This window comes from Microbacterium sp. Root1433D1 (genome assembly GCF_001426835.1).
Classification (GTDB): Bacteria; Actinomycetota; Actinomycetes; order Actinomycetales; family Microbacteriaceae; genus Microbacterium; species Microbacterium maritypicum.
The window spans coordinates 1,025,311-1,080,126 of sequence record NZ_LMFN01000002.1 but is presented as its reverse complement, the minus strand read 5'-3'; the positions used below and the strand labels follow the sequence as shown (position 1 = coordinate 1,080,126).

At 68.4% G+C, this 54,816-nt stretch carries 47 protein-coding genes (1 of these 47 only partly in view); 28 read left to right on the top strand and 19 right to left on the bottom strand.

Going from position 1 to position 54,816, the window contains the following annotated elements:
* From ASD13_RS11050 to ASD13_RS11040, 3 genes are all read left to right on the top strand, one after another.
* On the top strand, nucleotides 1-1,405 hold a 1,405-nt coding region (locus tag ASD13_RS11050), incomplete at its 5' end, for a rhamnan synthesis F family protein (RefSeq protein WP_162246291.1).
* A 52-nt stretch (nucleotides 1,406-1,457) separates the two neighbouring features.
* Nucleotides 1,458-2,363, top strand: coding sequence for an ABC transporter permease (locus tag ASD13_RS11045; protein ID WP_235562537.1), 906 nt, complete (start codon nucleotides 1,458-1,460; stop codon nucleotides 2,361-2,363).
* Complete coding sequence (locus tag ASD13_RS11040; RefSeq protein WP_017831138.1) at nucleotides 2,363-3,574, top strand: ABC transporter ATP-binding protein; 1,212 nt, start codon at nucleotides 2,363-2,365, stop codon at nucleotides 3,572-3,574. Before ASD13_RS11045 ends, ASD13_RS11040 begins: the two co-directional genes overlap by 1 nt.
* A gap of 1 nt (nucleotide 3,575) precedes the next feature.
* Here ASD13_RS11040 and galE read toward each other — a convergent pair whose 3' ends face one another.
* Together galE and ASD13_RS11030 are read right to left on the bottom strand one after the other, a co-directional pair.
* Nucleotides 3,576-4,592 (bottom strand): UDP-glucose 4-epimerase GalE, encoded by a 1,017-nt coding sequence (galE, locus tag ASD13_RS11035; protein WP_055869113.1) that lies wholly within the window; start codon nucleotides 4,590-4,592, stop codon nucleotides 3,576-3,578.
* A 71-nt stretch (nucleotides 4,593-4,663) separates the two neighbouring features.
* Complete coding sequence (locus ASD13_RS11030; RefSeq protein ID WP_162246290.1) at nucleotides 4,664-6,790, bottom strand: glycosyltransferase; 2,127 nt, start codon at nucleotides 6,788-6,790, stop codon at nucleotides 4,664-4,666.
* 95 nt (nucleotides 6,791-6,885) lie between these two features.
* Between ASD13_RS11030 and ASD13_RS11025 the strand changes: the two genes are divergently transcribed.
* Together ASD13_RS11025 and ASD13_RS11020 are read left to right on the top strand one after the other, a co-directional pair.
* The gene (locus tag ASD13_RS11025) at nucleotides 6,886-7,782 is read left to right on the top strand and encodes a glycosyltransferase family 2 protein (RefSeq protein ID WP_235562536.1); all 897 of its coding nucleotides are present in this window, start codon (nucleotides 6,886-6,888) and stop codon (nucleotides 7,780-7,782) included.
* The gene (locus ASD13_RS11020) at nucleotides 7,779-9,587 is read left to right on the top strand and encodes a glycosyltransferase (RefSeq protein WP_157535616.1); all 1,809 of its coding nucleotides are present in this window, start codon (nucleotides 7,779-7,781) and stop codon (nucleotides 9,585-9,587) included. The genes ASD13_RS11025 and ASD13_RS11020 overlap by 4 nt, the downstream gene beginning before the upstream one ends.
* 26 nt (nucleotides 9,588-9,613) lie before the next feature.
* On the opposite strand, the gene ASD13_RS11015 is transcribed toward ASD13_RS11020, so the two are convergent.
* Genes ASD13_RS11015 through ASD13_RS11005 form a run of 3 tightly spaced genes read right to left on the bottom strand, consistent with a single transcriptional unit; the run spans nucleotide 9,614 to nucleotide 13,457 of the window.
* The gene (locus ASD13_RS11015; RefSeq protein ID WP_017831133.1) at nucleotides 9,614-11,131 is read right to left on the bottom strand and encodes a DUF2142 domain-containing protein; all 1,518 of its coding nucleotides are present in this window, start codon (nucleotides 11,129-11,131) and stop codon (nucleotides 9,614-9,616) included.
* Complete coding sequence (locus tag ASD13_RS11010) at nucleotides 11,128-12,351, bottom strand: lipopolysaccharide biosynthesis protein (RefSeq protein WP_055869109.1); 1,224 nt, start codon at nucleotides 12,349-12,351, stop codon at nucleotides 11,128-11,130. The genes ASD13_RS11015 and ASD13_RS11010 overlap by 4 nt, the downstream gene beginning before the upstream one ends.
* Entirely contained in the window at nucleotides 12,348-13,457 is a 1,110-nt protein-coding gene (locus ASD13_RS11005) for a glycosyltransferase (protein ID WP_055869108.1), read from the bottom strand. The genes ASD13_RS11010 and ASD13_RS11005 overlap by 4 nt, the downstream gene beginning before the upstream one ends.
* 121 nt (nucleotides 13,458-13,578) lie before the next feature.
* On the opposite strand from ASD13_RS11005, the gene ASD13_RS11000 reads away from it, so the two are divergent.
* The 6 genes from ASD13_RS11000 (at nucleotide 13,579) to ASD13_RS10975 (ending at nucleotide 18,480) form a co-directional block, all read left to right on the top strand.
* Nucleotides 13,579-14,670, top strand: coding sequence for a glycosyltransferase family 4 protein (locus ASD13_RS11000; RefSeq protein WP_055869107.1), 1,092 nt, complete (start codon nucleotides 13,579-13,581; stop codon nucleotides 14,668-14,670).
* A gap of 66 nt (nucleotides 14,671-14,736) precedes the next feature.
* Nucleotides 14,737-15,420 carry a glycosyltransferase family 2 protein gene (locus ASD13_RS10995; protein ID WP_017831129.1) on the top strand — a complete coding sequence of 228 codons (684 nt, stop codon included), beginning with the start codon at nucleotides 14,737-14,739 and terminating at the stop codon, nucleotides 15,418-15,420.
* A 7-nt stretch (nucleotides 15,421-15,427) separates the two neighbouring features.
* Nucleotides 15,428-15,781 carry a DUF2304 domain-containing protein gene (locus ASD13_RS10990; RefSeq protein ID WP_055869106.1) on the top strand — a complete coding sequence of 118 codons (354 nt, stop codon included), beginning with the start codon at nucleotides 15,428-15,430 and terminating at the stop codon, nucleotides 15,779-15,781.
* Nucleotides 15,781-16,917, top strand: a complete 1,137-nt coding sequence (glf, locus tag ASD13_RS10985) for a UDP-galactopyranose mutase (protein WP_055869105.1) — start codon at nucleotides 15,781-15,783, stop codon at nucleotides 16,915-16,917. The genes ASD13_RS10990 and glf overlap by 1 nt, the downstream gene beginning before the upstream one ends.
* Nucleotides 16,918-16,927: 10 nt before the next feature.
* Nucleotides 16,928-17,746 carry an ABC transporter permease gene (locus tag ASD13_RS10980; RefSeq protein WP_055869104.1) on the top strand — a complete coding sequence of 273 codons (819 nt, stop codon included), beginning with the start codon at nucleotides 16,928-16,930 and terminating at the stop codon, nucleotides 17,744-17,746.
* Nucleotides 17,746-18,480: an ABC transporter ATP-binding protein gene (locus ASD13_RS10975; protein WP_017831125.1), complete on the top strand. Its 735-nt coding sequence runs from the start codon at nucleotides 17,746-17,748 to the stop codon at nucleotides 18,478-18,480. The genes ASD13_RS10980 and ASD13_RS10975 overlap by 1 nt, the downstream gene beginning before the upstream one ends.
* A gap of 27 nt (nucleotides 18,481-18,507) precedes the next feature.
* On the opposite strand, the gene ASD13_RS10970 is transcribed toward ASD13_RS10975, so the two are convergent.
* From ASD13_RS10970 to ASD13_RS10955, 4 genes are all read right to left on the bottom strand, one after another.
* Complete coding sequence (locus ASD13_RS10970) at nucleotides 18,508-19,083, bottom strand: hypothetical protein (protein ID WP_235562534.1); 576 nt, start codon at nucleotides 19,081-19,083, stop codon at nucleotides 18,508-18,510.
* A complete protein-coding gene (locus ASD13_RS10965) occupies nucleotides 19,083-20,048 on the bottom strand; it encodes a glycosyltransferase family 2 protein (RefSeq protein WP_055869102.1) in 966 nt (321 codons plus the stop codon). Before ASD13_RS10965 ends, ASD13_RS10970 begins: the two co-directional genes overlap by 1 nt.
* Nucleotides 20,049-20,229: 181 nt before the next feature.
* Nucleotides 20,230-21,528: an O-antigen ligase family protein gene (locus tag ASD13_RS10960; protein WP_055869101.1), complete on the bottom strand. Its 1,299-nt coding sequence runs from the start codon at nucleotides 21,526-21,528 to the stop codon at nucleotides 20,230-20,232.
* Nucleotides 21,525-22,940 carry an O-antigen ligase family protein gene (locus ASD13_RS10955; protein WP_055869100.1) on the bottom strand — a complete coding sequence of 472 codons (1,416 nt, stop codon included), beginning with the start codon at nucleotides 22,938-22,940 and terminating at the stop codon, nucleotides 21,525-21,527. Before ASD13_RS10955 ends, ASD13_RS10960 begins: the two co-directional genes overlap by 4 nt.
* A 68-nt stretch (nucleotides 22,941-23,008) precedes the next feature.
* Here ASD13_RS10955 and manA point away from each other — a divergent pair, with 68 nt between their 5' ends.
* From manA to ASD13_RS10935, 4 genes are all read left to right on the top strand, one after another.
* Complete coding sequence (gene manA / locus ASD13_RS10950) at nucleotides 23,009-24,139, top strand: mannose-6-phosphate isomerase, class I (RefSeq protein WP_055869099.1); 1,131 nt, start codon at nucleotides 23,009-23,011, stop codon at nucleotides 24,137-24,139.
* A gap of 164 nt (nucleotides 24,140-24,303) precedes the next feature.
* The gene (locus ASD13_RS10945; RefSeq protein WP_081603945.1) at nucleotides 24,304-24,624 is read left to right on the top strand and encodes a WhiB family transcriptional regulator; all 321 of its coding nucleotides are present in this window, start codon (nucleotides 24,304-24,306) and stop codon (nucleotides 24,622-24,624) included.
* A 103-nt stretch (nucleotides 24,625-24,727) separates the two neighbouring features.
* Nucleotides 24,728-27,742 (top strand): glycosyltransferase, encoded by a 3,015-nt coding sequence (locus tag ASD13_RS10940; protein WP_055869098.1) that lies wholly within the window; start codon nucleotides 24,728-24,730, stop codon nucleotides 27,740-27,742.
* Nucleotides 27,739-29,124 (top strand): DUF5719 family protein, encoded by a 1,386-nt coding sequence (locus ASD13_RS10935; RefSeq protein ID WP_055869097.1) that lies wholly within the window; start codon nucleotides 27,739-27,741, stop codon nucleotides 29,122-29,124. The genes ASD13_RS10940 and ASD13_RS10935 overlap by 4 nt, the downstream gene beginning before the upstream one ends.
* A gap of 29 nt (nucleotides 29,125-29,153) precedes the next feature.
* On the opposite strand, the gene ASD13_RS10930 is transcribed toward ASD13_RS10935, so the two are convergent.
* A complete protein-coding gene (locus ASD13_RS10930) occupies nucleotides 29,154-29,582 on the bottom strand; it encodes a hypothetical protein (RefSeq protein ID WP_229778928.1) in 429 nt (142 codons plus the stop codon).
* A 78-nt stretch (nucleotides 29,583-29,660) separates the two neighbouring features.
* Here ASD13_RS10930 and ASD13_RS10925 point away from each other — a divergent pair, with 78 nt between their 5' ends.
* The 5 genes from ASD13_RS10925 (at nucleotide 29,661) to ahcY (ending at nucleotide 34,343) form a co-directional block, all read left to right on the top strand.
* The gene (locus tag ASD13_RS10925) at nucleotides 29,661-29,867 is read left to right on the top strand and encodes a DUF3499 family protein (protein ID WP_021199833.1); all 207 of its coding nucleotides are present in this window, start codon (nucleotides 29,661-29,663) and stop codon (nucleotides 29,865-29,867) included.
* A gap of 100 nt (nucleotides 29,868-29,967) precedes the next feature.
* Nucleotides 29,968-30,894: an efflux RND transporter periplasmic adaptor subunit gene (locus tag ASD13_RS10920; protein WP_055869095.1), complete on the top strand. Its 927-nt coding sequence runs from the start codon at nucleotides 29,968-29,970 to the stop codon at nucleotides 30,892-30,894.
* On the top strand, nucleotides 30,891-31,643 hold the full coding sequence (locus ASD13_RS10915; RefSeq protein ID WP_082531479.1) for an ABC transporter ATP-binding protein: 753 nt from the start codon (nucleotides 30,891-30,893) through the stop codon (nucleotides 31,641-31,643). The genes ASD13_RS10920 and ASD13_RS10915 overlap by 4 nt, the downstream gene beginning before the upstream one ends.
* Complete coding sequence (locus ASD13_RS10910) at nucleotides 31,640-32,854, top strand: ABC transporter permease (protein WP_055869093.1); 1,215 nt, start codon at nucleotides 31,640-31,642, stop codon at nucleotides 32,852-32,854. Before ASD13_RS10915 ends, ASD13_RS10910 begins: the two co-directional genes overlap by 4 nt.
* A 43-nt stretch (nucleotides 32,855-32,897) precedes the next feature.
* Nucleotides 32,898-34,343, top strand: coding sequence for an adenosylhomocysteinase (ahcY, locus tag ASD13_RS10905; protein WP_055869092.1), 1,446 nt, complete (start codon nucleotides 32,898-32,900; stop codon nucleotides 34,341-34,343).
* 47 nt (nucleotides 34,344-34,390) lie between these two features.
* On the opposite strand, the gene ASD13_RS10900 is transcribed toward ahcY, so the two are convergent.
* Nucleotides 34,391-35,200, bottom strand: a complete 810-nt coding sequence (locus tag ASD13_RS10900; protein ID WP_055869091.1) for an RDD family protein — start codon at nucleotides 35,198-35,200, stop codon at nucleotides 34,391-34,393.
* A 16-nt stretch (nucleotides 35,201-35,216) separates the two neighbouring features.
* On the opposite strand from ASD13_RS10900, the gene ASD13_RS10895 reads away from it, so the two are divergent.
* Entirely contained in the window at nucleotides 35,217-36,209 is a 993-nt protein-coding gene (locus tag ASD13_RS10895) for a stage II sporulation protein M (protein WP_055869090.1), read from the top strand.
* A gap of 58 nt (nucleotides 36,210-36,267) precedes the next feature.
* Here the strand turns inward: ASD13_RS10895 and ASD13_RS10890 are convergent, their stop codons facing one another.
* The 5 genes from ASD13_RS10890 to ASD13_RS10870 are packed head-to-tail and all read right to left on the bottom strand — an operon-like array spanning nucleotide 36,268 to nucleotide 41,883.
* Nucleotides 36,268-37,575 carry a DUF58 domain-containing protein gene (locus tag ASD13_RS10890; RefSeq protein ID WP_055869089.1) on the bottom strand — a complete coding sequence of 436 codons (1,308 nt, stop codon included), beginning with the start codon at nucleotides 37,573-37,575 and terminating at the stop codon, nucleotides 36,268-36,270.
* Nucleotides 37,576-38,499, bottom strand: coding sequence for an AAA family ATPase (locus tag ASD13_RS10885; RefSeq protein WP_208323723.1), 924 nt, complete (start codon nucleotides 38,497-38,499; stop codon nucleotides 37,576-37,578).
* Between the two features lie 44 nt (nucleotides 38,500-38,543).
* On the bottom strand, nucleotides 38,544-39,794 hold the full coding sequence (locus ASD13_RS10880) for a DUF4350 domain-containing protein (protein ID WP_055869088.1): 1,251 nt from the start codon (nucleotides 39,792-39,794) through the stop codon (nucleotides 38,544-38,546).
* Nucleotides 39,791-40,432 (bottom strand): DUF4129 domain-containing protein, encoded by a 642-nt coding sequence (locus ASD13_RS10875; protein ID WP_055869087.1) that lies wholly within the window; start codon nucleotides 40,430-40,432, stop codon nucleotides 39,791-39,793. The genes ASD13_RS10880 and ASD13_RS10875 overlap by 4 nt, the downstream gene beginning before the upstream one ends.
* Nucleotides 40,429-41,883, bottom strand: coding sequence for a glycerophosphoryl diester phosphodiesterase membrane domain-containing protein (locus tag ASD13_RS10870; RefSeq protein ID WP_055869086.1), 1,455 nt, complete (start codon nucleotides 41,881-41,883; stop codon nucleotides 40,429-40,431). Before ASD13_RS10870 ends, ASD13_RS10875 begins: the two co-directional genes overlap by 4 nt.
* A gap of 98 nt (nucleotides 41,884-41,981) precedes the next feature.
* Here ASD13_RS10870 and mtrA point away from each other — a divergent pair, with 98 nt between their 5' ends.
* From mtrA to hpf, 5 genes are all read left to right on the top strand, one after another.
* Nucleotides 41,982-42,662: an MtrAB system response regulator MtrA gene (gene mtrA, locus ASD13_RS10865; RefSeq protein ID WP_017831103.1), complete on the top strand. Its 681-nt coding sequence runs from the start codon at nucleotides 41,982-41,984 to the stop codon at nucleotides 42,660-42,662.
* Between the two features lie 7 nt (nucleotides 42,663-42,669).
* Nucleotides 42,670-44,349 carry an MtrAB system histidine kinase MtrB gene (mtrB, locus tag ASD13_RS10860; protein WP_055869085.1) on the top strand — a complete coding sequence of 560 codons (1,680 nt, stop codon included), beginning with the start codon at nucleotides 42,670-42,672 and terminating at the stop codon, nucleotides 44,347-44,349.
* On the top strand, nucleotides 44,346-46,064 hold the full coding sequence (locus ASD13_RS10855) for an LpqB family beta-propeller domain-containing protein (protein ID WP_229778893.1): 1,719 nt from the start codon (nucleotides 44,346-44,348) through the stop codon (nucleotides 46,062-46,064). The genes mtrB and ASD13_RS10855 overlap by 4 nt, the downstream gene beginning before the upstream one ends.
* A 93-nt stretch (nucleotides 46,065-46,157) precedes the next feature.
* Nucleotides 46,158-46,805 (top strand): ComF family protein, encoded by a 648-nt coding sequence (locus tag ASD13_RS10850; RefSeq protein WP_055869083.1) that lies wholly within the window; start codon nucleotides 46,158-46,160, stop codon nucleotides 46,803-46,805.
* Nucleotides 46,806-46,937: 132 nt separating this feature from the next.
* Nucleotides 46,938-47,594, top strand: coding sequence for a ribosome hibernation-promoting factor, HPF/YfiA family (gene hpf / locus ASD13_RS10845; protein ID WP_055869082.1), 657 nt, complete (start codon nucleotides 46,938-46,940; stop codon nucleotides 47,592-47,594).
* A 74-nt stretch (nucleotides 47,595-47,668) separates the two neighbouring features.
* Here the strand turns inward: hpf and ASD13_RS10840 are convergent, their stop codons facing one another.
* Together ASD13_RS10840 and ASD13_RS10835 are read right to left on the bottom strand one after the other, a co-directional pair.
* The gene (locus tag ASD13_RS10840) at nucleotides 47,669-48,997 is read right to left on the bottom strand and encodes a hypothetical protein (RefSeq protein WP_055869081.1); all 1,329 of its coding nucleotides are present in this window, start codon (nucleotides 48,995-48,997) and stop codon (nucleotides 47,669-47,671) included.
* Between the two features lie 105 nt (nucleotides 48,998-49,102).
* Nucleotides 49,103-49,723 (bottom strand): PadR family transcriptional regulator, encoded by a 621-nt coding sequence (locus ASD13_RS10835; protein WP_055869080.1) that lies wholly within the window; start codon nucleotides 49,721-49,723, stop codon nucleotides 49,103-49,105.
* A 189-nt stretch (nucleotides 49,724-49,912) separates the two neighbouring features.
* Between ASD13_RS10835 and secA the strand changes: the two genes are divergently transcribed.
* Both secA and ASD13_RS10825 read left to right on the top strand, forming a co-directional pair.
* Nucleotides 49,913-52,714, top strand: coding sequence for a preprotein translocase subunit SecA (gene secA / locus ASD13_RS10830; RefSeq protein ID WP_055869191.1), 2,802 nt, complete (start codon nucleotides 49,913-49,915; stop codon nucleotides 52,712-52,714).
* A gap of 67 nt (nucleotides 52,715-52,781) precedes the next feature.
* Complete coding sequence (locus tag ASD13_RS10825; RefSeq protein WP_017831095.1) at nucleotides 52,782-54,008, top strand: pyridoxal phosphate-dependent aminotransferase; 1,227 nt, start codon at nucleotides 52,782-52,784, stop codon at nucleotides 54,006-54,008.
* Here the strand turns inward: ASD13_RS10825 and ASD13_RS10820 are convergent.
* Nucleotides 53,932-54,816 carry the 3' portion of an AAA family ATPase gene (locus ASD13_RS10820; protein WP_082531467.1) on the bottom strand. It continues 357 nt past the right edge of the window, so the window shows 885 of its 1,242 coding nt (coding positions 358-1,242); its start codon lies off the right edge, out of view; its stop codon occupies nucleotides 53,932-53,934. The genes ASD13_RS10825 and ASD13_RS10820 overlap by 77 nt on opposite strands.

The following is a 54,816-nucleotide window of genomic DNA, read 5'->3' as shown; positions in this document are numbered from 1 at the left end:
GTTGCCGGAGATGCCGTCGTATTTCGATGCGGTGCTCAAGCACGAGACGATCTTCACGGATCATTTCGCGCAGCTCGGCTTCACCCACGACGTCGCCTATCCCGCTGCCGAGATCGGTACCAAGAATCCCTCGCTCTACCGGGCGGAGGCCCTGCTGGACGCAGGATGCCCGGTGATGAAGCGCCGCCCCTTCATGCAGTGGCCGCCGTATCTCGATCGCCATGCGGTCGTCGGCCGATGGACCCTGGAGAAGGCGGCCCAGTACGGCTATCCGATGGAGCTCTTCTGGGAGAACGCGGCCCGCACGATCCCCCCGAAGGACCTCAACACCGATGCCGCCATGCTGGAGGTGCTGCCGGACTACGACCGCGGCTACGATCCGGAGGCACCGCTGCGCACGGTGGTCATCGCGCACATCTTCTATGTGGAGATGACCGATGAGATGCTCGATCGCGCCGACACTCTCCCGGGGGACTACGACCTGGTCGTCACGACTCCCGACCCTGAACGCGCCAGTGCGATCGCGGAGACCCTCACCCGCCGTGGCCACCGGAGGGGTGCCGTCGACATCCGCGTGGTCTCCTCGAACGACGGGCGCGACCAGAGCGCATTCCTCATCGAATGCCGCGATGTCCTGCTCGGTGACGACTATGACCTGGTCGTCAAGATCCACTCGAAGAAGACGCCGCAAGACGGCTTCAACGTCGGACGGCACTTCAAGGAGCAGCAGTTCGACAACCTGCTGAACAGCCAGGGCTACACCGCCAATCTGGTGTCGCTGTTCCAGAAGGAGCCCGGCCTCGGGATGGTCTTCCCGCCCATGATCCACATCGGCTACCCCACCCTCGGGCGCGGCTGGTCGGTCAACAAGGAGGGCGCAGCGGACATCGCCGAGCAGCTGGGGATCTTCGTGCCCCTGGACGACATCTCCCCGCTCGCTCCGTTCGGATCGATGTACGTCGCTCGTCCCCAGGCGCTGCGGCTTTTGATCTCGCATCCGTGGACGTACGAGCAGTTCGGCGGTGCGGAGGCCTACAAGGATGGGGGGCTCGCACACATCCTGGAGCGCATCCCGGCGTATGCGGCCGGGGAGCTCGGGTACCACGTGCGAACCGTCTCGACCACCGAGTACATGTCGATCAGCCATTCCTCGCTCGAGTTCAAACTCGACGAGATGTCTGTCACGACGCCGGGATACGCATACGAACAGATCGAGCTGATCAGACTCGCGGGCTTCGTGGGTACGGGCTCGCGCTCGGACTTTGCAAGAATGTACATGCGCGTCAATTTTCCCGGAACCGGTGCGCGGGTGCGCGAGATCATGGCCTCAGACACCCTGGCGGGTAAGGTCGCTCGTGCTGTGCGACGGCCTCGAGCAGCGATACGACGCATTCTCGGCCGATGACGGTGCGAGGTTCGCGTGGCCGTAGCGGCAATCCCAGAAGTGAGTGAGGATCTTGGAAACGATCGATAGGTTTGCTCGGCTCGAGAAGGAGTCGTTCTCCACCATCGACGCTCGGGGACTTCGAGTGCGCGGTGGGAAGCTCAGGGAGATCTTCGGTCGCCGTGAACTGCTGGCGCTCCTCATCCGGCGCGATCTTCAGGCGCGCTACCGCGACAGCTTCCTCGGGTTCCTCTGGACGATGATCAAGCCGCTCATCCAGTTCCTCATGTACTACATCGTGCTGGGGCAGTTCCTCCGCGCTGCCGAGGGTATCCCGGACTTCGCGATCTATCTGTTCTCGGGGTTGACGCTCTACGTCTTCTTCAACGACATGATCGCCGGATCGACCGGGTCCATCATCAACAACGCCGCGCTGGTGAAGAAGATCTATCTCCCTCGTGAGGTCTTCCCCCTCGCGAGCGTCGGAGCCGCCGCCTTCATGGGAGCGGTGCAGCTCGCCGTTCTCCTCGTCGCCGCGATCGCCTTCGGTGCGCTCCCGGCGCCGGTGCAGATGCTCTGGTTCTTCCCGTCGCTGCTGCTGGTCGTGGTGTACGGCTTGGCCCTGGGGCTCCTGCTCGCCGCCATGAACGTCTACCTCCGCGACGTGCAGTACCTCACCGAGGTCGTCCTCATGCTCGCGATGTGGGCTTCGCCGATCGTCTACTCGTGGTCGATGGTCAAGGACGTCCTCGTGCGGTTCTCGCTGCCAGAGTGGGTCATCGAGATCTACGCCGCGAATCCTCTGACCATCGGCGTGCTCGGCTTCCACCGGGCGTTCTGGGGCGCCGGTGGCAGCGCCGACTACCCGCCCGAGCTCGGATTGCGCATGCTGATCGCGACCCTGGTCGGTATCGTCCTTCTCTGGCTCGCGCACCGATTCTTCGTCCGCGTCCAGGGCAACTTCGCACAGGAGCTTTGATGTCGATCACAGGACCGGACATCGTTCGTCTCGATGAGGTCAGCAAGCACTTCACCGTCCGCAAGGACAACAGCCTCAAGGACCGGATCGTCCACTTCGGACGCCTCGGCAGGGATCTCCGCGAGGACTTCGTCGCCGTCGACGACGTGAGCCTGCGCATCCAGGCGGGCACCACGGTCGGTCTGCTCGGGGCGAACGGCTCCGGCAAGTCGACCCTGCTCAAGCTCATCGGCGGCATCATCTCCCCGACGACCGGAACAGTGCAGACGCGCGGACGCATGGCTGCGCTGCTGGAACTCGGGGCCGGATTCCACCCCGACCTGAGCGGTCGCGAGAACGTCTACCTCAACGCCTCCATCCTGGGCCTGTCGAAGGCGGAGACGGATCGGCAGTTCGACGACATCGTCGAGTTCAGCGGCATCGGGTCCTTCATCGACACCGCCGTGAAGTTCTATTCCTCCGGGATGTACGTGCGTCTCGCGTTCGCGGTCGCCGTGCACACCGACCCCGACATCCTCCTCGTCGACGAGGTGCTCGCTGTCGGCGACGAGACCTTCCAGCGAAAGTGCATGGATCGCATCACCCAGTTCCGTGCCGAGGGCCGCACGATCATCCTGGTCAGCCACTCGGCGCAGCAGGTGGCGGAGCTGTGCGACCGCGGCATCGTGCTGCGTGACGGCGCCGTGATCCACGACGGCGACACGAACGAGGCGATCCGTGTCCTGCGTGAGTCGCTCGATCAGCGTCGCCGCGACTCCACCAGCGCCTCCGACGCGCAGCCGATCAGCGTCACGAAGGTCGAGCTGCTCGACCGGGATGGCGTCGTGGGGAACACGATCGTCTCCGGCGACGCCGTGACGATCCGGATCCACGTCGCCTCCGAGCACCTGTTCGACAGGTGGGAGGTCGGTTTCAGCATCGACACCCCGTTCGGACACATGGTGATCGCATCCAACACCGACATCCTTCAGCAGCGCCTCGCCCCCCTCGACGGCACCACCTTCGTCGACCTGCGGATCGAGAGCCTCCAGCTCGGGCACGGTCAGTACTTCGTCAACGCCAACGTCGCCGGCGTCAGCGAGGTCAGCACGCACGCGCTCATGCAGGCCGTGATGCTCAACGTGGAGGGCGCGGAAGACACCATGGGTTCCTCCGCCGCCCGCGTGACCGTCGCGGGTGCCGGGGCGGGCGCGGAAGAGGCGCGGCCCTGACTCAGTCGGCGTAGCCGCGAGGGTTGCGAGACTGCCACCGCCAGGCGTCGACCGCCATGGTCTCGACGTCTCGTGACGCGGTCCACCCCAGCTCCTCGGCGGCGCGACGGGTGTCCGCCCACGCCTGCGCGAGATCGCCTTCCCGACGGTCGGCGATCCGGTAGGGGATCTCGGTTCCCGTGGCCGCCTCGAAAGCCTTGATCAGTGCGAGCACGGAGGTCGCGCGTCCCGTGCCGAGGTTCCACGCGCGGACGCCCTGACTTCCGTTGAGCTTCTCGAGGGCGGCGACGTGGCCCTCTGCGAGGTCGACCACGTGGATGTAGTCGCGCTCTCCGGTTCCGTCTGCCGTCTGGTAGTCCGCACCGAAGACGTTCACATGCGGAAGCCGGCCCACCGCGACCTGCGAGATGTAGGGAGCGAGATTGTTCGGGATCCCGTTCGGGTCTTCTCCGATGAGTCCGCTCTCGTGCGCGCCGATCGGGTTGAAGTAGCGAAGGAGCGCGATGCTCCACGAGGGATCCGCCTGGGCGACGTCGGTGAGGATCCGCTCGAGCATGACCTTGGTCTGCCCGTACGGGTTGGTGGCGTCAAGCGGGCCGCCGTCCTCTTCGTAGGGTGAGTCTCTCGTGTCTCCGTAGACGGTGGCCGAGGAGGAGAACACGAGTCGCCGCACACCGTGCGTCGACATCGCCCGCAAGAGCGAGAACGTGCTGTCGAGGTTGTGGGCGTAGTAGCGCAGCGGCTCGGCGACGCTCTCGCCGACGGCCTTCAGACCCGCGAAGTGGATCACCGCATCGGGGGAGACCGACGAGAACACCTCATCGACCCCGGCATCGTCTCGCAGGTCGAGGTCGAAGTACGCGGGCGCGCGGCCGGTGATCTGTTCGACCCGCTCGAGAGCCCGCGGCGAACTGTTCGCGAAACTGTCGATGACGAAGACCTCGTGGCCTCGCTCCAGCAGGGCGACCAGAGTGTGGGAACCGATGTACCCGGCTCCACCGGTGACGAGCACGCGCAATGTTTCTCCTTCGGTCGACTGTTCTTCGATGGTAGCGGGCGTTCACCGCGAGCCCGGTGAGGCTGCGGGGGTCAGAGGAGTTCCTGTGCCGTGTCGAGCAGATGCCTGGCACGGGCGTCGAACGAGTCCTCTTCCCGAATGCGTCGCGCGATCGCTGCGAGCTCGTCGTCCGAGGGGAAGAGGGCATCGAGGTCAGAGAGGGTGAGCTCGTGGAGCTCGGGAACGTCACGGTACGTCCGCACGGCCGGTCCGAAGATCTCTGAGATGCCTGCCACATCGTCGCTGATGGCGCGGCCTCCAGAAGCGACGACATCGTAGAGGCGGTTGGACACGAAGCCGTTGCGCTGCATCGCGGGCCAGTGGTCGTTGAGAACCGCACCGGCGGCCTCGTACACCGCGGGGAGCCGATCATTCGGCACGTGGGTGCCGGCGATCGCTCCGGCGGGGATGTAGCCCCGCCAGTCCGGCCCGTACACACGGACAGGTGCTCCGACGCGCAGCGGCTCCACGACGGAGGGTCGCGCGATCCCGCGCGCCGTCCCGACGAAGACGAGATCGCGCGAACGTGTCAGGCCCTGTGGGGTGAACCGGTGCGGATCCGTGCACTGCAGCAGGGGGGTGACGGGGGTGGAGAACCGGGTCGTCGCGGCTGCCGCCCACGCCGTCGACGCGGCGAAGCATCGATCGAAGGCGGAGAGCTCCTCCGCGTGGATCTCGTCGGGATGACTGATGATCCACAGCAGATTCACACGGCTGCGCGACGGCCGGAGCGGATGGGGTCCGCGAAGGACGACACTCACATCGTCGAGCACATCGGAGGAGCGCTGGGCTGCCGGTCGGGCATCGACCGCCGCGTACTGGCCCAGGCGTTCCAGGGCCGCTGCGAGGCCGCGGGCGAAGTGCGTGTCGCCCCAGGCCTCCCCGGTGGGCCCGGCGGGAGCCGCTGTCTTCACCGACCAGCGCAGCCGCGGCACGATCGAGCCGTCGGGAAGCGTCACGGTCTCCACGGCCGTGCGCTTCATGAGGGGCCAGCGTGCGTCGTCGACCTGCAGACCGCGCCCCACGCTGAGCGCGTCCATCCGAGTGTCGCCGGAGGGCCGGCTCATCGCCGCGGGCACGGCGGCGGAGCGGACGGCGACGCCCAGCAGCGTCCGCGGGCCCTCCATCGACCCCACGCGGAAGGCGCGGACAGGGCTGTCGAGGACAGCGGAGTCCACGTGGTCTCCGAGCCCGCTCACGTCTTGTGCCGGGTGGCCGGCGAGGAGATGACGCCCTTCGCCATCACGCACGACGACACCTGCCGAAGCGATCGTCCCGTCCATACGCAGCCACAGCGGCGCAGCGGGCGCACGAGTCGCGCTCTCGAGCAGGGTGAGCGCGTCTTCAGCGGAGATCTCGGAATCAGCGTCCCGCACCAGGAGCAGCGTGCCGGCTGGCACGGTGGTATCCGTGGGACTCACATCGGGAGCACTGTCGACGACGACCGCGTTCCCCTGCCAGAGCGGCACCTGGGCGCAGGCGAGGCGCAGCGCTGCAGGGGTCTTCTCATCGACGACGAGCCAGAGCGCGGAGTCCGAGACGGACGAGACTGTGAGGGCGGTGCGCAACGCCGTCCCGTCGTCGTCACCGGGGCCGAAGCGCCAGATGAGCAGACGCGGCCGAGTCACCGGCCCCAGCGCGTCGTGCGGAACCGGAGGCAACCGCTCTGCGTGAAGGAGTTCGGCACGCGTCACGGCGACCGTGGACGAGCCGATGCCGATGTCCAGTCGTCCGCCGTCCAGCGATGAGCGCCACGCCGCGCCGACGGGCCCTCCGGGTGCGCGCAGCGAGTCGGGGTGGGCGGCGGCGTAGGCGGGGGCATCCCACGTCTCGCTGGTGTGGATCTTGGCCTGATCGTTGATCAGATACGCGTACAGCGCGGGCACCCGGCCGGCGTCGGGGAGCTGCGATCCGACTCTGCCGTCGAAGAAGAGGGGATTGAGCGACAGGCCGTCCCGGTGACGCCCGCGGACGTAGGCCCTGATGGCTGCGTTCGCGCGGAGCCGCCGGCCGACCTGCAGCTGCACGTGATCGAGGTCGACGAGCTCTGCGCGACGAATGGTGCGAGCCCACCAGACGCGGTCGACGGCGGCGAGGACCCCGCGCACACCCGGGATCCCCCGCGAAACCCGCCAGATACGCCTCAGAGCTGCGAACACCATCAGAGTCTATTTGGTGAGGTTCCCCGCGGCCTCCGCCGTCCGGGATGATAGGTTCGATGAACCGGCCATCCCGCAGCTCGACAGGAGATCTCGTGCCTGATTCGACTGTCCGCGTCGGCATCGTCATCCGCACCAAGGACCGCCCGATCCTCCTCGCGAGGGCACTCCACGACGTCGCGGCGCAGAGCTTCCCGTCGTGGGCCGCTGTGGTCGTCAACGACGGGGGCCCCCGAGGCCCCGTCGATGCGGTCATCGACGCGTTGCCCGAAGGGGTCAGACGCAAGGTCGAGGTCATCCACCACACCGAGTCGCTCGGACGATCGGCGTCTGCGAATGTCGGTGTGCGAGCGCTGAGCTGCGAGTTCGTCGTGCTCCACGACGATGACGACCTCTGGCATCCCGAGTTCCTCGCCGGCTCCGTCGAATGGCTCGATTCGCATCCATCGGATATAGGTGTCGTCTCCAGAACCGAGATCGTCTACGAGCGCGTCGAGGGGACGACCTTCGTCGAGACGTCACGGGCACCGTTCTGGGCAGACCTGGCGCAGATCACCTACGCCGACATGCTCCAGGTCAACCGCTTCGTCCCGATCGCCTACGTGTATCGGCGTGCGGTGCACGACGAGGTCGGGCTCTACCGAGAAGACGTCCACGCCGCCGAGGACTGGGAGTTCAACCTCCGGGTGCTGCGCTACCACTCCATCGGGTTCATCGACGGCGAGCCGAAGGCCTACTGGATGCAGCGCCGCGCTTCGACCGGCGCGCTGGGCAACAGCATGTTCGTGCTCGCCTCGGAGCACGAGTACTACGACAAGCTCATCCGAGACGAGGCTCTGCGCGAGTTCGCGCAGAAGCACGGCGACGGGATCATGCTCTACCTCTCGCGCTACATCCAGGACGAGGTCGCGCGACAGCTGGACGAGAGGCGTCCGATCTCGCGACGGATCAACACGGCGCTACGCGCGTGGCGACGCCGGTTCACCTCATGACGACAGCAGCCGGCATCGCCGAGCAGATCACGGCGCAGCGGATCGTCCTGCCGCATGCCGACCGCGCGGATGCGATGCCCCTCTACGTGAACGGTGCGGCGGACGTGATCGATCGCCGCGCGCTGCGTATCGCAGCTGGTGCGGACGCGTCGTTCGATACGTACTTCAACGCCTTCCCGTCCGGATTCTGGCGAACCCATTCCACGATGACGCGGCTCCTCCTGCGCCTGGACGTCGAGGGAGAGTGTCGCGTAGTGCTCCGGGGCGCGCACGCCGACGGGACGCACGTCGAACTCCACGCGGTCGATGCCTCGACGTCGCAGCTCCTGATCGAAGTGCCGAACGCCGGTCGTGAGTACGCCTGGGTCTGGTTGGTCGTCTCGGCCTCGACGGAGACCGTCGTCCGCGACGGAGAATGGGTCATCGAGGCGTCGGAGCGACGGGAAGTCCGTCCCTCGATCGCGATCACGACGATGAACCGCGTCGACGACTGCGTCCGCCTGGTCGACGCCCTCTCCTCTGACGGGCTGCCGGATCTCATCGAGCGGGTGGTCGTCGTCGACCAGGGGAGTACCCGCATCCGCGAGGCCATCGCCCCCGTCCTGGAGCGGGCAGCTGTCGATGTGAAGCTGATCGAACAGGCCAACCTCGGAGGATCGGGCGGCTTCAGCCGAGGGATGATCGAGGCGCTCGGAACCGGGGCGACCCATGTGCTGTTGCTCGATGACGACGTCATGCTGGAGACCGAGTCGGTGCGGAAGATGTGCGCCCTCGCCTCCGTCGCCAGGGCGACGCCGTTGATCGGCGCCCAGATGCTCAGCTTGCGCGAGCCGACCGTCCTGCACTCGATGGGCGAGGTCGTCGATCGGCGTTCGATGTGGTGGCACGCCACAGAGCCGGATCTCGTCGCGGCAGATCTGCGTGAGCACCCGATCGTGAAGACGGCCGGATTCCTCCGCCCGAAGGATGTCGACTTCAACGGATGGTGGATGTGTCTCATCCCCGCGGCGGTCATCCGGGAGATCGGTGTCTCGCTCCCGTACTTCATCAAATGGGATGACGCGGAGTACGGTCTCCGCGCGAGCGCAGCAGGACACCGCACCCTCACTCTTCCCGGGGCCGCGCTGTGGCACATGCCCTGGACGGCGAAGGACGACGGTCTCGACTGGCAGGCCTACCATCAGCTGCGCAATCGTGTCGTGACCGCTCTCCTGCACTCCTCGAATCCTCTCCGGCTCCTCGTGAGCTCATGGGCGCAGGACGTGAACCACGTGCTCTGCCAGCAATACGGCTCAGCCGACGTCAGATCCGTCGCGCTTCGAGACGTCCTCGACGGACCGGCGCACCTGTGGGCGACGCTGGGCACTCGTCGGAGCGACATGCAGCGGCTGCTGGCCTCGCGCGGCCAGACGATCACCGCGTTCGGCGACTCTGCCGAGATACCGGACAAGGCGCATCGGCCCGCCGCTCCCGACGGGCTGCGAGGACGCATCGTCCGGCTCGTGCGTGTTCTTCTCGCACAGCTCGGATCGGTCGACGAAACGGCCCCGCCGACCCGTGTGCGCAGGACTGACGGGAAGTGGTGGAGCATCGGCATGCTCGACCGTGTCGCCCTGGAGAGCGCCGCGGGAGATGGCGTGTTCCTCCTCCAGCGGGACCGCCGCACCGCCGCGCGACTTCTGGTGAGGTCGGGATGGCTTCGCCTTCGACTTCTGGTCGCCTGGCCTGCACTCGCACGCCGCTATCGTCGAGCGGCGCCGGATCTCGCGAGGCCTGCGGCCTGGGAGCGCGCCTACAGCGAGTAGGGGGGGCGCTCCCAGGCCGCAGACTCTCAGACGGCAGCGGGCTGTGCGTCGAGCGATCGCATGTATCGCGAGCCGATGACCGCGAGGAGCGCCATGAGGCCCGCGAATGCTGCGGAGCCCAGCAGCCAGACGACCAGAGGTGTGGGACCTGCGGCCCACCACCAGGCGACGTCTCCGGAGGGGCTGAGCGTGCCCGGGCCGGTGTAGCGGCGGAGGTTGTCGTACAGTGCCACGCTCTGTGCAGCGCCGAGAAGCACGGCCATGACCCAGATCTGGACGGGCGAGAACCGCAGCGCCGCACGCGGAGTGCTCTCCTCCGCGGAGCCGCGCAATCCCGAGTGGATCGCCGGAGCGATGGCGGTGGCCAGGAAGAGGGTGATGAGGGGGAGGACGTATCGCGGCTGAACCTCGTAGCCGACCGTGGTGCGCATGGAGACGAGGATGTAGACCGGAACGACGACGGCAGCCGCACCCGTGCCGGCCAGGGCGAGGAGCTTGCGCCAGCCCTGCCAGCGCAGAGCGGCGAAGAGCGCGCCGGAGAAGGCGAACATGGTCGCGCCCCAGACGACGGCATGCAGCGTGGTGTCCAGCCACCCCAGGCCCCAGTTGAGACCGAAGATCCCGGCCCACAGTGCCGGCAGCGACAGCAGGTTCATGCCCAGCAGGGTCAGCTTCGACGGTCCGCCCGGAACCGGTTCGGCGGTCCCACCCAGCGCGAGACCGGTCTGGCCCGCGGTGAGGAAGGCGACGGCTGCGAGAACGACGAGAAGGAGGGGGAGGAGCGCAGTGAGCGCGAAGCGCTTCGTCGGGCGGAACGCGAGCACCGCTGCCGCTGCGACGGCGACGATCGTGTACGCGGCGGCGTCGCCGCGGGCGCTGAGACCGAGGAGAGCGGCCACCGCGGAGATCACGCCGAGCGCGATGCGTTGGCGTCCCGTGGTCGCGAAGAAGCCCAGCAGAGCGGGGAACAGCACGGCGGTGGAGAGCAGCGCCCAGCTGCTCGGATTGACCGAGGCGATGAGGAAGACGCCGAGCGGGACGAAGGTGAGGGCGATGCTCGCCACGAGTGTCAGGCGCAGCGCCCGAGGCAGGAAGAGCCACGTCGCGATCATCATCGCCGTGAAGATCGCGGAGTGGAGAAGCCGGATCAGGATCGTGGAGACGGCCACGTTGTCACTCGCCAGGAACGACGACACGAAATAGAACCCGGACGGATACTGGTTTCCGGTGTTCACGCGCGTGGACTCGCCGAGCTCGTAGCCCTCGTCCAGGTAGTCGCTGCCCTGACAGGACGCGTCCTGCTCCGGGTGGAACGCGTAGCACGCGGACTCCGCGATCTTGTCGGGGATCTCCCTCGAGCGGTCGTCGTCGCCGGGACCGCAGAGGTCTTCGCGCGCTCCGTTGCCGCACCAGATGCTGGCGAGGTGGAAGTCGTCATCGGGTCCCGCCCCGACCGGTGAGGCCAGGGCCCACATGCTCAGGGATGTCATGAGCATCAGGGCGGCCGCGATCGTGCCGATGATCCGTCTGGCAGGCCTCGTCATGTGGTGATGTCCCTTCGAACGTGAGTAGACGTGGTCGGCGCGAGGAACGCGCACAGAATGATGACGATGGAACCGCCGCCGCCTCCGAGAGCGTAGCCGACGAGCGCTCCCCACTGCCCCCAGACGGGGGCGAGCAGGAGCATCGTGGCGGTGCCGATGACGAAGGCGAACATCCAGATCCGGGCGGCGAGACGCTCGCGTCCGGAGGCGAGGAGGAGAGCGGAAGGCGCCGACGTCAGCGAGAGCAGCAGCACGATGCCGAGAAGCACCTGCATCGCCGGCACGCCGTCGGCGTACCTCGTTCCGTAGAACAGGTCGAGAATCCAGGGGGCGAAGACGATCAGAGCGCCGAAGATGAGGCCGAAGCCGGCGGCCGTCAGGGCGAACAGCCGCCGATGGGAGGCGCGCATCGCGCTCGGGTCCGCGCGCAGTCGCGCGAAGTGGGGGAGGAGCACCTGGCTCACCGCCTGCGCGACGATGTTCGCGGGGGTCGCCAGGGTCAGAGCCGCCGCGAACATCCCGGCTGCCGTCGGGGTGTCGAATGCGCGCACGAAGATCATGGTCGCCGGCAGCATGCCACCCATCACCAGCGCTCCGAACGTGGCCTCGCGCGTGAAGGCGAGGGTCTCGCGCTGAAGACTCGACGGGCCGGGCGCAGCGACCGTGCGGCTTCGTGCGAACAGCGCGAACAGCAGGTAGCCCGCCGACAGCGGCAGGAGCAGCACCCAGCTCGAATGCGCGGTGAGGACGAGCAGGAGGACCGTGATGGCGAGCAGCGACGACACCGTGTCCAGAACCGCCGCGCGCAGCAGGCGGTTCTCGCCGGTGAGCACTCCGCGGGAGAAGACGTAGGCGTTGTAGCTGAAGACCAGCACGGCGCTCGCGAGTCCGATGGGAAGGTCGCCGGTGATCCACCAGGCGATCGGGATCGCGATCAGCGAGAGGGGGATCGTCGACACCCAGAACGACGTGCGAAGCGCACGGATGCTGTCGGCCGCCGTCTCGGGGTTCGCGAGGTAGCGGGTGGCGGCGATCGCCGCTCCCGCAGGCCAGACCAGGGCGAGGTACACGGCGAGCGAGAGGATCGCCGTGGTGTCGCTGAGCGCTTCAGGGCTGAGGGTGCGACCGATCACCAGGGTGTAGAAGAGTCGCGCGACGCCTTGGATGCCCATCCCATAGGTCGACAGGATCAGCTGTCCGGCGACGGAGTGCTGTTTCACGGCTTCCCGGCGTCAGCGAGCAGGCCGACGAAGGCCTCCCGATACCTGCGCGCGACCGCAGCGGGGTCGTATCGTGCTTCTGCGCGTGTGCGCGCGAGGACGGAGAGGCTCTGACGTTCGTCGTCCGAGAGGCGGGTGTAGCACTCGAGCGCCCGGGCGAGATCGTCGACATCATCGGGCTTCACCAGCAGGCGGTCGTCGTCGACGAAGTGCGCACAGCTGCCGACGTCGGTCGAAATCACGGGAACCCCGGCGCCGGCAGCCTCAGCACCGACCAGCGGCGAGCTCTCGCCGTACTTGCTGGAGATCACGAGGGCGGCGCCGTGCTGGAGCACCTCCGCGGGACGGGCGGTGGGCCCGGCCAGCTGGATCCGGCCCTCCGCGAGGAGCTGCTCCGCTCCCGCGTCGGCCACGAGGCTGCGCATCCGTTCGTCGTCATCGTCGACACCGGGACCGTAGGCGCGCACGCTCCACTGTGGAGCCTGATCCGCGATGCGGGCGAAGGCGGCGAACAGGACGTCGTGCCCCTTCACCGGGTGGTTGCGTGCGAGGGAGAGGAATGTCCTGCTGGACGGGTCGAACGATGCCGCGTCGGGGACATCGGCGCCGTTCAGGATCGGAGGGAGGACCTTGCGCATCCCCAGCTGCCGGATGAAATCCTGCATGCTGGCGCTGTCGCCGGAAGGGATCACGCCATCGAACCGGAACGAGAGGATCCCGACCGCTCGGGCGATCGCGCGGGTGAGGGGGTGGTCGGCCTTGGTGAGGCGCTGGGTGTGCATGGTCGTCGTCTTCACCGCGCTGCTCCGGGCGAGAGCGGTGAGGAGGTCGGCATGGAACAGGTGCGAGGTGATTACATCGGGAGCGAAGTCGACGATCTCGCGCTCGAGCGAGCGGACCATGCCCATGATGTTCCGGGACGACCCCGAGTAGCCGAGATAGTGCACGCTCTCGAATGCATCCTCCAGCTCGGTGCTGAGCGTGCCGGGCCCCATGACGACGACGAGGCGGAGCACGTCGCCCTCGTCCCACGACCGCGCGAGAGTGGCGAGCAGACGCTCGGCACCGCCGATGTCGGCGTCCGTGACGACGAACAGAACGCGCATGTGTCCGCTTCCTTCTCGAGCCGTGGGCGATCACACGGCGAACAGATCGATACTATCCACGCTGCCCGCGTGAACCCTGATCGGGCGGAGGGCTCCGCCGGGGGTGCATAAGATTGCTGAGGTGAGATTCGCCTTCGCCGTCAACAACTTCCCACCGCGCGTCGGAGGGGTCGAGACGCACGTCCACAGTCTCGTCGTCGCGTTGCAGAGCGCGGGACATACGGCCGTCGTCATCACGGTGGGCGGTGGCCCCGTGGGCACGCACATCGAAGAAGGCGTGCGGGTGATCCGTCTGCCAGAGCGGTTCCGCGTGGGCGACGTGCTCGGGTTCCCGCCGCTGGGCACGACTCGTCGCCTGCGGCGGCTGCTGGCCGAGGAGCGCGTCGACGTGGTGTCGGTGCACACGCGGTTCTTCCCGATGACGTGGATCGGTCTCCGCGCAGCGAGCAGGGCGAGCGTCCCGGTCGTGCACACCGAGCACGGCAGCGGTCACGTCGTGTCGTCGTCGCCGATGATCACGCTGGCGAGCCGGCTGGTCGATCGGACGATCGGACGATTCGTGCTTCGCCGCGCCGACGAGGTCGTCGGTGTCTCCGAGAGCGTCGTCGGTTTCGTGCAGCGGCTGTCGGGACGACGCGCGCGGGTCTTCTACAACGCGATCGAACCGGCATCGACCGACGGCAGGCGGCACGGCGACAAGAGCCACGTCGTCTTCGTGGGTCGTCTCGTACCTGGCAAGGGTGCCGAGGACTTCGTCGACACCGTCGCTGCCCTGCGGCGCCGCGGGATCGACGTCGCCGCGACGATGCTCGGCGACGGCCCCGAGCGGGCATCGATCCGCAGTCGCATCGATCGGCACGGACTCGCCGAGGTCGTGGAGATGCGCGGTCGGGTTCCCGCGTCCGCCGTGCGCTCGACCCTCGCCGGCGCCGTGCTGGTGAATCCGACGGTTCTCGCCGAGGGATTCCAGACGACACTCCTGGAAGCCCTCGCCGAGCGCGGGAGCATCGTCACGTACGAGGTTCCGGGCGCCGGTGTGCTCCGTGAGCAGGGTCATCCTGTGGTCATCGTGCAGCAGCACGACCCGGAGGCACTCGCCTCGGCGGTGTCGGAGATGCTTGCGCAGGAATGGCCCGTCACTGCGCTCGACGGCTGGTACTGGAAGGATCGCGCGGAAGAGTACGAGCGGATCGTCGAGGGTGTGAAGCGCTGAAGAGCACAGGGAGCTTCGAGCCGACCGGGTAAGATTGGCTTTTCCTGACTCCCATCGAGAACGCAGATGATCAACTCAGCTCCCAACAGCGACACGTGGCTCGTCATTCCCCTGTACAACGAGGCGACCGTCGTCCGCGACGTGATCGCTGAGGCGCGGAGGACTTTCCCCCACATCGTGTGCGTCGACGACGGCAGCAAGGACGACTCGGTCGCAGAAGCTCTCGCGGGAGGCGCCATCGTGCTGCGCCACCCCATCAATCTCGGTCAGGGAGCTGCGCTTCAGACCGGAATCGCGTTCGCGCGCGAGCAGCCCGGAGCCGAGTACTTCGTGACCTTCGACTCCGACGGGCAGCATCAGGTCGCCGACGCGCTCGACATGGTCGAGCGGTTGCGCACGGAGCCGCTCGACATCATCGTGGGGTCGAGGTTCCTCGACGGGCGCACGAATGCGAGTGCGCTGAAGAAGCTGGTCCTGCGAACGGCTGTCCTGTTCGAGCGGCTGTCGACCGGAGTGCGCCTGACCGACGCCCACAACGGTCTTCGGGCGTTCAATCGCCGGGCCGCACTCGCCCTGAACATCCGCCAGAACCGCATGGCGCACGCCAGCGAGATCGTTGCGCAGATCGGCTCGCTCAAGCTCCGGTATGCGGAGCAGCCCGTGCACATCGTCTACACCGAGTACTCGCGTGCGAAGGGGCAGTCGCTGTGGAACTCGGTGAACATCCTCAGCGAACTCTTCATCAAGTAGGACGGTCATGTCTGATCAGATCATCATCAAGGCCGTCCTCATCGGCGCCTTCCTCGTCTTCGGGCTCATCCTCCTCAGGCCGGGCGGATCGGCCCGCACCCAGGCGATCCGCACCGTCACCTTGGTGTTGCTGCTCGCCGCCGGCATCTACGCGGTGATGTTCCCCGGGGTGATCGATGACCTCGCCCGGACGGTCGGCGTCGGTCGCGGCACCGATCTCCTGCTGTACGCGTTCCTGATCGTCTTCGTCGCGAACTCGCTGTCGATCGTGCGCAAGCGTCGCGCTCAGGATGAGCAGATCACTCAACTCGCTCGTGAGATCGCGGTGCGAAACCCCGAGTTCCCGAAGCAGGGAGAGTGATGGATCTCCTCGTCGTAGGATCAGGGTTCTTCGGTCTGACGATCGCAGAGCGCGCCGCGAACGCCGGCCGCAAGGTGACCGTCATCGACCGTCGTCCCCACATCGGCGGCAACGCCTACAGTGAGCGCGAGTCGCAGACCGGTATCGAGGTGCACCGCTACGGTGCCCACCTCTTCCACACGTCGAACCCGACGGTGTGGGAGTACGTTAACCGCTTCACGTCGTTCACGAACTACGTGCACCGTGTGTACACCACGCACAAGGGCACCGTGTTCCCGATGCCGGTGAACCTCGGCACGATCAACCAGTTCTTCCAGTCCGCGTACACCCCTGACCAGGCCCGCGCGCTGGTGCGGGAGCAGGCGGGGGAGTTCGACGCGAAGACGGCTGCCAACTTCGAGGAGAAGGGCATCGCCCTCGTCGGACGCCCGCTGTTCGAGGCCTTCTTCCGCGACTACACCGCGAAGCAGTGGCAGACCGATCCGCAGAAGCTCTCCGGCGACATCATCAGCCGTCTGCCCGTGCGCTACACCTACGACAACCGCTACTTCAACGACACGTGGGAGGGTCTTCCCACCGACGGCTACACGGCGTGGCTGGAGCGGATGGCGGATCACCCGAACATCGACGTGCAGCTCGATGTGGACTTCTTCGATGAGACGCAGCCCCTCAACAAGAACACGACGGTCGGGCAGGTTCCCCTCGTGTACACGGGCCCCGTGGACCGTTACTTCGACTACGCGGAGGGCGCGCTCAGCTGGCGGACGCTGGACTTCGAGCAGGAGGTCCTCGACATCGGCGACTTCCAGGGTACGAGCGTGATGAACTACCCCGACATGGATGTGCCGTACACGCGCATCCACGAGTTCAAGCACTTCCACCCCGAGCGCAAGGATGTCTACGACGCCGATCGAACGGTGATCATGCGGGAGTTCTCGCGTTTCGCCGAGCGGGACGACGAGCCTTACTACCCGGTGAACACTCCGGCTGACCGCGGGGGCCTCCTGGCGTATCGGGAACTGGCCAAGGGGGAGCGGGACGTCCACTTCGGCGGGCGTCTGGGCACCTACCAGTACCTCGACATGCACATGGCCATCGGCTCGGCGCTGTCGATGTGGAACAACAGTCTCTCGTAGACTCGACATCGTGAGTCACGCTGCTGTCGGGGCACCCGGGACGCCCCGGCGATATCTGCATTCGCTGTGGCTGCTGTCGGCCCGAGACCTGAAGGTCCGCTACTCGACCAGCATCCTCGGCTATCTCTGGTCGGTGCTCGATCCGCTCGTCATGAGCGCGATCTACTGGTTCGTGTTCACACAGGTGTTCAACCGCGATGTCGGCGAAGAGCCGTACATCATCTTCCTGATCAGCGCGCTGCTGCCCTGGGTGTGGTTCAACGCCTCGGTGTCGGACTTCACCCGCGCCTTCAAGAAGGACGCCCGGTTGGTGAGGTCGACCGCGATCCCGCGCTCGATCTGGGTGAACCGCATCGTGCTCAGCAAGGGCATCGAGTATCTCTTCTCGCTGCCCGTCCTGGTGCTGTTCATCGTGGTGAACCTCTTCGTCGAGCTCGACCCCGGCCGGACCGTGCACGTCGGCTGGGGAGTGCTGTGGATGCCGGTGGCGATGCTGCTGCAGACGGTGCTCCTGGTCGGGCTCGGACTGCTCGTCGCCCCGCTCTGCGTCCTCTTCGTCGACCTCGAGCGCACGACGGCGCTGATCCTGCGCGCGATGTTCTACGCGACGCCCATCATCTACAACGTCACCGACCTCCCCGGCATCTTCCAGACCCTCGGAGCGTTCAACCCTCTCGCGGGAATCATGATGCTCTACCGCATGCCCTTCTTCCCCGATCAGTGGAATCCGTTCACGCTGACGATCAGCGTCATCATGAGCCTGCTGATCCTCGGACTCGGCATCTGGACCTTCCGGAGCCTGGAACGCCCCGTGTTGAAGGAGCTGTGATGCGCTCGGCCATCGAAGTCCAGGGTCTCGGCGTCCACTTCCGTCGCAACAGGCGCGGGAGCCGCAGCTTCAAGGATCTCTTCGCCGGAGCGTCTCGCCGTTCTCGTCCGGGTGAGTTCTGGGCACTGCGTGACGTCTCGTTCTCGGTGGAGCCGGGCGAGTCCATCGGTGTCGTCGGGCGCAACGGTCAGGGGAAGTCGACACTTCTCCGGCTCGTCGCCAAGGTGCTCCTGCCCGATGAGGGCACCGTCGCCGTCAACGGCGGAGTCGCCCCCCTCATCGAGATCACCGGAGGCTTCGTCGGAGACCTCACGGTGCGCGAGAACGTCCGTCTGACCTCCGGCCTGCACGGGATGTCCCGCGACGAGGTCACGCGCCGCTACGACGGCATCATCGAGTTCGCCGAACTCGCGGGATTCGAGGACACTCCGTACAAGCACCTCTCCAACGGGATGAAGGTCCGACTCGCCTTCGCGGTCGTCTCTCAGCTCGACGAACCGATCCTCCTCGTCGACGAGGTGCTGGCGGTGGGGGACAAGGCGTTCCGCGAGAAGTGCTACACGCGCATCGACGAACTGCTCGCCGAGGGCCGCACGCTGTTCTTCGTGAGTCACAACGAGCGCGATCTCCGTCGGTTCTGCACGCGGGGGCTCTACCTCGACAAGGGGGCGCTGGTTCTCGACGCACCGATCGCCGAGGTCCTCGACAGATACAACGCCGACTACAACTCGTAGCCGCGGCCGGAAGGCGAGGGCTCGGGGTCAGAGCCCCACGAGAGTCTGCAGGTCTGTGACGGCAGTGCGAGCGGCATCGATGGAAGCCGCGGTGTCGGAGCCATCGGTGATGGCAGCGTGCAGGTCGGCGAGGCGCTTCGAATAGGCGTCGACGCCGTCGCGCCACTGCTGCGCGATCGACGAGGGCGGCTGCGCGTCGGACAGGCGGCGTGCGTCCTGCTCCAGGGTGTCCATGACGGCCAGCGCATCATCTCCGGTCGCCCCGGCGATGATGTCGAGGCCGCGGGGAGCATCGGTCAGCCAGCCGCCCACCTGCTCGCGGAACACGTCGACGGTCGGGTCGACCGGTGCCGGCGGCGTGGTCTGCGGCGTGCGCGTCTCCGTGGGTGAGGGGGAGGCGGAAGGGGCCGTCGTTCCGGTAGGGCTGGGGGAGCCGCTCGCGCCGGGTGCGGGTTCCTCGCCCCGGGGCAGCAGGAAGAACAGCAGAGCGCCGACGATCGCCAAGGCGGCGACGACGATCCCGATGATCAGCCAGAGGCGGCCCGTGTTCTTCGGCTTCGGCTCGATGGGCGCCCAACGGAGCTCGGGAGTCGGCTCGCTCATCATGCGTCTTCCAGCGGAGCCATGGGCTGCCAGGAGCGGTCGCGGCTGATCCGGCCGCCTTCCTTGAGCCCGCGGAACAGGTTGCTCGTGCCCCGCACCGTGCGCTCGACGAAGAGCAGCCGGATGAGCTCCTTCGCGAACGTCATCGCGGTGCCGAGGCCGAAGAGCACGGGGTTGTAGTTGTCATGCACGCGGTAGTAGTGCTTGATGTAGGCGCGATTGCGCATGATGTAGAAGCGGTAGGCGTTGCTGGAGGCATTCATGTGGCGGATGCCCATGTCCCACTGCTTGATCTCGCGCGTGCGTCGCAGCACGAACTCGTCGACGATGACGGCCGTCGTCTTGCGCGAGGCGAGCCAGCCGTACATCTGGTCATCCCAGTAGATGAAGAAGCGGTGGTCCGGCAGGCCGATCTGCTTCACGATCGAGCGGTGGATGAACATGCCCTCGAAGCATCCGCTGTTCATCTCCTTGTATCCGGAGTCGTCGAAGCCGGACGGGGCGAACGGGATCGGAATACCCATGCGCTCCGCGATGCGGTACTGCCAGTAGAACTCGCTGCCGTCGTAGTCGTAGCGCCGGCCCTGGATGCTCTTGAAGCGCGGGGCCCACTTGCCCATCTTCGCGAGTCCGTCGGGGAGCACCTCGACGTCGTCGTCCATCATCCAGATCCACTCGGAGCCGAGCTCGTAGGCGGTGCGCATGCCCTCGCTGAACCCGCCGGAGCCACCCGTGTTCGTCTCCAGGCGCCGGTAGACGATCTCGGTGCCGATGCTGTCGCGGAACGACTCGACGACGTCGGTCGTGTCGTCGGAGGAGGCGTTGTCGATGATCACGACGCGTCCGGGCTTCGGGTCCATCGCCGTGATGCTGGTGAGGAGTCCGGTGAGCAGATGCGATCTGTTGAAGGTGACGACGACGATCGTCGCCGCTTTCGGATCGAATGCAGCGGGCGCCGCGGTCATACCTTCTCCTCGAAGATCGGTGGGCAGTTCAGGGGTGTGAGGGCTGCGGCGCCTCGGGCCACCGTCGGGGACGATGCGGGACATGACGAGCAGTGAGTAGCCTACCGTCCGCCACCTTCGTATCCGCGGAGAGGCTCACCTCGGCGCGACGACCGCCACCCGGCAAGACCGGGCTCGTCGGCTACTTCTGAGGCCGCAGCGTCGGGATCGCGCCCGTGTGCGCCGCATCGATGTTCTCGCGCCAGGAGCGCGATTGTCCGGCGCGCAGGGCGCACAGCACGAGCATGAACCATCCCGCACCCACCAGGGTGAAGCTCTCGAACATCGAGTCGACCGCGAGCGTGACGATGATGATCGGGGTCCAGGCGTAGACCACCGAACGGCGCGTGCTCGCGACGAGCCAGGAGCGGATCAGGGCGACACCGCCCAGGAGAAGGAAGACCACCAGGCCGGCCGCACCGAGCTGCAGGAGCACATCGAAGAAGGCGTTCAGCGCACTCTGATGGCGGTCGTCGAGCTGGAAGTTGATGTAGGTGAACGGGTACTCGCCGCGGGCCCAGTCGCCGAACCAGCCCCAGCCCTGGATCGGCTTGACCGCGACGAAGTCGAGGATCGTGTTCCAGAGCGAGCCGCGCAGGGAGAAGTCGGACCCGGCGTCGAGCAGGGCGATGATCTGGTGGCGCAGTGCAAAGGCCGCGGCGAGAGCGAGCGCCACGACCGCAGCGAGCATCCACTGCACGATCGCTCGTCGCTCCGGTGGGGCGTGGCGGACGATCGTGAGCGCCACGGTGACGACGCCGACGGCGCAGGCGAGGACCAGGACCGTCGGCGAGGAGGAGAGCAACGCCAGGAACCCGGCCAGCCCGATCGAGACCACGGCGAGCGGTGCGTTCACCGATTGCGTGCGCCACTCGATCACGAACGTGATGAGCGCGATCACCGCGATGAAACCGAGCATGTTGCGACTGCCGAACAGTCCCTGGATCGGACCCCCCGCCGCGAGATCGCCCTGGATACCGAGGAATGTGAACGGCAGGTCGAGCAGGACGCCGGAGAGGATCTCCACGGCGAGGGAGGCGGCCAGCAGCACGCGGAGAGTGTCTCCGATCGCCCGGACGGTCTGGAGGGTGTCGCGGATGTGTCCGATCGTGATGGCCAGGAACGCGTAGCCGAACAGCGACATCCAGCCGAAGAGCGTGTCGGACTTGTCGGTCGTCCAGAAGACGCTCACGAGTGCCCATGCGAGGAACGCCAGCAGAGAGGACGGCGCGATGCGCAGCAGCGAGAGCTCCTCCCGGCGTACCCAGAGGATCGACGCGCCCAGCACGCACAGCACGGCGATGATCGTCCCCAGTGTGACGGCCGATGTCATCTGCCGGATCGCGTACGACCCGAACACCGCCGTCAGCGCGGCGAGCGTGAACGCACGGGCCAGCTCCACCGATCCGAGCAGGCGGACGAACGGGCGCACCGGCGTCACGGCACCCGCCGCTGCCGAGCGCCGCGTTCGAACAGGAGGTCGCGTTCGCCGACCCCTACCAGCGGCACCGACTTGAGCTTGAATGACAGCAGCACCAGAAGCAGCCAGCCCCACAGCATGATCGGCGTCGACTCGGAGAAGCCCTGCACGAGCAGTACCACCGTGAACAGGTTGGGCAGGAGGGTGAGCGGGGAGAAGGGGCGCTCGCCGTCGAGGTCCCAGCGGGGTCGGTCGACGGCGAAGAACCAGGAGCGCCACAGCAGCGTGCCGTACGCGACGGCCATCAGGATGACACCGACGACGCCGAGCTGGAGGAGCACGTCCAGCCACATGTTGTGGGCATGGAAGACGGTGATGCCGTGGTCGGTGATCCACTCGTCGAAGGCCGGGTCTTCGGGGATCCAGGGACTCGAGAACCCGTTGCCGAAGACCGGGTGCTCGCCCGCGCGCTGCAGCACCTTCGTCCAGATCTTGTCGGAGCGGCCGGTGAGATCCGCACTCCGGCCGAGAAGACCCAGCAGCGGCTCCCGAAGCAGCCAGGCTCCCAGCCCTGCGATCGCCGTGCCGCCGATGGCGACCACGTAGATCCGGGTGCGGGCGCCGGGCGTGCGCGCACGCCGCATCGCCAGTGCGACGATGAGGACCAGCGCGACCGCGGCTGCGCACACGAGCGCGGTGGCTGATGCCGTGCGCAGGAGGAAGTAGGCCGCGAGCAGCATCCACAGGGCGAGGGTGGTGCGCCACCGGGCCCGCGCCGCGAACAGGACACCGAACGTGATGAGCGCGAAGAGCGAGATGATCGCCAGGAGGTTGGCGTTGCCCACGATGCCCTGGATCCGCCCTCCGTCGAACAGGTTGTCGCGCACCCAGTACCACTGCGGGTCGATCTTGCCGTCCGGCAGCGTGAGGAAGTTCGGAAGCAGCGGGCCGTGCAGCACCAGCGAGACCCAGAGCTCGATCGCCAGCGAGAGGCCCAGGATCCACTTGAATGCCGAGGACAGGGCCCGGACGATCTCATGCCAGGTGAGCACGTGAGCGAGGAAGAGCCCGTTCACGGTGACGGCCGCGAGCAGCACCCAGGTGATGATCGTCGGGCCGCGCCACTGCGACCAGGCGACCGAGACGAGGGCCAGGGTCGTGTATCCGAGCGCGGTCCAGGGCAGGCGGCGCCAGCGGAACGGCTGCGGACGGTTCCGGGCGAGCATCGGGACGCCGATGGCGAGGGTCGCGAGGGTGAAGACGGCGAGCGTGATCGCGGCGCCGTCCCGTCCGAGCAGGTTGTACACGGCCGAGTGGGCGAACGTGACGAAGAGGACGAGGATCGCATAGCCGCGCAGCAGCAGATGCCCCGTCGACTCGCGCTCCGGCGCGGTTGGTGGGGCAGACACCGGATGCTTCGTGTACTGGGCCATCGCGTTCAGGCTACCGCGCCGTGCTCCGAGCGTCGCTGAACGCCGCAGCGCGGCTCTACGCTGGTGGCATGCTGCTGAGCCTCACGAACACGCCCCGCGACTACGCCTGGGGATCGGACTCGCTTCTCGCCGACCTCGAAGGCCGCACGCCGACCGGCGCACCGGAGGCCGAGGTCTGGTTCGGAGACCACCCCGGCGACCCCGCCGATGTGGCTGACGGTGGCACGCTCGATCAGGTCACAGGGGGCACGCTCCCGTACCTGCTCAAGCTGCTCGCGGCGGGGCGCCCGCTCTCGATCCAGGTGCACCCGACGATCGAGCAGGCTCGCGACGGCTGGGCCAGGGAGAGCGCTCTCGCCTCGGACGACCCGCGGCGCAACTATCGGGACGACAACCACAAGCCGGAGCTCCTCGTCGCCCTCAGCGAGCGGTTCGAGTCGCTGAGCGGGCTGCGACCGGTCTCCGACACGCTCTCCCTGCTGGAGGCGCTCGACGACAGCGACGGCGTCCGGGAGCTGCGGGCACGCCTGAGCGCCGAGGGCGATGCGCTGCGCGACGTGATCGCGTGGGTGCTCGGCGGCGAGGCGCGCACCGAGGTGGAGGAGATCATCGCCGCGATCGTCGCGGCCTCGACGCGCGCCGACGCGGGGGACTGGGGCACCACGCTCCGCGCGATCGCGGGTGTGGCGCGGACCTATCCGGGCGACCCGGGCGTCGTCGTGGCGCTTCTGATGAACCACGTCGTGCTGAAGCGAGGGGAGGGAGTCTTCCTGCGCGCCGGTCTGCTGCACGCGTACCTCTCCGGCCTCGGCGTGGAGATCATGGCCGCGAGCGACAACGTTCTGCGCGGCGGCCTCACCCCCAAACGTATCGACGTCCCCGAACTCCTCTCGATCCTCGACACCACGCCCGGCGAGGTGCCCGTGCTGCGAGGGGAGGGTGAGGGGCCGATCACGTCCTATCCCGTTCCCGTGCCCGACTTCGCTCTCGAGCGGGTCGTCCTCGACGGCGCGCCGATCGGGCTCGAGATCTCGGGACCGACCATGGTGCTCGCGACCGCCGGCGAGGTCGCTGTGGCCTCGAACACGGGGAACGAGGTCGCGCTCCAGGTCGGCACCGTCGCGTTCGCCGATTCCGCGGAGGGGTCCCTCACCGTCTCGGGCGTCGGAGAGGTGTTCATCGCGGGCCCCGGGCGCTGACCCGCACGCCGACGCTCCGGATTCCGACACGCCGATGACGGCCCAAGAACCTTAAAGAGTTGCTTGAGGGTTTACCATCCGCGACTTGACCGGAGCGAATGACACGGGTGTAATTAGTCATGCGCACGGCCCGCCGGGGGGCGGAGACAGGGTTGGAGATCGAGATGACGGGTTACCGTTCAGACGTACCGGAGAACTGGTTCGTCGATCCGATCAACCTCGGCGTTCCCGGGGTGCGGCGCACCGACGCCGCCGACGACGACAACGCCCTCGCCTGGCAGAGCGATGCGCTCTGCTCGCAGACGGACCCCGAGGCGTTCTTCCCCGAGAAGGGCGGATCCACCCGAGACGCCAAGCGGATCTGCACATCGTGCGACGTCCGCGGCGAGTGCCTCGAATACGCTCTCAACAACGATGAGCGATTCGGCATCTGGGGTGGACTCTCCGAGCGCGAGCGCCGCAAGCTCAAGCGCCGCGCGAGCTGAATCGCCCGCTACCGAACCGCGGACGATGAGGCCTCATGGCTTCGCGGGCGCGCCGCGTCGGGTACGCCCACGTCGACTGTCGCGCGCATAGGCTGACGACGTCATGCCAGCCCGAGTTCACGCCATCATCGTCGCGCGCACTGGATCCTCTTCCCGAGCGCAACTCCTCCGCACTCTCGAAGCCCTCCGCGCCCAGACCACGCCCGCAACCGCGGTGACCCTCGTCGTCTGCGGCGATGCGTCGTCCGTGCGCGAGAGCGAGGCGGTGGCGAGCACCGTCGAGGGGATCATCGAGGCGCGCGCCACCACGTCCTTCGCGGAAGCCGTGGAACTGGCGCGACCGCGTGTCGCCGAAGGATCGGCGATCTGGCTGCTCGCGCAGGACACGGCGCCGCATCCGCGGGCGCTGGAGCGTCTGAGCGGCACGCTGGAGCGCTCGCCCTCCGCGGCCATCATCGCTCCCAAACTCGTCGCCACGGACAATGACCGTGAGATCGTCTCCCTGGGCGTCAGCATGACCACGCTCGGGCGCTCGGTCGAACTCGCCGCAGGGGAACTCGACCAGGGACAGCACGACCGCTCCGACGATGCCCTCGGTGCCGATGTGCGAGGCCTCCTCATTCGGGGTGAGGTCCGCGACGCCCTGCGCCCGGATCCCGCACTCGCCGGTGCTGACGAAGGACTCGATCTCGGTGTGCGCGCCCGCCTGGGTGGAGGCCGCGTCGTGCTCGCACCGAGCGCGCGGATATCCGTCTCTCCCGGCGGGCCTGCCGCGCTGCCGTCCGGCCGATCGCGCCGGGCCTACGTGACCCGCCTCGCTCAACTGCACCGGCGCCTGGTCTACGCACCGGCGGCTGCCGTGCCGCTGCATTGGCTCAGCCTGCTTCCGCTCGCGCTGTGGCGATCCGTCACCGACCTCGTCGGAAAGCGGCCGGAGGCCGTTCTGCCCGAATGGGGGGCCGCGCTCACGGCCATGTTCCGCTTCGGCGCGATCGCGCGCTCCCGTGCCAGGATCAAGGCCTTCCGCACGTCGACCTGGGCCAGCATCGCGCCGCTGCGCGTGACCTCGTCCGAGCTGCGACGGCGTCTGGACGACGGTCACGGCAGCGAGGGCGGTGCGGTCAGCGAACTGCGATTCTTCTCCGGAGGTGGAGCCTGGGCCGTGCTGGCGGCGCTCGTCGTCAGCATCGCGTCCTTCACGAGTCTGCTGGCTTGGCCGACGCTCGGGGGAGGGGGACTGCTCCCTCTCCGGCAGACCGTCGCCGCACTCTGGAGCGACGCGGCATGGGGAGTGCGCGACGTCGCCGTCGGCCTCGTCGGACCCGCCGATCCCTTCGCCGCCGTCGTGGCGGTGCTCGGCTCGCTCTGGCCTGCCGGTCCGTCCTTCGCCATGGTGCTGCTGTGGCTCCTCGCGCTTCCGCTCGCGGTCCTGGGCGGGTGGTTCGCCGCCACGCGCGTGACCGACCGCGAGGGGCTGCGGATCTTCGCCGGCGTCGCCTGGGCTCTCGCGCCTACCTTCCTCACCGCTCTGATCGACGGACGTCCGACCGCGGTGCTCGTCCACCTCCTGCTTCCCTGGCTCTTCCACAGCGCCGTCGTCGCGCACAGGTCGTGGGGCGCGGCCGGAAGCGCGTCCCTCCTCCTCGCCGCCGTCATCGCCTGCGCGCCGTCGCTGGCCCCCGCCCTCGCCCTGCTCTGGATCATCGCGCTGGGCATCGTGTTGGGAACCGCGCAGTTCCGAGGTGCGGGACGACTGCTCTGGCTGCCGGTGCCGACCGTCGCGCTCTTCGCGCCGCTCGCGATCTGGCAGCTCTCCCACGGCACGCCTCTGGCACTCCTGGGAGACCCGGGACTCATCTGGGCGGGTCCCCAGGCCGCGGCGGATGCCGTCGGGCGTCTCGCACTCGCCGGGGGGTTCCCGACGGAGACGCTGGCCGGCTGGATGGACGTGATCCCCGCACCGATCGCCGCCTGGGCACCGCTGCTGTGCGCCCCCCTCGCCGCGCTCGCGCTCGGCGCGGCGGTGGCTCCGCGATGGCGCGCGGGCATCACGCTGCTCGTCGTCGCGCTCTCCGGGCTTGCGACGGCGTTCCTCGCGGTCGGCGTCACGGTGAGTTTCGCCCAGGGCACTCCGGTCGCGATCTGGCCGGGCACGGGCCTCAGCCTGGCCTGGATCGGTGTGGTCGGCGCGGCTGTCGTCACCTTGGATACCGCTCTCACCCTTCCCCGGCTGCGGATCCTCGCCGCCGTCGTCGCAGCATCCGCCCTGGCGGTCTGCGCGGTCCCTGCGCTCAGCGCACTGCACATGGACCGTTCGGCGCTCACGAACGGCCCCGATTCCACGCTGCCGGCGTACGTCGCGGCGCAGGCCGCGGGCGATCGGCCGATCGCGACCCTCGTGCTCACCCCTCAGAACGACGGCGGGCTCGCCGCAGAGGTGGCTTGGGGCGCGAGCGAGACGCTCGGTTCGCAGTCGACGATGCTCTCCACCGCCGTCGAGCCGCAGGGCGCCGACATCTCCGGCCTCGCTGTGGATCTCCTCTCGGCCCGTGACTTCGATGCTCCCGGGGAGCTGGCGCAGATGGGCATCAGCTATGTGCTGGTCGCCCAGGTTCCGGGCGAGGGCGACAAGGCGAGGACTCTGCGCACGGCCGCGGTCGCCTCGATCGACCAGCGCGCCGGACTCGTCCACGCGGGAACGACCGATCGTGGCGTGCTCTGGCGGCTCGAGGCCGAGGTGGCCGCGCAGTCGTCGATGACCTCGAGCCAGCAGGGCACCGCACGACTCGTGATCACCCTCCAGCTGCTGGCGGTCTTCGCCGCGCTCCTGCTGTCGATCCCGACCCGTGCGTCACGCCGTGCGGCGCGCGCGCAGTCCCGGATCGTCGGTCGCGTAGCCGACGAGCCGATCGTCCTGCCGCGGCACGCGGAGGACAGGGAGCTCCTCGACGACGTCCCGGTCGGGGCGATCGAGGATCCCCAGGATGAGCCCGCCCTGAACGACGAGGCGATGGCCCCGATCGCCGAGCCGGTGATCGATGACGCGCCGGCACCGAGTGCCGAAGCATCGACCGCCATCGATGAGCAGCACCCGAAGTCGACCGAGGAGGACCGATGAGCAGCGGGACCCGCGCATTCCGAGTCGCTGCGACGGGCGCTCGAGTCATCACCGGTGTCGCCGTCATCGCCGCCTGCGTGGTCGGGGTCGCGACAGCGGTGCACGCGCCATGGCCGGTCGTCGAACACGACCCCGCACAGGTCGAGGTCACGCCCGTTCCCGGCGACAGCACTCTCGTCTGCAACGGCGATCTCCGCGCTCTCGGACGCGACTCGTCGGCCCCGCTGGACATGCTCTCGGCAGCGTCGCCGACACTGACGACCGGAGGCACGGGGGGAGACCCCGCGGCGGAGGGGCTCGCGATGACGGACCTCCCGGACGCAGGCGGGCCGCAGGTGCTCACCGGCGCGGTTGACGGACGCTCGGTGCCCCTGATCGCCGGCGCGGAGTCCGTCACGATCGCCGCCGACGACCTCGCGGGGTACGCCGCGCTGCCCTGCGGGGTGCCGCGGTTGGAATCCTGGCTGGTCGGGGGGAGCATCGACACCGGCACCGAGGACATCGTCACGCTCACGAACGCGGCCGACGTCCCGTCGACGGTGACACTCTCGGTGTACGGACCTGCCCGCAGCACCCGGACGGTCATCGTCCCCGCCCGGTCGCAGGCAGCTCTCCCGCTCACATCGTTCGCCACCGGCAACGACGTGCCGGTTGTCAAGGTGAGCGCGGTGGGCGCACCGGTGCGAGCCGCCCTCCAGTCCTCGCTCGTGCGCGTTCTCGATCCCGCAGGCATCGATCTCCAGGACTCGGTGGCGGGGCCGCAGCAGAAGCTCGTCTTCACGGGAGTGCAGGCCTTCGCGGCCAGCGGCGATGATGCGGAGATGGCCGTCCTGCGCGTGCTCTCACCGGGTGTCGCCGCGCGCGTCCAGGTGACGGTGCGCGCGGAGGGCGCGACGGGCGCCGCTGACGAGTTCACGGTCCCGGTCGAGGCCGATCTGCCCTCTCAGGTGTCGCTTTCCGGCCTCGAGCCGGGGCAGTACACCGTCGAGGTCGAATCCGACGTGCCGCTGGTCGCCGCGATCAGGCAGCAGGACGGATTCGGTCTCGACTCGGACTTCGCCTGGGTGATGCCCTCCCCGGAGCTCGACGTCGACGTGGTGTTCGCGGTTCCGGCCGGCCCCGACGCCCGACTGCAGCTGGCGAACACGTCCGACCGCGATGCGACGGTGACGCTGGAATCCCTCGACGGCGGCCAGCCGCAGGAGATCGTCATCCCGGCGGGACGCACCGGCGGACTCGAGGTGCCCGGGCGGACCACCTATCGGATGCAGACGACAGCCCCCGTGCATGCTGCGGTGACCCTCACGGGACCCGGGGCGATCGCGGTGCTGCCCGTTCAGGCGAGCGGTGCCGGAGAGAAGCCGATCACGGTCTATCCCTGACCGAGGAGAGAGTCTCCGCAGCGGGAATCTCAGTGGTCGTGGCCGAGATCCCACGGCTCGCGGCCGACGTACTCCGCCGCTGCCCGGAACACGGCGCTCTCGATCGCCATACGGCGGTGCGCCGCATCGTCGTGCCCCGGGGGGAGGAGCCGCTCGATGGGAAGACGGAACAGCACGATGCGCTTGTTCTTGCGGTCGAGGTACCAGCGCGGCACCTCTTCGGTCGCATCGAATCCCGGGATCGCGCCGATCTCGAACCTCACGTCCTGCAACTCCGGCCATGTGCCGCGGAGGAATTCGACCGCGGTACCGACGGTGAGATCGAATCTGTCGAGGCGGCCGTCGAGCGGAGCCAGCGGTGGCCGCACGACCTCGCTGCGGCCGAGGCGGCCGTGGCGGCCGTGTCGCGCCCCGCGCCGAGGGGCTGCGGAGGTGTGAGTGGCACGGCGACGAGGCATGACGAAAGTCTAGGCGGTGCCCGGCGCGCCCGGCGCGGCATCCGCGGCCGCGACGGGGTGCGCCGTACGCTGGCGGAGATGGACGGACGACTGTGCTCGAAGGTCGGCTGCGCGCGAGAAGCCGTGGCCACCCTCACCTACGACTACGGCGACCAGATGGCGGCCCTCGGCCCGCTCGGTGCCGCGAATGATCCTCAGGCGCATGATCTGTGTTCTCCGCACGCGGACCGGCTCTCGGTTCCCGCCGGTTGGCTCGTCGTGCGTCACGAGGCTCTGCGCGCCTGAGGTCGTCGCCTCGACACGCGGACGCACCGGTCGGCCCGGATCCGAACTCTGGATACGCTGACCGCAGGCGTGCCAGGGCGGCGCTGCCGGAAAGGCACTCGTGATCGTCTGGCGTCGCTGGATCTTCCCCCTGCTTCTCGTCGTGATCTTCGGAGCGTGCGCAGCCGCTCTCGTCAAGATCGCCTTCTTCCCCGACCGCGCGGAGAGCGTCGTCAGCCCCGAGGCCTCTGTCACGGATCCGATCGTCGCAGTGGAGCGCGGGTCGGTGGTGAACGCTCTGAGCCTGAGCGGGAACGTCGCGCGTGACGACGCCTACGCCGTGCGTGGGGAGCTCAACGCCACGGTGCTCGCCGTGCACGTGGGGGAGGGCGCGGCGGTGGCTGCCGGCCAGAAGCTCTACACCGTGCGCCAGGACGACCCGCGCAAGGACATCGACGTGCTCGCGCCCGAGGCCGGCGACGTGTCGGAGCTCGCCATCGTCAAGGGACAGACCACCACGGTCGGGACTGAGACCTACAAGCTCACCCCGGCCCGATACCATCTGCTGGCCACCGTCGATCCCGTGCAGCTGTACCGCCTCGTCAACGCCCCGACCGAGGCGACCGTCACCATCACGGGCGGCCCGGCGCCTTTCGCGTGCACCGGCGTCGGGGTGCAGGTGACGGCGGAGGGCACCGCGAGCGTGCGCTGCGCGGTACCTGCGGACCAGACGGTCTTCGCCGGGCTCCCCGCGAAGATGGATCTCGCACTCGGTCAGGTCGACGATGCGCTCGTGATCCCGGTCACGGCTGTCCAGGGCGGCGCGGGATCCGGCAAGGTGTGGGTCGACGCGGGCGACGGGTCCGACCCCGAGGAGCGCTCGGTGACGCTCGGCGTCAATGACGGCGTCATGGTCGAGGTGACGGAGGGGCTGGCCGAGGGAGACAGCATCCGCCAGTTCGTGCCCGGCTTCGTCGCTCCGGTCGAGGAGTTCTGCTACGAGGTCTCCCCGGGAGTGGAGCAGTGCGACAGCGGGATGAGCTGGTGAGTCTCGTCGCGCTCGACGACGTCTCCAAGAGCGTCCTGCTGGCCGATGACTCGCGCCTGGAGATCCTTCGTGGCATCACGCTCGAAGTGGCTGCTGGAGACCACGTCTCGATCGTGGGACGGTCGGGCTCGGGGAAGTCGACGCTGCTCAACATCCTGGGGATGCTGGATGCACCCACATCCGGATCGGTCGCGTTCGAGGGACGCGAGGTGCGCCGGATGCGCTCGGGACGGCTCGACCGTCTGCGCGGGGACAACGTCGGCTTCGTCTTCCAGCAGTTCAACCTCCTCCCCGGGCGCACCGCGATCGACAACGTGATGATGCCGCTCGGCCATGCCAAGGGACGCATGTTCTGGAATCGTCGTCAGATCGCCGCCGACATGCTCGAGCGGGTCGGCCTCGGGCATCGCGTCGAGCAGATCGCCGACAGGCTCTCCGGCGGTGAGCAGCAGCGCGTCGCCATCGCGCGGGCACTCGTGCGCAAGCCCGTGTTGATCCTCGCGGACGAGCCGACCGGCGCTCTCGACATCGACACGGGCGCATCCGTCATGTCCCTCCTCGACGAGGTGGCCACCGAGACGGACGCCGCGCTGGTCACGATCACCCACGACCTCCACGTCGCCGCGCGTGCGCGCCGGCACTACCGGCTCGACGCCGGGCGTCTGGAGACGGTCGACCTCAGCCGCGCCTTCGAGGCCTCGACCCTGGCGGCCTCGGTGCCGTCCGCGCCGCCGGAGTTCGTCGCATGACCGGCTTCCTCGGCGCTCTCTCCGACGCCTGGGCGGAGATCCGCGTGCACAAGCTGCGCGTCCTGCTCAGCCTGATCGGGATCGCCGTGTCGGTGGGGGCGCTCACCGCGGTCGTGGCGATCTCGGAATACCAGCGCCAATTCCAGGCCGAGCAGTCCGACCGGTGGGGAGGGCGAGCGGCGACGGTCGTCGTCTCCGTCAACAGCGATGACGGCACACCTGTCGACGCCGACGAGTTCGATGCGCGCTTCAGCCGTGTCTCCGAGCGCTTCGGGTTCAGTCACACGGCGCGTATCGCCCAGGGAGTGCTCCTCGACGTGCAGCTCCCCGACGGCATAACGCCGGTCTCCGCGCGTGTCATGGACCCCGCGTTCTCGCAGATCCACCGGGAGCGGCTTCTGGAGGGGCGCTGGTTCGTCGACTCCGACGACGAGGCGATGGCGCCGCCCGTCGTGATCACGGAACCGCTCTGGGAGCGTCTGGGACGAGTGCCGCTGACACAGCACCCGACCGTGACGCTCAGCGGCCCGGCCGGCGGCACCTATCAGGTGGTCGGCATCACACCGCGACAGGGCTTCGGCGACGAGGAGCTGCGCGTCGACCTGCTCTATGACGCCTACCGCGCGCGCGTGGATGCGCTGCCCGCCGACGCCTGGACGCAATACGAGATCTGGATGGGCACGGGACAGGTCGACCAGATCGCGCCGGTGCTCGCGATGGATCTCCGAGCGGGCCTGCCCGAGGGACAGACGGTCACGGTGAACCGCTCCGACTGGGCGGCGCAGCCGGGAGCTCTGGACGCTCAGGCCACCTTCGAGATGGTCACCGGGGGTATCGCAGCGCTGATCCTCGCTCTCGGTGCGCTCAGCCTGATCAACATCCAACTCGTGGCGATGCGCCAGCGCGTGCGAGAGATCGGGGTGCGGCGCGCCTTCGGAGCGAGCTCGGGGCGGGTGTTCTTCGCCGTCTTCCTGGAGAGCCTGGTCGCGACGACCGTGGCAGGCGTGATCGGGATCGCGATCGTCGTCGCCGTGCTGCGCTCGGAGTGGATCATCACGTCGATGTTCTACGGGATCCAGGACATCCCGCCCTTCCCCATGCGCGCAGCGCTCATCGGTCTCCTCGCCTCCGTCATCGTCGGTGCGGTGTCGGGATTCATCCCCGCCCTGGTCGCGCTGCGGGTGAAGGTGATCGATGCGATCCGTTTCTGACACACGCCTGATGTCGGCCACTTCATGATGGAAGAATGAGCGCATGACCGAGCTCGAGTACCGCGTCGCCGACCTGTCCCTCGCCGAAGCCGGCCGCCACCAGCTGCGACTCGCCGAGAACGAGATGCCGGGTCTCATGGCGCTTCGTGAGGAGTTCGGCGCCGCGCAACCCCTGAAGGGTGCCCGGATCGCGGGCTCGCTGCACATGACAGTGCAGACCGCCGTCCTCATCGAGACGCTCGTGGCGCTCGGTGCCCAGGTGCGGTGGGCGAGCTGCAACATCTTCTCCACCCAGGACGAGGCGGCGGCTGCGGTCGTGGTCGGCCCCGGTGGCACCGTCGACGCGCCGGCAGGCGTTCCCGTGTTCGCATGGAAGGGCGAGACGCTCGACGAGTACTGGGCCTGCACCGATCGCATCTTCGACTGGTCCTCTGCAGGTTTCGACGGACCCAACCTGATCCTCGACGACGGCGGAGATGCGACCCTGCTCGTGCACAAGGGCGTCGAGTTCGAGAAGGCCGGTGCCGTTCCCGAGCCGACCGAGACCGACTCCCACGAGTACACGATCATCCTCGACCTGCTGCGCGCCTCGCTCGCGGTCGCACCCGATCGCTGGACCAGGCTCGCCGCGGGCCTCATCGGCGTCACCGAGGAGACCACGACCGGTGTGCACCGGCTCTACGAGCTCGCGGCCGCGGGGGAGATGCTCTTCCCCGCCATCAACGTGAACGACTCGGTCACCAAGAGCAAGTTCGACAACAAGTACGGCATCCGGCACTCGCTTCCCGACGGTCTCAACCGTGCGACGGACGTGCTCATGGGCGGCAAGGTCGCCTTCGTCTGCGGCTACGGAGACGTCGGCAAGGGGGCTGCTGAGGCTCTGCGCGGTCAGGGTGCGCGCGTGATCGTGAGCGAGGTGGATCCGATCTGCGCGCTGCAGGCCGCCATGGACGGCTTCCAGGTCGCGCGTCTGCTCGACGTGGCCGGCGAGGTCGACATCCTGGTGACGGGCACTGGCAACCGCGACGTGGTCACGACCGAGCATCTGCAGGCGCTGAAGCACCTCGCGATCGTGGCGAACGTCGGTCACTTCGACAACGAGATCGACATGGCAGGGCTCGAAGCACTCGACGGCGTGGAGAAGGTCGAGATCAAGCCGCAGGTGCACGAGTGGCGCATGCCGAACGGTCGTAGCGTCCTGGTTCTCAGCGAAGGACGCCTGATGAACCTCGGCAACGCCACGGGGCACCCGTCGTTCGTGATGAGCGCGTCGTTCACCAACCAGGTGCTCGCACAGCTCGAGCTCTACACGAACATCGCCGCCTATCCCACCGGCGTCTACGTGCTTCCCAAGGCGCTCGACGAGAAGGTGGCCCGCCTGCACCTCGACGCTCTCGGTGTGCAGCTGACCACGCTCACCGACGAGCAGGCCGCCTACATCGGGGTACCCGTGGAGGGGCCGTACAAGCTCGAGCACTACCGGTACTGAGCACGCCCACTGCGGAACGGTGCTGACAGGAGGCGCCGCGTACCGGCTCAGACGCCGACGCGTCTACCGGTGAGCCGCTCGGCGCGCCGATCGGAGTTCTGCAGTGCTCTGCGCTCGCGCTCACGGCGCAGCACGGTGATCCCGATCAGGATCTGCTCCGGCGGTGCGGAGGGCATCGGGGAGACGAAGGGGCTCGCCTCGGTGAGCAGATCGAGGGCGACCCGCTCCCGCGCGGCCGGGATCATGCGGGGAGCGCTCTGCAGGAACTGGGAGATCCGGCGGGCGAGCCGGTCGGGGAGACGCGCGACGTCGGCGATCTGGGCCCAGCCGGCCAAGGCCGGAGGGAGCACCGGGACGTGCGAGACGAGTGCCGGTGTGCGCACGCGCTGGCTGTAGGTTCCGGCGACCAGGTCGCCCAAGCGCTGCGACCGCGCGTTGAACGCGCCGGTGAGCACGGCGACGCCGCCGAAGGTCATGTAGATCTCGAGCACACCCAGAAGGGCTCGGATGAAGGCGTGACGGAACCCGGCGGCACCACCGTCCACGCGGACGATCCTGCCGCCGACCGCCAGCTTGCCGAGACTGCGCCCCTTCAAGGCGACCTCCATCGTGATCGGCAGGACGACGAAGCTCACGACGAACGCCGAGACCAGGGCGATGCGGTCGGTGGTCTCATCCAGCACGCCGACATCCAGCAGCCAGATGCGCAGGAAGATCCACAGGATGAACACGGCGTATCCGAGGAGCATGTCGATCGCGGCGCCGAGCGCCCGCAGGAGGAACCCCACGGGCTGCACATCGATCGCGACGGCTTCGCCGGAGAGCACCTCGTCGGAGACGTCGATCGGGACGGACATGAGTACAGTAAATCAGGTGGATGCCGATGCGCTGACCGATGCACGCCGCGCCGAATGGGAGCGACTGGACGAACTCAGTCGCGCCCGACTCGACGGCGACGGGGTGGACGAGCTCATCGTGCGATACCGCGCCGCCTCCGCCGATCTGGCCGAGCTGAAGACATCCGTCGGCGACTCGCCCCAGGGCGCGTATCTGTCCACCATCCTCGTTCGCGCCAGGCTGCGCCTCACCGGCGCGTCCGACAGCATCCTCACGCAGACGGGACGATTCTTCCGCCTGCAGCTTCCTGCTGCGCTGTACCGCCTGCGCTGGACGACGCTGGTGATCGCGATCTCGTTCATCGCGGTCGCCGTCGGCACCGCAGCCTGGATCGCGAGCGACCCGGCGCTGGTGGCGACCCTGGGCTCCCCGGCGGCCCTCGAGCAGTACGCGGACGAGAGCTTCACGGGCTACTACACCGAGAACCCGGCCGCTGCCTTCATGGGGATGGTCTGGACGAACAACGCCTGGATCGCCATGCAGTGCGTGCTCTTCGGCGTCACCGGGATCTGGCCGGTCTACGTGCTCGTGCAGAACGCGATGGGACTCGGCACCACCGGGGCCGTGATGGCCGTCCACGACAAGGCCGACCTCATGGTCCTGTACATCCTCCCGCACGGAATGCTCGAGATGACGTGCATCTTCGTGGCGGCTGCCGCCGGCCTGCATGTGTTCTGGGCCTGGGTCGCACCCGGCCACCGCACGCGAGGGGAAGCGCTCGCCGAGGAGGGGCGAGCGCTGGCGACCGTCGCGATGGGGCTGGTGTTCGCCCTCTTCCTCGCCGGTCTCGTCGAGGGCTTCGTGACCGGCTGGGCACTGCCGTGGCCGGTGAAGATCGGCATCGGCGCCGCCGCGCTCGCCGTGTTCCTCATCTACATGCTGGTGATCGGCGGGAGGGCGCATCGCCAGGGCGAGACCGGCGATCTCGTCGAATACGAAGCGGGCACCCCGCGCCTGGTCGTCGGCTGACTTCCGGCACCGGGTGAGGCCGCCCCGGGGCTCGGGCTCGGTCTCGATCGGTTCGGCGTCAGAGACGACCCGCCGCCTTCAGCTCGAGGTAGCGATCGGCGATCCTCGGGGGAAGCTCCTCCGGGTCGGCGGCGATCGCCTCCCCGCCGGCTCTGCGGATCGCGTCCGCGACGTTCTCCGCGTCGCGGAGGGAGCGTTCGGCGGCCGCTGCCAGGTACACCTCTTCCCGGGAGTCGCGACGGCGTGCGAGCGCGGAGATCCCGTCGTCGGTCACGGATCCGACGAGCACGGTCGTCGCACGAGACGCGTTCGGGAAGGCTCCGAGGAACCCACGGGCCGACTCGGCGGCATCCTGCGCCGTCAGTGCCACGATCAGCGAGGGACGCGTGGTGAGCGTGCGCACGGCGGCGAAAGCTCCATGCCAGTCCGTATCGACCAGTCGAGCGTGCACGGGAGCCATGGCGTCGGTCAGCGCCGGGAGGAGAGCAGCGCCATCGACACCCGTGACACGACCGCGCACCACCCTGTCGTACATGAGCAGGTGCACGTGGTCGCCCGCGCGCGAAGCGAGCGCGGCCAGCAGCAGGGCCGCCTCGAGTGAGGCGTCCACGCGCGTGCCGTCGCCGACACGCGCCGCCGCGGTGCGCCCCGTATCGATGATGATCACCACATGGCGGTCGCGTTCCGGTCGCCAGGTGCGCAGCATGGTCGTTCCCGCCCTGGCGGTCGCCCGCCAGTCGATCGAGCGCACGTCGTCGCCGCGGACATACTCGCGCAGCGAATCGAACTCGGTGCCCTGGCCGCGCACCTGGATGCTGGTGTTGCCATCCAGTTCACGCAGACGCGCGAGGCGGGACGGAAGGTGCTTGCGCGAGGAGAACGCGGGGAGCACGCGGATCGAACCACGAACCGAATGACGTGCCTGCCGGCCCGCGATGCCGAGAGGGCCGCGAGATCGGATCATCACGAACTCGCTGACCAGCTCACCGCGGCGGCGCGGAAGCAGCGGAATCGCGACACGGCCGCGTTCGCCCGGGGGCAGGAGCAGTCGCTGTCGCTCCGTCGGCGCGCCCGCCGTCGGCTGCCAGGCGTCACGGATCACCGCGTTCAGCATCTTCGTACCGTGGTTGTGCACGGCCACGCTGACGGGGACGGGCTCTCCGATGCGCACGCGTCGGGGGAGTCTGCGGCTCACCGTGACCGAGCGAGGACTCGCGGCGAGGGCGACGTCGGCGGCGACGAGCAGCAGGCACAGACCGATCCACGCACCGAGAACCGCGTACGCCGGGTAGCCCGCGAGCCCGGCGATGACGAGCGGGATGAGGCCCACGGCGAGGGCGACGGGGAGGCGGCCGGTGACGAACACCTAGATCGGCACCCTGGTCTGCTGCACCACGGAGGTGAGCACCGCATCGGCGGACACGCCCTCCATCTGAGCATCGGGTCGCAGCTGGAGGCGGTGACGCCACACCGGAACCAGCATCGTCTGCACGTGGTCGGGGGTGACCGCGGAAGAGGCGTTCAGCCAGGCCCATGCCTTCGCCGCGGCGAGCAGACCGGTCGAGGCGCGTGGGCTGGCTCCCAGCTCGACGGACGGCGACTGGCGGGTCGCACGAGCGAGGTCGACGACATATCCGAGCACGTCGTCGGTGACCTCGACCGCTGCGGCCGCCTGCTGTGCCGCCCTGATCTCGTCGGCGGTGACGACGGCCTCGACGCCGGTGAGCTCGCGAGGGGAGAAGCCCTCGGCGTGTCGGCGCAGCACCGACACCTCCGCGTCTCGCTCCGGCATGCCGACGACGAGCTTCATCAGGAAGCGGTCCAGTTGCGCCTCGGGCAGCGAATACGTGCCTTCGTGCTCGATGGGGTTCTGCGTCGCGGCGACGAGGAACGGGTCGGGCAGGGGACGGCTGACGCCGTCCGCCGACACCTGGCGCTCCTCCATGGCCTCCAGGAGTGCGGCCTGGGTCTTCGGCGGCGTGCGGTTGATCTCGTCGGCGAGCAGGATGTTCGTGAACACCGGACCCGCGCGGAAATCGAACTCGCCGGTGCGTGCGTCGTACACGAGTGACCCGGTGACGTCGCCGGGCATCAGGTCGGGGGTGAACTGGACGCGCTTGGTGTCGAGCCCGAGTGCCCTGGCGAACGAGCGGACGACCAGGGTCTTCGCGACACCGGGGACTCCCTCCAGGAGCACGTGGCCCCTGGCGAGGAGGGACACGAGCAGTCCGGTGACGGTGCCGGCCTGGCCCACCACCGCCTTGTCGACCTCGGTGCGCACCCGGTGCATGGCCTGACGCAGCGCGGCGTCGTCGATGGGATGGTTCTCAACGGTCACGTGTTTCCCTCTGATTCTCGGGGATGGGTGGTCGGATCTGATCGGTCGGCGTGGGTGCTGTCGTCCACGGCGGTCTCGAGCTGGTCGAGGCGTCTGGCGAGGTCGACCAGGCCGGCGTCGTCGTCGGGGAGCGGCCCGGCCAGCAGGGTCTGCAGTGTGCCGCGCGGGATGCGCAGTCGGTCAGAGGCCGCATCAGCGACCTCGTCGGCGCCGGCGTGGACGGCGAGTCCTAGTCGTCGGGCGAGCCGGCGCTGCGTCCCCTCGCGGAGAGCCTGCGCGGCGTGCGCCGCATCCGCAGCTCTCGCCGTGAGACGTGCACGTCCGTGCATGGTCTCGGATGCGCGCACGGTGACCGGAAGCGTCTCGGCGACGAGGGGGCCGAACCGCTGGCCGCGCCAGAGGGCAGCGGCTATCCCTGCGGCGATCAGCAGCAGGATCGCAGGAGTGACCCAGGTCGGTGTGAGGCTTCCGAGCGTGTCGATCGGCTCGGCTTCGATATCGGAGTCCGCGAAGCTCGGGACGTACCAGACGATGCGGTCGGTCTGGCCCAGCAGGGCGAGGCCGAGGGCGGCGTTGCCGTTCTCGGCGAGAGTCGCGTTGCTGAAGAGCCTCGTGCCCTCCACGACGACGCGTTGCGGACGGGCGCGGCGGTCCACGAGCACGGCCGCACCGTCGGCGCCTCCGAAGCAGGCCTGCACGCCGTCCGCGGGAGTGAACAGGCGGTCGGCGCGGATCGTCCCCACCTCGGCGAACTCGGCGACGTCGCAGTCCGCCGTCGCTGCCGACAGTGTTCCCGTGGCGTTGTCGCCGATGCCGAGCTCGTTCAGCAGGTGTGTGCTGGTGGAGAGGAAAACGACGCGCTCCGCGGGCCCGGTGAGCGTCTGCAGGGCCTCGTCGGTGAGCGTGTACGGGTTGGACATCACGAGCGTCGTGCTCTCGTCGATCGCCGCGCGCGCCTGGGATCGAGAGCGGTGCACCTCGATGTCGACCCCCTGGTCGCGCAGGATCTCGGCGAGCGCGAGCGCGCCGGCGTCATCACGTGCCTCCGGATCGAGCGCTCCTCGTGCTCCGGGTGCGGTCGCGGCGACACGAAGACCGACCAGCGCGACGATCAGCACGAGGGCGGCGACGATCGTCCACCCGATGATCGTCTTCGCCCGACTCGGGCGGTGCTCCGCGGTGGAGGGATCACCCGGGGACGATGCGGCAGTGGGGGAGACGGTGGGCTCGTGATCGATCACACTCATGCCGGCACTCCTTCGGGGCGGCGCGCGCGGATCCGGTCATCGGTGTCGACGAGGTCGCGATACGTCTCCGGCGTCGCGGAGTGCCCGAGGTAGCGGACGTCGTCGAACGAGACGGCCGCTCGACGCATCGCGCCGGCCTCGTCGGCGAACACCGTGCTCGCCTCGCGGGCGATCGACTGGGCCGTCGCGCCGGGGGCCGGATCGATCAGGTCGCGCTCGCGCAGGCTGCGCGCGATGGCCCGGTAGCGGAGGATGGTCGCTGCATCCCAGTCGCGCTCGCGCGCGGCCCGGTCGGCGTCCGACCTCAACTGTGCGGCGCTGCGATCGTCGGCTGCTCCGAGGAGGTCGCCGGTCGGGCGCCTGACCGCGCGGGAGCTGCGCGGTCTTCCCCAGATGATGAGAGCGGCGATCAGTGCGGCCGCGATGATGACGGTGACGATGATGAGCGCGGACGGCCCCACGTTCGCGCCGTTGCCCGAGCTGAAGAGGTCAGCCAGGAAGCGGCCGATGTCACGGGCGAGGAGATCGAACCACGTGGGTTTCGCGTCGGCGTAGCGGGGATTCGAGAGCTCTTCCTCCGCCCAGCGTCGTGCGTCGTCCCCATCGGGGACGAAGAGGTCGTCGAACCGTCGGATCATGCGGCGCCGTCGGCCCCTGGCGCTGTCCAACCGCCGTCAGTGGGAGCGTCTCCGGCGGCAGGGCTGCTGGGCGTCGGGGACGCGCTGGTCCGGACGGGAGGCACGGGAGGCGCAGGAGGCGGCGGTGCGGGGAAGGCGACGGAGGGCGCCGAGGCCGCTGCTCCGTTCTGCGTCTGCGCAGGAGGCGGCACAGGAGGCTGTGCAGGCGAGCCCGGTGCGTACGGGTACGGCGTCCCCGCGTACGGCTGTGCGGGAGAGTACTGCGGAGCGAACGACGGCGCAGCCCCCGGTTGCGTGACCGGTTGCTGTGCGCCGTACTGCGCGTACGCATACCCTTGCGACATCATGACGTGCTCCGGCACCTGGCGGGGCGGCGGCGCCGAGGTGACAGCGCGCGTCGGGTCGACGCGGAAGGGGTCGTCCTGCTGCTCATCGGTCCAGCCGAGGTCGCGGCGCTCGACATACGCGATCAGGGTCTGATCCAGCCCCTCGTAGCGCATCCGGCAGTCGAGGTAGACGAGTGCGGAACCGGTGCTCTGCACCACGAGCGTGATCGCCTGGATGACCAGGAGCAGGATCTGCGGGGCGATGAGCGTCACGATGAAGGCGATGACAGCGCTGGGGTCCTCGGCGCCCGTGGGTGCGACCACGGAACCGAGAAGGGAACCGAGCAGTGTGACGGGCACGCTGACGACCTGCGCCGCGATGCCCATGATCGCGCTGATGAGGAAGGTCACCCCGAACGCGACCCAGAAGCGCCCGCGGGTGAGTCGCCAGGATCGCACGAAGGCGTCACGGAAACGCGCACGCTCGAGAACCAGGATCGAGGGCACCAGCAGCAGCTTCGTGGTGAGCCACACCGCGAGCGGGATGCAGGCGAGGACGATGACGATCACCACGAGGACGACGACGCCGACCATCTCGACGCTGCCGCCAAGACCCCCGGCGATGAAGGCGGCGATGATCACCGCGGCGATGATGAAGATGCCGAACACGGCAGCCACCGAGAGGGAGGCGAACCCGGCGAGTCGCCAGAACGCGGGGGCCATCCGGCGCCAGAGCATGCGCAGCGTCGCCTTCACCCCGATCGCGGCGTACCCGATCTCCGCGGCGACGACGCCCTGCATCATCGCCGTGAAGGCGATCGAGGCCAGTCCGACGGCGAGTCCGGCGATCAGGTTCACCGCGATGGTGCCGGCCATCACCGCTTCGAAATCCGGAGAGGAAGGCGAGACCGTCTCCAGGCGGCTGAAGGTCGTGAAGAGGACGACGCCCATGACCACGGCGGTGACGACGACCACGACGAGCTGGATCACGACGGCGAAGCCGAAGAGCACCTTGGGGTTGTGCCGCAGCGCCGCGAAGGCCTTGCCCAGCAGCATCCCGAACGACAGTGGATGAAGGGGAATGATGCCCTTCTTCGGGGCAGGCGTCCACGTCTGGCCGGTCACAGGCACTCCCTCTCCATCGCGCGCTCCCATCGTGTCATATCCGATGCGTGGCGCGCAGACCTGGGGTCGGCGGGACTCGGTGCCATAAGGTAACTCTTATGACCTCACGTATTCTCGTGGTCGACGACGACACCGCGCTCGCCGAGATGATCGGGATCGTGCTCCGCACCGAAGGCTTCGAGCCGGTGTTCTGCGCGGACGGTGCGCGCGCCGTCGACGAGTGGCGCACGCAGCGGCCCGACCTGGTGCTGCTCGATCTCATGCTCCCCGGTATGGACGGAATCGAGATCTGCACTCGCATCCGTGCCGAGTCCGGCGTGCCGATCATCATGCTCACCGCACGCAGCGACACCGCCGATGTGGTCCGCGGACTCGAGGTCGGCGCAGACGACTACATGGTCAAGCCCTTCAACCCGAAGGAACTGGTGGCGCGCATCCGCACGCGGCTCCGGCCCACGCCGCAGGCCACGAGCGAGCAGCTCCGGGTCGGGGATCTCACCGTCGACGTCGACGCGCACGAGGTCCGTCGCGGCACCGCCCCGATCGCTCTCACGCCGCTGGAGTTCCAGCTTCTCGTCGCGCTCGCCTCGAAGCCTCAGCAGGTGTTCTCCCGGGAGATGCTGCTCGAGCAGGTCTGGGGCTATCACTACAAGGCCGACACCCGGCTGGTGAACGTGCACGTGCAGCGTCTGCGCGCGAAGGTCGAGCTCGACCCGGACAACCCGAAGATCGTCATGACGGTGCGCGGCGTGGGCTACCGCGCCGGGAGCGTCGGCTAGGAGCACGATGGCCGCGACGACAGCGACCACCACGACGGTCGCTGTCCTGCGCGACTGGCGAGGCTGGCCGACGATGCTCGCCATCCTCTGGCGACGCTCGCTCCGCTTCCGCACGCTCTCGATAACTCTGCTCGCCACCTCCCTGGCGATCTTCATCACGTGCGTGACGATGGCCCTGGTCATCCAGAACGATCTGTTCATCTCGCGCAAGGACGTCGCTCTCGAAGACTCCCGCCGCGCGGTCGATCAGGCGCAAGGGATCCTGGATGTGGCCGAGGTGGGAGACGACTCCGCTGCACTCACGGAACTGTGGAACAGCGTCCAGTCGAATCTCACGCGCACATCGAGCACGGATCAGCTCGCCGGGTTCAAGATCGACAACGCGAAGGGCGTCCGCCTGAACGGCTTCGAGGCGGGGTTGAGTCGGAGCCTGCTGAGCCCCGAGCTCCAGGCCCGCGTCGTGGAGTTCGACGATCGCCAGGCCTGGCAGTCCGTGGCGCTGCCCGTCGCGGACGGGGGAGAGGTCCCCGGCATCATCGTGGGCCAGCAGCTCCAGGTGCCCGAGGCGGGAGCGTTCGCGATCTACTTCGCCTACGACCTGGGCGACGCCGATCAGACCCTCGTCTTCGTGCAGCGCACGCTCTGGATCGCCGGGATCGGTCTGGTCGCGATCGTCGCCGCGATCTCGTGGATCGTCCTTCGCGCGGTCTCCACCCCGATCGTGCAGGCCGCAGAGACCAGCGCACGGCTCGCGGCAGGCGACCTCGGGGTGCGCCTCGAGGTGCACGGAGAGGACGAGTTGGCCACGCTCGGACGCTCCTTCAACGCGATGGCGGACAGCATCGAGTCGCAGATCAAGGAACTCGGCGAGCTGTCGATGGTGCAGCAGCGCTTCGTGTCGGATGTCTCGCACGAGTTGCGGACACCGCTGACCACGATCCGCCTCGCTGCGGACATGCTCAACGACCAGCGCGAGGAGTTCGACCCCACCACCGCGCGGACGGCGGAGCTGCTGCACGCCCAGGTGCAGCGGTTCGAGACGCTGCTGTCGGATCTGCTGGAGATCAGCCGCTACGACGCGGGATCGGTGCAGCTCGAACTCGAGGCGACGAGCCTCACCCACCTGGCCGAGGACATCATCGAGCAGATGCGCCCGCTCGCGGAGGGCCATGGCACCGAGCTGCGGCTCGTGGCGCCTGGCGGCTACTCACCCGTCGACATGGATCCGCGGCGCGTGCGCCGGGTGCTGCGCAATCTGATCGGCAACGCGATCGAGCACGGCGAGGGGCGTCCCGTCGTCGTCACGGTCGACAGCAACCAGCACGCCGTGGCGGCGGGGGTGCGAGATTTCGGCCTCGGGATGCAGCCCGCCGACGCGGAGCGGGTCTTCGACCGCTTCTGGCGCGCCGACCCCTCGCGTCAGCGCACGATCGGCGGCACGGGACTCGGGCTCTCCATCGCCCTGGGGGATGCGAGTCTGCACGGCGGCACGCTCGAGGTCTGGTCGGAGCTCGGTGTGGGAACGAACTTCGTGCTCACGATCCCCCGGCACGACGGGATCCTGGACGGTCCGAGCCCGATCTCCATCGAGCCGCAGGAGCCGTTCGCGGAGATCGGCGACGCGACGCAGCCGATCTCGTTGACGGACGCGCCCGCCGGTCTGTTCGACGAGGAGGACCGGTCATGACCCGGCGACGAGGGACACGGAGGATGCTGGCCATCGCGCTGGCACTCACTGCGCTTGTGCTTCCTGCGTGCGCGGGACTGCCCACCAGCGGCGATGTCGCCGTCGGCCTGAAGCTCGGGGAGTCCCCGCAGGACGTCGACATCCTGCCGGTCGCCTCCGGCCCCATCACGGGTGCCGGGCCCGAGGAGATCGTCGAGGGCTTCCTCGAGGCCGGCATCACGACGACCGAGAACTGGGACACCGCACGCGACTTCCTCTCGCCCTCGCTGCAGCGGAGCTGGAGTCCCTCGGCAGGGGTGTCGATCGACGTCGGCACGGATACCAGGACCATCACCTCCTCGGTCCCCGACGACGAGGTGGAGGGTGCAGACACCGCTGAGGTCCAGGTCACGCTCGACCTGGTCGCGAGCGTCGACGACTCCGGCGGCTACTCCGAGGCCCTCGGGTCATCCAACGTGGCGTTCACGCTGCAGCGGATGGAGAGCGGCGAATGGCGCATCACGCAGGCGCCGGACGGCGTCGTGATCGACGAGACGCGCTTCACCAAGGTCTTCGAAGGGTATCCGCTGCAGTACTTCGACCTCGGCTGGTCGAGACTGGTGCCTGACATGCGCTGGTTCCCGCGGCGGCAGAGTCCCGCGACGACCGTCACGCGGGCCCTCATCGGCGGCGAGCCCAGCGGATGGCTGGACCCGGCGGTGCAGAACGCCTTCCCCGCCGACGTGCAGCTGGCACAGGACGCGGTGCCCATCGTCGGACAGGTGGCCGATGTCGCGCTCACGCGCCCCGCTTCGGGCCTCGATGCGGCCACTCTCGCCCGCATGCGCACCCAGCTTCAGGCGACCCTCCGCGGCGCCGGCGTCGCGGTCACCCAGGTGCGGTTCACCGTCGACGGGCGCGACCTCGGTGCCGGCGTGGCGGACGTGGTGGAGCCGTCGGCCGAGGTCGGCACACTCGTGCTGCAGAACGGCGCCTTCGGGCGGATCGTCGGCGATGAGATCTCGCCCCTCACCGGTATCAGCTCGGAGATCACCGCCATCACGCAACCCATCGTCTCGATCGATGTGGCTGCGGATGACTCCCGCGCCGCCACGCAGCTCGGTGACCAGCACGTCTATCTGATCGGCGAGGGAAGCCTCGACGAGCTCGATTCCCGTCCAGGGCTCATCAGACCCTCGCTCGACTCCTACGGGTACACCTGGTCCGTCCCCGCGGGAGCGCCCACGGCCTTGCAGGCGTCGGGGAGCGATGCCGTGGCGCATCAAGTCGCGACGGCGTGGCCGAGCGCCTCGGCGATCTCTCATCTGAGGGTCGCACCGGACGGCGCCAGGGTGGCTGCCGTGGTGACCGTCGGCAAGCAGATGTGGGTCGTGGTCGCAGCCGTGGTTCGCGACTCGGCGGGCATCCCGATCGAGCTCGGCGAGGTCAAGCAGTTGACCCAGTTGTTCGAGCCGGCGACGGGGTTGTCCTGGCTGGGTGCAGACCGTGTGGGAGTCCTCGTCGATCCGAACAGCCCGCGTCTTCTCACTCAGATGGTGGGAGGGCCCGGTTCGGCAGAGGCCGCCCCGAGCAATGCGATCTCGATCGCAGGCGCTCGCACCGCTTCCGGCGTGCGGATCCTCGGAGCGAACGGCGAGCTGTTCGCCCACGCGGGGTCGGCATGGCGCGAGGTCGCGTCCGGCGTCTCCGTGCTCGCCACTCGCGTCGGCGAGTGACATTCCCTGCACCGACGGCGGTCGTCACACGATCGTGCGCAGAACGGAGCGCGGTGGCGGAACCGGGCGGATCCACGGCCGCATACTCCTCGCATGTGGACGAAGCCCCAGCTGCTCGGCGTCGGCGCGGAGATCGCCGCGTTCCTCCTCGCAGCGTCGTGTGCCGGCTGTGATGAGCCGGGAACACTCCTGTGCCCGCGATGCCGAGAGGCGCTCGCACCGACCCCGCAGATCGCGGTGACGCCTCGAGGGATGCAGGTCACGGCCGCCCTTCGGTTCGAGGGTGTCGCGGCCCGGTGCATCCGTCGCCTCAAGGGTGAGGGCGAGACGCTCCTCGCCCGTCCGCTCGGCGCGGCCCTGGCGACGGTGCTCGCGCCTTCGGTGGGCGCGGCGACGTGGGTCGTGCCGGTGCCGACGAGCGGAAGCGCGTTCCGTCGGCGCGGCTATCGCGTCCCCGACCTCCTGATCCGTCGAGCGCAGTCCGAGCCGCAGCGGCTGCTCTCCCTCGCGAGCCGTACGGTCGATCAACGTGATCTCGGTGTGCGGGCACGAGAGGCGAACGTACGCGGAGCCTTGCGTGCGCGTCGGAGGGGGGAGGGCGCCGAAGCGGTGATCGTCGACGACGTCGTCACCACCGGGGCGACGCTGGATGAAGCGTCGCGAGCCCTGAGATCAGCCGGATTCCGTGTGGTGGCGGCGGTCGCGCTCGCCGCCACGCCGCGTCGCAGCGGATTCGGATGAACCTCATCGGGGATGCACCGGCGACACAGGGGAACCAGACCGTGACATCCGCCGATCAGCGGACTACGGTGGGGGGACACAAGGCGACCACGGTCCGCCCTTGGCCGGGAGGACCGGGACAAGGAGGCAGCAATGGAAACAAGCATCGTTGGCGTCGGAGTGGGTATCACCGATCGCTTCCGAACCGTTGTCGAAGAGAAGATCGCCAAGATCCAGATGCTCGCGTCTCGCGCGCAGAGACTGGATGTGAAAGTCACCCATCGCGTGTATCGCAACGGTCGTGTCCCCGACGAGACCGTCGAGCTGACACTGATCGGGAAGGGACCGGTCGTTCGCGCAGAGGCGACGGACGGAGACAAGTTCGTCGCCCTCGATCTCGCTGTCGACAAGATGTCCGAGCAGCTGCGTCGCGCCAAGGAGAAGCGAGTCGACGGACGACAGCACCCCCGCGGCGCGCACTTCGAGAAGGGAAGCGGATCGCTCGAGGGCATCGACGTCCAGCCGGCGTCGGCCGACATCCTCCACGCGGTGGCGACCGGCAGCATGCCGGTGCAGCAGAGCGAAGAGGAAGAATACTCGCCCGTCGTCATCCGCACGAAGAGCTTCGATGCGGAGTGGATGACCGTTGAGGAAGCCGTCGACAGGATGGAACTGGTCGGACACGACTTCTTCCTCTTCGTGGATGTGCGCACCGACCACCCGAGCGTCGTCTACCGCCGCAAGGGCTGGGATTACGGTGTGATCGCGTTGAGCACTCAGGCTCCGCCGTCCGAGGCTCTCGCCTCCTGATCCGCAGTACACGACGGCCCGATCCCGGAAGGGATCGGGCCGTCGTGATGTCCGGATGCCGAGACGCGTCGGAATCAGTCGAAGATGCCGTCGAGCAGACTGCCGATCACGAGACCGCCGAGGATGCCGGACGCGAGGTCTCCGCCGCCACCGCCGCGTCGTCCGCCGCCACCGCCCCAGCCGCCGCCACCGCCCCAGCCCTGGTCCTGTGGGCGGGAGGAGTCGATGTCGCGCTGGGCGAGCTGGAGTGCCTCGGATGCGAGGTGAGCGACCCGGCGGGCTTGCACGAGTGCCGCCTCGCGGGTGTCCTCGGCGGGCAGCAGATCCGACAGATCCACGCGAAGCCTCTCGGCCTCGGCGAGGCGGGTGCGGGCGTCTGCGCCGATCCATCCGCGGTGTCCGGAGATGAGGCCGCGGGCCACGCCCAGCTGGCGGTCGGCGTCATCGATCGCGTGCTGCACCTGCGCGATGCTCGGCAGCGGGTTGTCCGCGCGATGACGCGCCTTGGCGATCGCCTCGTCGAGCGCCGAGTTGGCGTCGCGCAGCTGGGAGAGCTCGGCGAACGGGTCGTTCGGCTGTCCGGAGGGCGTGAGTGCTGCGAGGGCGCTCTGCAGCTCGGCGACGGCCTGGGCGACGGCGGGTACATTCGGCGCGGTGCGAGCGGCGATGAGATCCCCACGGGAGTCGGCCACGACCTCGGCGAGGGTGGACTCGGCGCGCAGCGCCTCGATCTCGAAGTCCTCCACCGCATCGAGCAACGCGGACGCGCGTCGGGTGGCTTCGGTCGCCGTCTCCAGGGCGACGTTCGCCTCCTCGTTCTGCTTCGCCGCGCGACGACGCTCCGAGACATCGGCGCTGTGCGTCGCGAAGCTGATGAGCTGCTCGGCCTCCGCCGCGCTGGCCGTGATCTGGTGCATGGCGGAATCGGAGTATCGGGCCGAGAGCCGAGCGACGGCCTCGTTGGTCTGCGGGATCCGAGCGCTGAGGGCGGCCGCCTCGGCCCGTACCTGCGCGATGATCTCGGGCGCGCGGCGAACCTTGGCTACCGACTCGGCGAGGACCGACGTCTTCTCGTCGAGCAGGTCCTGGGCCCAGTCGCAGAGCTGGAGGATGCGGGCGTTGCGCGTGCGGAGCTCCTCGACGGTGTCGGGGATCTCGTCGTGGTTCAACTGGTGGAGCTGGAACGCCTCGCGCAGGTGGGTGCGCACCGCGGCGAGAGCCTTGCGCAGGTCACCGGTGAGCGACTCGCCGAGTTCCGCCTCGGCGAAGGAGAGCTCGTCCGAGGTCGTGCGGATCCGCTCGTCGGCGCTGACCAGGGCCTGTTCGGCACGGCGAGCCAGATCGGCGTCCTGTGCGGCGAGTTCTTCCTGTTCGCGTTTGCGTTTGCCCCAAAATCCAGCCATGAACCGATCCTAGTTTCCCCGGGACCTGTGGTGGCTGAGCATCCGCTCGGGGCGAACGGGGATCTCACGCCCGTCGCGGCGTGCGGAAGAGGTCGGCGACGCCGGTCACAGGGCGGGCTCGGGCGCGGCGATCGGGGCTCCGGCCTTCGCCGGCCTCCCGCGCTTGGGGCGTTCGGCGGTGAGCTCGAGCGACAGCGCATGGCGGGGATGCCCGCTGAGGCGCTGCGCCGCGTGATCGAGCCAGCGGACTTCGGCCTCCGCGGCGAAGATCATGGAGTCGGCGACCAGCGACCACGCGAGTCCTTCGGGGTCGTCCCCGTCTCCTCGCGCCTGTCGCTCCTGCTGGAGCGCTTCCAGCTGGCGCATCGATGCCGATCGCTGCGCGTCGATCGTGGCTGCGGCGTCGACGCCGGGGAGGGTCGCTGCGACGGCCAGTTTGATCGCCAGTTCGTCGCGGGTCCCCTGGGAGCGCACGACGGGGGAGGAGAGCCAGTTCTCGACGTCCGTGTGCCCCGCATCCGTGATCTGCCAGTACACGTGACCGTGGTCGTCGGCATCGCCACGCGAGACCAGCCCGTCGCGTTCCAGACGCTCGAGGGTGTTGTAGATCTGTCCGACGTTCAGCGGCCAGATCGAGCCGGTGCGGCGATCGAACTCGTGTCGGAGCTGGTAGCCGTAGCAGGGCCCCTGCGCGAGGATGGCGAGCAGGCTCTGGCGTACTGACATCGTTCATCTCCGTTACCGTGCGTGGGAATGCGATACCGAGTATATGGTTATCGGTCGCACCCCCGGACCGACGCGCGGGACCACCATGCAGGCGACGTGCAGGTCACGGCCCGGTAACATGGCGAAGTATGCCTGGCGTCGGGTTCACCGATGGCCGGCGATTTACCCACTGACAGGGAGATGACATCCGTGGCCAATCCTCTTGAGAAGCTGCTGCGTGCGGGCGAGGGGCGGGTCATCCGCCGCCTGAATCAGGTCGTCAAGGCAGTGGGAGCGCTGGAAGAGGACATCTCCAAGCTCACCGACGACGAGCTGCGCAACGAGACCGTCGAGCTGCGCGCCCGCTTCGAGAAGGGTGAGACCCTCGATCAGCTGATGCCGGAGGCGTTCGCCGCGGTGCGAGAGGCCGCCAAGCGCACCCTCGGCATGCGTGCCTACGACGTGCAGATCATGGGTGGTGCCGCCCTTCACCTCGGCAACATCGCCGAGATGAAGACCGGTGAGGGAAAGACCCTCGTCGCGACGCTGCCCGCGTATCTGAACGCGATCGCCGGCAAGGGCGTGCACGTCATCACGGTCAACGACTTCCTGGCCAGCTACCAGGCAGAGCTCATGGGGCGTGTGTTCCGTGCTCTCGGCATGACCACGGGCATCATCGTCTCCGGTCAGACGCCTGCGGTGCGTCGCGAGCAGTACGCCGCCGACATCACCTACGGCACGAACAACGAGTTCGGCTTCGACTACCTGCGCGACAACATGGCGTGGCGCAAGGAGGACCTCGTCCAGCGCGAGCACTTCTTCGCGATCGTCGACGAGGTCGACTCGATCCTCATCGACGAGGCCCGCACCCCGCTCATCATCTCCGGCCCGTCGTCGGGCGAGGCCAACCGCTGGTTCGCCGAGTTCGCCAAGATCGCCCGCACCCTCGAGGTCGGCGTGGACTACGAGGTCGACGAGAAGAAGCGCACCGTCGGCGTGCTCGAGCCCGGTATCGAGAAGGTCGAGGACTACCTCGGCATCGACAACCTCTACGAGTCGGCGAACACCCCCCTGATCTCGTTCCTCAACAACTCGATCAAGGCACTCGCGTTGTTCAAGAAGGACACCGACTACGTCGTGATGAACGACGAGGTCATGATCGTCGACGAGCACACGGGTCGCATCCTGGTCGGTCGCCGCTACAACGAGGGCATCCACCAGGCGATCGAGGCGAAGGAGGGCGTGCCGGTCAAGGCAGAGAACCAGACCCTCGCCACCGTCACCCTGCAGAACTACTTCCGTCTCTACGACAAGCTCGCCGGCATGACCGGTACGGCCGAGACCGAGGCCGCCGAGTTCATGTCGACGTACAAGCTCGGCGTCATCCCGATCCCGACCAACCGGCCGATGATCCGCAAGGACCAGTCCGACCTCGTCTACAAGAACGAGACCGCGAAGTTCGCTCAGGTCGTCGAGGACATCGCCGAGCGGCACGCGGAGGGCCAGCCGGTTCTGGTCGGAACGGTCAGCGTCGAGAAGAGCGAGTACCTCTCGCGCCTGCTCGCGAAGAAGGGCATCAAGCACGAGGTCCTCAACGCGAAGAACCACGCGCGCGAGGCCGAGATCGTCGCGCGCGCCGGTCGCCTGGGCGCAGTCACCGTCGCCACGAACATGGCCGGACGAGGAACCGACATCATGCTCGGCGGAAACGCCGAGTTCCTCGCGGTCCAGGAGCTCAAGGGCAAGGGGCTCGACCCCGTGGAGACGCCCGAGGAGTACGAGATCGCGTGGGACGAGACCTACGAGGCGATGAAGAGCGTCGTCGCGGAGGAGGCCGAGAAGGTCATCGCGGCCGGCGGTCTCTACGTGCTCGGCACCGAGCGCCACGAGTCGCGCCGCATTGACAACCAGCTTCGCGGTCGTTCCGGCCGTCAGGGTGACCCCGGTGAGAGCCGCTTCTACCTGAGCCTCACCGACGATCTGATGCGTCTGTTCCAGTCGGGGGCGGCCGAGGCCATCCTCGCCCGCACCAACTTCCCGGACGATGTGCCGATCGAGTCGGGGCTCGTCTCCCGAGCGATCCGCAGCGCCCAGTCGCAGGTCGAGTCCCGCAACGCCGAGATGCGCAAGAACGTCCTGAAGTACGACGACGTCCTGAACCGCCAGCGTGAGGCCATCTACGCGGATCGTCGGCACATCCTCCAGGGCGATGACATCGCCGATCGTGTGCAGCACTTCATCGAGGACGCCATCAGCGGCGTCGTGCGAGACCACACCGGCGAGGGCCACAACGAGAGCTGGGACTTCGATGCCCTCTGGACCGAGCTCAAGACGCTCTACCCGGTGGGCGTGACGATCGACGAGGTCGTGGCCGAGGCCGCCGACCGCAAGGGCGGCATCGATGCGGACGGGCTCACCCGCGAGCTGCTCTCCGACGCGAAGATCGCGTACCAGACGCGTGAGGAGTCTCTCGGCGAGGCCGCCACGCGCGAGCTCGAGCGTCGTGTCGTGCTGCAGGTGCTCGATCGTCGCTGGCGCGACCACCTCTACGAGATGGACTACCTCAAGGACGGCATCGGCCTGCGTGCGATGGCTCAGCGCGACCCCCTCATCGAGTACCAGCGTGAGGGCTACGCCATGTTCCAGTCGATGATGGGCCAGATCAAGGAGGAGTCGGTCGGCTACCTCTACAACCTCGAGGTCGAGGTGCGTCGCGCCGGTGACTCGGAGACGGCCGAGGTCGAGGCCAAGGGGCTCGCCTCCGACGGCGGTGAGCAGCGCCTCGAGTACTCCGCGGCGAATGATGCGGGTGAGGTCGAGGTCCGCAACGATCGCGGTCAGGTCCAGCAGGCGGCGACGGATCGCGTCCGTCAGGCGGCGGCTCGTGCCCAGGCTCCGCAGGCCGAGGCCGAGGAAGCACCGCGTGGCGCCTTCGGGCAGCGCGCCGAGGCCGAGGCTCCCGCCGCCGGCAACCGCGAGCAGCGGCGCGCCCAGGGCAAGAAGAAGAAGTAGTCTCTCCGCACAGAGGAGGGCCAGTCCGCGTGGATTGGCCCTCCTCTCGTCGCTGTAGGCTTGGTCGATGACCCCAACGCGCAACTTCGACCAGTCGTCGAAGCTCAAGAACGTCCTGTACGAGATTCGCGGAAACGCCCTCGTCGAGGCGGCGCGCTTGGAGGCGGAGGGGCATCAGATCCTCAAGCTGAACACCGGCAACCCGGCGATCTTCGGCTTCGACGCCCCGCACCAGATCGTGCGCGACATGCTCGCCGCGCTGCCGACGGCCCACGGATACAGCGACAGCAAGGGCATCGTCTCGGCTCGACGTGCCGTGGTGAGCCGGTACGAGGAGATCGAGGGCTTCCCGCGGTTCGACCCCGACGACGTGTACCTCGGAAACGGTGTCTCCGAGCTCATCACGATGACGATGCAGGCGCTGCTCGACGAGGGCGACGAGGTCCTCATCCCGGCGCCGGACTACCCGCTCTGGACGGCGATGACCAGCCTCGCCGGCGGCACTCCCGTCCACTACCTCTGCGATGAGGATGACCAGTGGCAGCCCGACCTCGAGGACATCCGATCGAAGATCACGCCGCGCACCAAGGCGCTGGTCATCATCAACCCGAACAACCCCACGGGAGTGGTGTACTCCCGCCAGATCCTCGAGGGTTTGGTGCAGATCGCTCGAGAGCACCAGCTGCTGCTGCTCTCCGACGAGATCTACGACCGCATCCTGTTCGACGGCGCCGTGCACATCCCGACGGCGACTCTCGCCCCTGATCTGCTCTGCCTGACCTTCAACGGCCTGTCCAAGACGTATCGCGTGGCGGGATTCCGCTCGGGATGGATGGTCATCACAGGGCCGCAGGACCATGCCAAGGGGTTCATCGAGGGGATCACGCTGCTCGCGTCGACCCGTCTCTGCCCGAACGTCCCGGCCCAGCACGCCCTGCAGGCGGCGCTCTCCGGCGTGCAGTCGATCGAGGCGCTCATCGCTCCGACCGGGCGCCTGCACGAGCAGCGGGACATCGCCTGGGAAGGTCTCGAGTCGATCCCCGGCGTCTCGTGTGTGAAGCCTCAGGGGGCGTTGTACGCGTTCCCACGGCTCGACCCGAACGTGCATGAGATCAGGGACGATGCGCGGCTCGTCTACGACCTGCTGGTCTCGGAGCACATCCTCCTGGTCCAGGGCACCGGCTTCAACTGGGCCACCCCTGACCACCTTCGCCTGGTCACGCTCCCCGAGCCCCGAGTGCTGAGCGAAGCCGTCGAACGACTGGGGAACTTCCTCTCGAGCTATCGGCAGTAGCTGACGCGGCGTCCGCCGGGAAGAGCGTCGACGCCAGTCGTCTCACGGCTGCGAGGAACGGCGAACGGGGCGCGACATCGGTCATGGGTCGGGCGTGCAGCAGAGCGGCATCCGCTGCGCGCTGGTCGAACGGCAGGAAGACGACATCGGTGATGCCCGCGAACCTCTCGAGCGTGCGTCGCACCTGACCACGCGCATCGATGCCGAGCGGGCCCGGTCGCACCTGATTGACGACGACGACGACGGGCGTGGGGGCGGTGAGACGCCGCAGTTCGGCGTGCTCACGTACGAATCTGCTGATGCCGAGCGGGTCGGCCGATGCGACCGCGATGATCAGGTCTGCCTCGTTCAACGAGGCCGTGGTCGCCGCATGCCGCCGGGGCCCGGCAAGGTCGTACGTGACCTCCTCGTCGGCGTCGAAGGTAGCGGCCACATCGACGACCGTCTCCTCGGACCACTCGCGACAGGCGACGAGCGTGGCCCGCAGGCGGGTCGATGACAGCTCGGGCCAGCGGCTGGGACGATTGATACCGGGCAGCACCTCGATATCACCGCCGCCCGTGGCCACCGTCGTGGCGAGTCTTGTCAGCTCGGCGGAGTCGAGCGCACCGCGTTCCGCCCGCCGGCACGCTGCGGCGACACCGGGCGCGTCGTCGCTGAGACCGAGAAGCAGGGCGAGCGCGGGCGCGACCGTGTCGGTGTCGACCAGCGCGGTCCTGCGTCCGCGGCGGGCGAGTTCCACGGCCAGTTGGATGGCGAGGGTCGACCGCCCCGGAGCGCCGTGCGGTCCCCAGACCGCGATCACGCG

Excerpts from the sequence above, each read along its gene's own strand:
- ASD13_RS11040 (WP_017831138.1), top strand. The coding sequence starts at position 2,363 with ATGTCGATCACAGGACCGGACATCGTTCGTCTCGATGAGGTCAGCAAG.
- ASD13_RS11020 (WP_157535616.1), top strand. The coding sequence starts at position 7,779 with ATGACGACAGCAGCCGGCATCGCCGAGCAGATCACGGCGCAGCGGATC.
- ASD13_RS11015 (WP_017831133.1), bottom strand. The coding sequence starts at position 11,131 with ATGACGAGGCCTGCCAGACGGATCATCGGCACGATCGCGGCCGCCCTG.
- ASD13_RS11005 (WP_055869108.1), bottom strand. The coding sequence starts at position 13,457 with ATGCGCGTTCTGTTCGTCGTCACGGACGCCGACATCGGCGGTGCCGAG.
- ASD13_RS10995 (WP_017831129.1), top strand. The coding sequence starts at position 14,737 with ATGATCAACTCAGCTCCCAACAGCGACACGTGGCTCGTCATTCCCCTG.
- ASD13_RS10990 (WP_055869106.1), top strand. The coding sequence starts at position 15,428 with ATGTCTGATCAGATCATCATCAAGGCCGTCCTCATCGGCGCCTTCCTC.
- glf (WP_055869105.1), top strand. The coding sequence starts at position 15,781 with ATGGATCTCCTCGTCGTAGGATCAGGGTTCTTCGGTCTGACGATCGCA.
- ASD13_RS10975 (WP_017831125.1), top strand. The coding sequence starts at position 17,746 with ATGCGCTCGGCCATCGAAGTCCAGGGTCTCGGCGTCCACTTCCGTCGC.
- ASD13_RS10970 (WP_235562534.1), bottom strand. The coding sequence starts at position 19,083 with ATGAGCGAGCCGACTCCCGAGCTCCGTTGGGCGCCCATCGAGCCGAAG.
- ASD13_RS10965 (WP_055869102.1), bottom strand. The coding sequence starts at position 20,048 with ATGACCGCGGCGCCCGCTGCATTCGATCCGAAAGCGGCGACGATCGTC.
- ASD13_RS10955 (WP_055869100.1), bottom strand. The coding sequence starts at position 22,940 with ATGGCCCAGTACACGAAGCATCCGGTGTCTGCCCCACCAACCGCGCCG.
- manA (WP_055869099.1), top strand. The coding sequence starts at position 23,009 with ATGCTGCTGAGCCTCACGAACACGCCCCGCGACTACGCCTGGGGATCG.
- ASD13_RS10945 (WP_081603945.1), top strand. The coding sequence starts at position 24,304 with ATGACGGGTTACCGTTCAGACGTACCGGAGAACTGGTTCGTCGATCCG.
- ASD13_RS10940 (WP_055869098.1), top strand. The coding sequence starts at position 24,728 with ATGCCAGCCCGAGTTCACGCCATCATCGTCGCGCGCACTGGATCCTCT.
- ASD13_RS10935 (WP_055869097.1), top strand. The coding sequence starts at position 27,739 with ATGAGCAGCGGGACCCGCGCATTCCGAGTCGCTGCGACGGGCGCTCGA.
- ASD13_RS10930 (WP_229778928.1), bottom strand. The coding sequence starts at position 29,582 with ATGCCTCGTCGCCGTGCCACTCACACCTCCGCAGCCCCTCGGCGCGGG.
- ASD13_RS10925 (WP_021199833.1), top strand. The coding sequence starts at position 29,661 with ATGGACGGACGACTGTGCTCGAAGGTCGGCTGCGCGCGAGAAGCCGTG.
- ASD13_RS10910 (WP_055869093.1), top strand. The coding sequence starts at position 31,640 with ATGACCGGCTTCCTCGGCGCTCTCTCCGACGCCTGGGCGGAGATCCGC.
- ahcY (WP_055869092.1), top strand. The coding sequence starts at position 32,898 with ATGACCGAGCTCGAGTACCGCGTCGCCGACCTGTCCCTCGCCGAAGCC.
- ASD13_RS10900 (WP_055869091.1), bottom strand. The coding sequence starts at position 35,200 with ATGTCCGTCCCGATCGACGTCTCCGACGAGGTGCTCTCCGGCGAAGCC.
- ASD13_RS10885 (WP_208323723.1), bottom strand. The coding sequence starts at position 38,499 with ATGCACCGGGTGCGCACCGAGGTCGACAAGGCGGTGGTGGGCCAGGCC.
- ASD13_RS10880 (WP_055869088.1), bottom strand. The coding sequence starts at position 39,794 with ATGAGTGTGATCGATCACGAGCCCACCGTCTCCCCCACTGCCGCATCG.
- ASD13_RS10875 (WP_055869087.1), bottom strand. The coding sequence starts at position 40,432 with ATGATCCGACGGTTCGACGACCTCTTCGTCCCCGATGGGGACGACGCA.
- mtrA (WP_017831103.1), top strand. The coding sequence starts at position 41,982 with ATGACCTCACGTATTCTCGTGGTCGACGACGACACCGCGCTCGCCGAG.
- mtrB (WP_055869085.1), top strand. The coding sequence starts at position 42,670 with ATGGCCGCGACGACAGCGACCACCACGACGGTCGCTGTCCTGCGCGAC.
- ASD13_RS10855 (WP_229778893.1), top strand. The coding sequence starts at position 44,346 with ATGACCCGGCGACGAGGGACACGGAGGATGCTGGCCATCGCGCTGGCA.
- ASD13_RS10850 (WP_055869083.1), top strand. The coding sequence starts at position 46,158 with ATGTGGACGAAGCCCCAGCTGCTCGGCGTCGGCGCGGAGATCGCCGCG.
- hpf (WP_055869082.1), top strand. The coding sequence starts at position 46,938 with ATGGAAACAAGCATCGTTGGCGTCGGAGTGGGTATCACCGATCGCTTC.
- ASD13_RS10840 (WP_055869081.1), bottom strand. The coding sequence starts at position 48,997 with ATGGCTGGATTTTGGGGCAAACGCAAACGCGAACAGGAAGAACTCGCC.
- ASD13_RS10835 (WP_055869080.1), bottom strand. The coding sequence starts at position 49,723 with ATGTCAGTACGCCAGAGCCTGCTCGCCATCCTCGCGCAGGGGCCCTGC.
- ASD13_RS10825 (WP_017831095.1), top strand. The coding sequence starts at position 52,782 with ATGACCCCAACGCGCAACTTCGACCAGTCGTCGAAGCTCAAGAACGTC.